47 protein-coding genes and 5 pseudogenes are annotated in these 53077 nt (G+C 62.2%); 26 read left to right on the top strand and 26 right to left on the bottom strand.

Annotation, left to right across the window (positions count from 1 at the left end; genetic code table 11):
• Positions 1–227: 227 nt before the first annotated feature.
• Positions 228–1400 carry a hypothetical protein gene (locus GRZ55_RS21650; protein ID WP_169289029.1) on the top strand — a complete coding sequence of 391 codons (1173 nt, stop codon included), beginning with the start codon at positions 228–230 and terminating at the stop codon, positions 1398–1400.
• Positions 1401–1409: 9 nt separating this feature from the next.
• Positions 1410–2264: a bifunctional 5,10-methylenetetrahydrofolate dehydrogenase/5,10-methenyltetrahydrofolate cyclohydrolase gene (locus GRZ55_RS21645; protein WP_169289028.1), complete on the top strand. Its 855-nt coding sequence runs from the start codon at positions 1410–1412 to the stop codon at positions 2262–2264.
• 840 nt (positions 2265–3104) lie between these two features.
• On the opposite strand, the gene GRZ55_RS21640 is transcribed toward GRZ55_RS21645, so the two are convergent.
• From GRZ55_RS21640 to GRZ55_RS21620, 5 genes are all read right to left on the bottom strand, one after another.
• A complete protein-coding gene (locus GRZ55_RS21640; protein ID WP_169289027.1) occupies positions 3105–4832 on the bottom strand; it encodes an FAD-dependent oxidoreductase in 1728 nt (575 codons plus the stop codon).
• Positions 4833–4842: 10 nt separating this feature from the next.
• Positions 4843–6348: a tripartite tricarboxylate transporter permease gene (locus tag GRZ55_RS21635; RefSeq protein ID WP_169289026.1), complete on the bottom strand. Its 1506-nt coding sequence runs from the start codon at positions 6346–6348 to the stop codon at positions 4843–4845.
• Between the two features lie 25 nt (positions 6349–6373).
• Positions 6374–6901 carry a hypothetical protein gene (locus GRZ55_RS21630; RefSeq protein WP_169289025.1) on the bottom strand — a complete coding sequence of 176 codons (528 nt, stop codon included), beginning with the start codon at positions 6899–6901 and terminating at the stop codon, positions 6374–6376.
• 86 nt (positions 6902–6987) lie between these two features.
• Positions 6988–7986, bottom strand: a complete 999-nt coding sequence (locus GRZ55_RS21625; protein ID WP_169289024.1) for a tripartite tricarboxylate transporter substrate binding protein — start codon at positions 7984–7986, stop codon at positions 6988–6990.
• 89 nt (positions 7987–8075) lie between these two features.
• Entirely contained in the window at positions 8076–9509 is a 1434-nt protein-coding gene (locus GRZ55_RS21620; RefSeq protein WP_210257472.1) for an aldehyde dehydrogenase family protein, read from the bottom strand.
• 156 nt (positions 9510–9665) lie between these two features.
• Between GRZ55_RS21620 and GRZ55_RS21615 the strand changes: the two genes are divergently transcribed.
• The 15 genes from GRZ55_RS21615 to GRZ55_RS21545 all read left to right on the top strand — a co-directional run bounded on the left by GRZ55_RS21615 (position 9666) and on the right by GRZ55_RS21545 (position 24089).
• Positions 9666–10325, top strand: coding sequence for a hypothetical protein (locus tag GRZ55_RS21615; RefSeq protein WP_169289023.1), 660 nt, complete (start codon positions 9666–9668; stop codon positions 10323–10325).
• A 147-nt stretch (positions 10326–10472) separates the two neighbouring features.
• Complete coding sequence (locus GRZ55_RS21610) at positions 10473–11498, top strand: Gfo/Idh/MocA family protein (protein ID WP_169289022.1); 1026 nt, start codon at positions 10473–10475, stop codon at positions 11496–11498.
• A 29-nt stretch (positions 11499–11527) separates the two neighbouring features.
• Positions 11528–12385, top strand: a complete 858-nt coding sequence (locus GRZ55_RS21605) for an NAD(P)-dependent oxidoreductase (protein WP_169289021.1) — start codon at positions 11528–11530, stop codon at positions 12383–12385.
• 52 nt (positions 12386–12437) lie between these two features.
• On the top strand, positions 12438–13262 hold the full coding sequence (locus GRZ55_RS21600; protein WP_169289020.1) for a sugar phosphate isomerase/epimerase family protein: 825 nt from the start codon (positions 12438–12440) through the stop codon (positions 13260–13262).
• 20 nt (positions 13263–13282) lie between these two features.
• Positions 13283–14161, top strand: a complete 879-nt coding sequence (locus GRZ55_RS21595) for an NAD(P)-dependent oxidoreductase (protein ID WP_256379828.1) — start codon at positions 13283–13285, stop codon at positions 14159–14161.
• Positions 14162–14194: 33 nt separating this feature from the next.
• A complete protein-coding gene (locus tag GRZ55_RS21590; RefSeq protein WP_169289018.1) occupies positions 14195–15046 on the top strand; it encodes an oxidoreductase in 852 nt (283 codons plus the stop codon).
• 74 nt (positions 15047–15120) lie between these two features.
• On the top strand, positions 15121–16902 hold the full coding sequence (locus GRZ55_RS21585) for a thiamine pyrophosphate-binding protein (protein WP_169289017.1): 1782 nt from the start codon (positions 15121–15123) through the stop codon (positions 16900–16902).
• A 43-nt stretch (positions 16903–16945) separates the two neighbouring features.
• Positions 16946–17902, top strand: coding sequence for an NAD(P)-dependent oxidoreductase (locus GRZ55_RS21580; protein WP_169289016.1), 957 nt, complete (start codon positions 16946–16948; stop codon positions 17900–17902).
• On the top strand, positions 17902–18267 hold the full coding sequence (locus GRZ55_RS21575) for a cupin domain-containing protein (RefSeq protein ID WP_169289015.1): 366 nt from the start codon (positions 17902–17904) through the stop codon (positions 18265–18267). The genes GRZ55_RS21580 and GRZ55_RS21575 overlap by 1 nt, the downstream gene beginning before the upstream one ends.
• A 140-nt stretch (positions 18268–18407) precedes the next feature.
• Positions 18408–19217, top strand: coding sequence for an IclR family transcriptional regulator (locus tag GRZ55_RS21570; protein ID WP_169289014.1), 810 nt, complete (start codon positions 18408–18410; stop codon positions 19215–19217).
• Positions 19218–19317: 100 nt separating this feature from the next.
• A complete protein-coding gene (locus GRZ55_RS21565) occupies positions 19318–20226 on the top strand; it encodes an NAD(P)-dependent oxidoreductase (RefSeq protein ID WP_169289013.1) in 909 nt (302 codons plus the stop codon).
• Between the two features lie 3 nt (positions 20227–20229).
• Positions 20230–20532, top strand: coding sequence for a putative quinol monooxygenase (locus tag GRZ55_RS21560; protein WP_169289012.1), 303 nt, complete (start codon positions 20230–20232; stop codon positions 20530–20532).
• An 83-nt stretch (positions 20533–20615) separates the two neighbouring features.
• Positions 20616–22406 carry a thiamine pyrophosphate-binding protein gene (locus GRZ55_RS21555; RefSeq protein ID WP_169289031.1) on the top strand — a complete coding sequence of 597 codons (1791 nt, stop codon included), beginning with the start codon at positions 20616–20618 and terminating at the stop codon, positions 22404–22406.
• A gap of 45 nt (positions 22407–22451) precedes the next feature.
• Positions 22452–23243, top strand: coding sequence for an SDR family oxidoreductase (locus tag GRZ55_RS21550; protein WP_169289011.1), 792 nt, complete (start codon positions 22452–22454; stop codon positions 23241–23243).
• An 18-nt stretch (positions 23244–23261) separates the two neighbouring features.
• Positions 23262–24089 (top strand): sugar phosphate isomerase/epimerase, encoded by an 828-nt coding sequence (locus GRZ55_RS21545; protein ID WP_169289010.1) that lies wholly within the window; start codon positions 23262–23264, stop codon positions 24087–24089.
• A gap of 6 nt (positions 24090–24095) precedes the next feature.
• Here the strand turns inward: GRZ55_RS21545 and tcuB are convergent, their stop codons facing one another.
• Positions 24096–25214: a tricarballylate utilization 4Fe-4S protein TcuB gene (gene tcuB / locus GRZ55_RS21540; RefSeq protein ID WP_169289009.1), complete on the bottom strand. Its 1119-nt coding sequence runs from the start codon at positions 25212–25214 to the stop codon at positions 24096–24098.
• The gene (tcuA, locus tag GRZ55_RS21535; RefSeq protein ID WP_169289008.1) at positions 25201–26580 is read right to left on the bottom strand and encodes an FAD-dependent tricarballylate dehydrogenase TcuA; all 1380 of its coding nucleotides are present in this window, start codon (positions 26578–26580) and stop codon (positions 25201–25203) included. The genes tcuB and tcuA overlap by 14 nt, the downstream gene beginning before the upstream one ends.
• A gap of 120 nt (positions 26581–26700) precedes the next feature.
• On the opposite strand from tcuA, the gene GRZ55_RS21530 reads away from it, so the two are divergent.
• On the top strand, positions 26701–27375 hold the full coding sequence (locus GRZ55_RS21530; protein WP_169289007.1) for a GntR family transcriptional regulator: 675 nt from the start codon (positions 26701–26703) through the stop codon (positions 27373–27375).
• Between the two features lie 422 nt (positions 27376–27797).
• Here the strand turns inward: GRZ55_RS21530 and GRZ55_RS21525 are convergent.
• A pseudogene (locus GRZ55_RS21525) lies at positions 27798–27935 on the bottom strand (IS256 family transposase); the annotation flags it as partial.
• 87 nt (positions 27936–28022) lie between these two features.
• On the opposite strand from GRZ55_RS21525, the gene GRZ55_RS21520 reads away from it, so the two are divergent.
• The 4 genes from GRZ55_RS21520 (at position 28023) to GRZ55_RS21505 (ending at position 30626) form a co-directional block, all read left to right on the top strand.
• Positions 28023–28367 carry a transposase gene (locus GRZ55_RS21520; RefSeq protein ID WP_169289006.1) on the top strand — a complete coding sequence of 115 codons (345 nt, stop codon included), beginning with the start codon at positions 28023–28025 and terminating at the stop codon, positions 28365–28367.
• Positions 28364–28705: an IS66 family insertion sequence element accessory protein TnpB gene (gene tnpB, locus GRZ55_RS21515; protein WP_169289005.1), complete on the top strand. Its 342-nt coding sequence runs from the start codon at positions 28364–28366 to the stop codon at positions 28703–28705. The genes GRZ55_RS21520 and tnpB overlap by 4 nt, the downstream gene beginning before the upstream one ends.
• 71 nt (positions 28706–28776) lie before the next feature.
• On the top strand, positions 28777–30399 hold the full coding sequence (locus GRZ55_RS21510) for an IS66 family transposase (protein ID WP_169289004.1): 1623 nt from the start codon (positions 28777–28779) through the stop codon (positions 30397–30399).
• A 2-nt stretch (positions 30400–30401) separates the two neighbouring features.
• Entirely contained in the window at positions 30402–30626 is a 225-nt protein-coding gene (locus GRZ55_RS21505; RefSeq protein WP_169289003.1) for a hypothetical protein, read from the top strand.
• A 33-nt stretch (positions 30627–30659) separates the two neighbouring features.
• On the opposite strand, the pseudogene GRZ55_RS21500 reads toward GRZ55_RS21505, so the two are convergent.
• Positions 30660–30866, bottom strand: a pseudogene (locus tag GRZ55_RS21500) (transposase); the annotation flags it as partial.
• Between the two features lie 196 nt (positions 30867–31062).
• Between GRZ55_RS21500 and istA (GRZ55_RS21495) the strand changes: the two are divergent.
• Both istA (GRZ55_RS21495) and GRZ55_RS21490 read left to right on the top strand, forming a co-directional pair.
• The gene (gene istA / locus GRZ55_RS21495; protein ID WP_169289002.1) at positions 31063–32613 is read left to right on the top strand and encodes an IS21 family transposase; all 1551 of its coding nucleotides are present in this window, start codon (positions 31063–31065) and stop codon (positions 32611–32613) included.
• 16 nt (positions 32614–32629) lie between these two features.
• The gene (locus tag GRZ55_RS21490) at positions 32630–33259 is read left to right on the top strand and encodes an ATP-binding protein (protein WP_306785622.1); all 630 of its coding nucleotides are present in this window, start codon (positions 32630–32632) and stop codon (positions 33257–33259) included.
• A gap of 17 nt (positions 33260–33276) precedes the next feature.
• Here the strand turns inward: GRZ55_RS21490 and GRZ55_RS21485 are convergent, their stop codons facing one another.
• From GRZ55_RS21485 to istA (GRZ55_RS21475), 5 genes and pseudogenes are all read right to left on the bottom strand, one after another.
• Complete coding sequence (locus tag GRZ55_RS21485; protein WP_246734925.1) at positions 33277–34731, bottom strand: recombinase family protein; 1455 nt, start codon at positions 34729–34731, stop codon at positions 33277–33279.
• On the bottom strand, positions 34731–35348 hold the full coding sequence (locus tag GRZ55_RS23270; RefSeq protein ID WP_210257470.1) for a recombinase family protein: 618 nt from the start codon (positions 35346–35348) through the stop codon (positions 34731–34733). Before GRZ55_RS23270 ends, GRZ55_RS21485 begins: the two co-directional genes overlap by 1 nt.
• A 26-nt stretch (positions 35349–35374) precedes the next feature.
• On the bottom strand, positions 35375–35791 hold the full coding sequence (locus GRZ55_RS23810) for a hypothetical protein (protein WP_368856661.1): 417 nt from the start codon (positions 35789–35791) through the stop codon (positions 35375–35377).
• Positions 35792–35827: 36 nt separating this feature from the next.
• Positions 35828–36536 (bottom strand): annotated as a pseudogene (istB, locus tag GRZ55_RS21480) (IS21-like element helper ATPase IstB); the annotation flags it as partial.
• Positions 36537–36544: 8 nt separating this feature from the next.
• Positions 36545–38029 (bottom strand): IS21 family transposase, encoded by a 1485-nt coding sequence (gene istA, locus GRZ55_RS21475; protein ID WP_169289000.1) that lies wholly within the window; start codon positions 38027–38029, stop codon positions 36545–36547.
• Between the two features lie 131 nt (positions 38030–38160).
• Between istA (GRZ55_RS21475) and GRZ55_RS21470 the strand changes: the two are divergent.
• Positions 38161–39185 (top strand): annotated as a pseudogene (locus tag GRZ55_RS21470) (IS110 family transposase).
• A 217-nt stretch (positions 39186–39402) separates the two neighbouring features.
• Here the strand turns inward: GRZ55_RS21470 and GRZ55_RS21465 are convergent.
• Positions 39403–39813: a hypothetical protein gene (locus GRZ55_RS21465; protein ID WP_169288999.1), complete on the bottom strand. Its 411-nt coding sequence runs from the start codon at positions 39811–39813 to the stop codon at positions 39403–39405.
• A 404-nt stretch (positions 39814–40217) separates the two neighbouring features.
• Here GRZ55_RS21465 and GRZ55_RS21460 point away from each other — a divergent pair, with 404 nt between their 5' ends.
• A complete protein-coding gene (locus tag GRZ55_RS21460) occupies positions 40218–41390 on the top strand; it encodes a hypothetical protein (RefSeq protein ID WP_169288998.1) in 1173 nt (390 codons plus the stop codon).
• Between the two features lie 87 nt (positions 41391–41477).
• On the opposite strand, the gene GRZ55_RS21455 is transcribed toward GRZ55_RS21460, so the two are convergent.
• The 11 genes and pseudogenes from GRZ55_RS21455 to GRZ55_RS21405 all read right to left on the bottom strand — a co-directional run.
• On the bottom strand, positions 41478–41798 hold the full coding sequence (locus GRZ55_RS21455; protein WP_169288997.1) for a DUF736 domain-containing protein: 321 nt from the start codon (positions 41796–41798) through the stop codon (positions 41478–41480).
• Positions 41799–42414: 616 nt separating this feature from the next.
• Entirely contained in the window at positions 42415–43770 is a 1356-nt protein-coding gene (locus GRZ55_RS21450) for a hypothetical protein (RefSeq protein ID WP_169288996.1), read from the bottom strand.
• Between the two features lie 105 nt (positions 43771–43875).
• The gene (gene tcmP, locus GRZ55_RS21445) at positions 43876–45027 is read right to left on the bottom strand and encodes a three-Cys-motif partner protein TcmP (protein WP_169288995.1); all 1152 of its coding nucleotides are present in this window, start codon (positions 45025–45027) and stop codon (positions 43876–43878) included.
• Positions 45027–45794: a DUF5131 family protein gene (locus GRZ55_RS21440; protein WP_169288994.1), complete on the bottom strand. Its 768-nt coding sequence runs from the start codon at positions 45792–45794 to the stop codon at positions 45027–45029. The genes tcmP and GRZ55_RS21440 overlap by 1 nt, the downstream gene beginning before the upstream one ends.
• A 160-nt stretch (positions 45795–45954) precedes the next feature.
• The gene (locus GRZ55_RS21435; protein ID WP_169288993.1) at positions 45955–47064 is read right to left on the bottom strand and encodes an AbrB family transcriptional regulator; all 1110 of its coding nucleotides are present in this window, start codon (positions 47062–47064) and stop codon (positions 45955–45957) included.
• A gap of 2 nt (positions 47065–47066) precedes the next feature.
• Entirely contained in the window at positions 47067–47273 is a 207-nt protein-coding gene (locus tag GRZ55_RS21430; RefSeq protein WP_246734923.1) for a hypothetical protein, read from the bottom strand.
• A gap of 212 nt (positions 47274–47485) precedes the next feature.
• Positions 47486–47788 (bottom strand): helix-turn-helix transcriptional regulator, encoded by a 303-nt coding sequence (locus tag GRZ55_RS21425; RefSeq protein WP_169288991.1) that lies wholly within the window; start codon positions 47786–47788, stop codon positions 47486–47488.
• A 141-nt stretch (positions 47789–47929) separates the two neighbouring features.
• Complete coding sequence (locus GRZ55_RS21420; protein ID WP_169288990.1) at positions 47930–48850, bottom strand: DUF2493 domain-containing protein; 921 nt, start codon at positions 48848–48850, stop codon at positions 47930–47932.
• Between the two features lie 318 nt (positions 48851–49168).
• Positions 49169–50188 (bottom strand): toprim domain-containing protein, encoded by a 1020-nt coding sequence (locus tag GRZ55_RS21415; protein ID WP_169289030.1) that lies wholly within the window; start codon positions 50186–50188, stop codon positions 49169–49171.
• 60 nt (positions 50189–50248) lie between these two features.
• On the bottom strand, positions 50249–52348 hold the full coding sequence (locus GRZ55_RS21410; protein WP_169288989.1) for a ParB/RepB/Spo0J family partition protein: 2100 nt from the start codon (positions 52346–52348) through the stop codon (positions 50249–50251).
• 221 nt (positions 52349–52569) lie between these two features.
• Positions 52570–52899, bottom strand: a pseudogene (locus tag GRZ55_RS21405) (zincin-like metallopeptidase domain-containing protein); the annotation flags it as partial.
• Between the last annotated feature and the right edge of the window lie 178 nt (positions 52900–53077).

Below are 53077 nucleotides of genomic sequence, written 5' to 3'. Positions count from 1 at the left end.
CAACTCAAAGATCGATTTCAAATACGAGCAGATGTACGCAGCCCTCATCGTCGCAACCCTCATGTCCGTCTGCGTCTACGTCGCATTCACATGGCTCGGACACAAACTCTTCTCCGAATGGCACGAATCCGGCGGAAAGGAGAATTGAGCTCGACAGCTTTCCGCCCCTGCGGCGGAAAGGAAAGACAGGCCACCCACAACTTCATGACAACAAAGGGGAACTACCAATGAAGACCTTGAAAACCACCTTGACGGCCACAGCCATGACGGCCGTTGCCGCAGCAATCCTGCCGGCAACCGCACTCGCCCAGGAACCGGGCGCCTTCGCCGCGCAGGCCTACACCACGCCGCTCGGCGATGTCTGCCCGAGCCCCTTCATCATCCAGAAGGACTGGCTGGCACAGGCCGAACACGGCGCGCTCTACCAGATGATCGGCGCCGGCGGCACGATGGAGAGCGGCAAGTACACGGGACCGCTCGGCTCGACCGGCATCGACCTCACCATTCTCGAAGGTGGCGGAGGCATCGGCCTGGGCGACGGGGAGACCGCCTATTCCGCGCTCTACATGGGCAATTCCAAGGCCGGCGTGATGCCGCATCTGGGCTATCAGGAACTCGACAACGCCTTCATCTTCTCCAAGCGTTTCCCCGTCGTCGGCGTCATCTCCCCGCTCGACGTGGCCCCGCAGGGCCTGTGGTGGGATCGCGAAACCTATCCTGACGGGTTCCATTCGATCGACGACCTCAAGGCGTTCGCGGAATCCGACCAGGGCAAGATCTACGTCTCCTCGATCCAGCGCACCTTCGGCCTGTTCCTGGTCCAGTCGGGCGTGCCCGCGGACGTGTTCGTCGAGGGCTACCGGGGTGACGGCGAGAATTTCGTCACCAATAACGGCACGTGGCTCAATCAGGGTTTCGTGACGAGCGAGCCTTATTCATTCTCCACGGGCAACAACTGGGCCAAGCCCATCGACGCCGTCACGGTGGGCGAACTGGGTTATCCCAACTACACCGGCATGCTCTCGGTGGCGACCGGCCGCATGGACGAGCTCGAGCCTTGCCTGGAAAAGCTCGTTCCCATCATCCAGCAGGCCATCGTCGACTACATGGATGATCCCGCCGAGGTGTTCGAGGTGATCCACCAGTTCAACGAAGAAGGCCATGCGACCTCGTGGTGGAAGACATCGATGGGCAAGCTGGAATTCGCCTGGTCGACGATGAAGGAACGCGGGATCATGGGCAACGGCACCAGCAATGCGGTCGGCGATTTCGACATGGAGCGCGTCGAAACCATGTTCGAAACCGTGAAGCCCTGGCTGGACGAGCGTGCCGATGAAAACGTCGCGCCCGATATGGTCGTGACGAACCGGTTCATCGACCCGACGATCGGCCTGAAATAGTCTCTGGGCATGCAGCCCATCATCCTCGATGGCGATGGTCTCGCGCGAAACATTCGCGCGAGACTTGCCGCCGAAATTCTTCGGATGCGCCGGAGCGGCATCACGCCATCCCTGGCGACGGTCCTGGTCGGCAACGACCCCGCGAGCGAGGCCTACATCGCTCGCAAACACGCCGATTGCCATGAGCTCGGCATCGCGTCCCGCGAAGTCCGCCTGCCCGGCGCGGTATCCGGCAAGGAACTGGCCCACCATATCGACAGGCTGAACGCGGATCCCTCCGTGCACGGTTTCCTTGTCCAGCTTCCGCTGCCGCCGCATCTCGACGACAGCCGGTTCATCGCCCGCGTCGATCCATCGAAGGACATAGACGGGCTTCACCCCGAGAATCTGGGCAAGCTGCTGGGCGGGGAACCCTCCATCCTGCCGTGCACGCCAGCTGGCGTGCTGGCGTTGCTTCAGCACCACGACGTGCCACTGGCGGGCCGAAACGTGGTCATCATCGGACGCGGCGCACTGGTCGGACGGCCGCTCGCGATGTTGCTGTCGATCAAGGGCGTCGATGCGACCGTCACCTTGGCCCACAGCAGAAGCACCGATCTCGACCAGATAACCGTCCGGGCGGATGTCGTGATTTCCGCCACCGGGGTCAAGGATCTGGTCCGGGAACATATGGTGCGCCCGGGCGCGGCCGTGGTGGGGGTAGGCATACACCGTTCCGAGTCGGGCGAGATCCTGTCCGACATTGCTCCATGCGTCCAAAGGCGGGCGGCATGGCTGACGCCGCCGCATGGATCGGTGGGGGCGCTGACCCGGGCAATGCTCTTGAAGAACCTCCTCAAACTGGTTGCCATGCGATCGGCATAAGCGCCCGACACCGCCGCGCCGAAACGCAATTCGTCGCATCCCATGCCTGGCTGGAAGAAGACTGTCTGGAGGAGGTAGCGTTCGTCCGGGTGCCCGGCGCCGCAAGGGACCGAAATGGCGCGCCGGGAGTAAAAAAGATGCGAACCCTTATGTGATTGAAATAATTATCTAATTTCGCTCATTTTTGACGGGGAGTTACCTATTTGTCCTGCTAATCAGCGCCATGTGGGGGGCAAACGTTTCTTCGCCTGGATCAGCCGAAACCAAAGACTTTGGAAGGACGCGGAGGCCACCATCGGATCAGCGACGGCTTTCCTCTACACCGCAGCCATCATGATCCTCGTCAGGCGCATCGCACGAACTCATGAGCAGTTTCGGCACGGACTCCAAGATATTAAGTCGGATCGAACGGAAGACGCTTGCGTTCTGCTGAACAGGGGTCTAGCACGCCTGAGTGGCCTCCATCAGGTCCTCGATAGTCGGGATCGATGCAAAGCGGTCCTTCGAACGCCGTTGTTACCTGGTTGGTCCACTATAGCGGACATTTATCTGCCAAGCTTCGAGCGACGCACAGCCTCGCTCAGCGCGCGACTTGTCGCCGTTTCGTCAGCCCCGACAGTGCCGCGCGAAAGGACGATATAGTTAGAGCGGAGACGTCGTGCCGACTCAATGGAGCCGAAAATCGTAAAGATGTTATCGATGGTGCGTGCGAGATGACGGTTCATAGCGGCTCCTACTGTTGCGCCGCAATATATTCATTCTCGCACTGCACGCAATGATTGATCGGGTATGGGAGCTCTGCGCCATTTGCGTATCGCAATGTAGCAACGGGTTGATCTACTACCTTTCGCCGGAAAGGGCCCTTGCTGCACGCCAAGCGAACACCAGAGCGGGACCGAGTGTAATGCCCGGGCCGGGATAGGCTCCACCCATTACCGAGCGCATGTCGTTTCCACAAGCATGAAGATTAGCAAATGTCTGTCCGCCGTGACGAAGTACTCGACCATCATTGTCGACATCTAGACCAGCGGCGGTACCAAGATCCGAAATCACGACCTCAATGCCGTAGAAGGGTCCGCTAGCGATCGGCGCCAGGCATGGATTAGGCTTGCAATCCGGGTCCCCGAAGTGGCGCTGGTATTCGTCGCTGCCGCGACCAAAGATCGTATCCTCGCCGAGAACGGCATCAGCATTAGTCCGCGCCACGGTTACCGCGAGTTGGTGCGGATCAATCGAAAGCTTGCGAGCAAGTTCGCTAATCGACTGCGCTTCAACAAGATAGCCGTTGGCAAGCATCGAGCGACGTCCGATGCCGAATGGCTTTGCGGCGCCAAGACCATATCGTCTTAGGAAGTTTCGATCGCAGATCAGAAACGCGCGCGCCTTCTGCCCCTTTGGCGTGACCGCCAGAAGTGCCTGACAGAAATGATGATAGTTCATCGCCTCATTGACGAAGCGCTTACCCTCAGAGGTGACAGCGATGACGCCGGGTTTGCCTCGATCAGTGACAGTGTGGGGAAACCGCGCCGCCGACCCATCCCTTCGCGTAAAGCGAGATAAAGGTACCCAGAGCGCATTGTCGCCCATCATCGACCTCATGCGGCCGCCAGCCGAAAGCGCGGCTCGAATTGTATCTCCCGCGTCCACAGGTTGGGCCGCCGATGCAATGCCGGCCTCTACTGGCAGGTAATGCGCGCGCATCGCCGGGTCATGGGAAAAGCCCCCCCCAGAAAGGATCACTCCACGGCGCGCATTGATGATCAGGCGGTGCCCCCGGCGTTCAAGTTCAACGTCGGTGACGCGCGCGCCTTCCGTCACGATACCGATAAGATTAGTCGACGTGGAGATTGTCACGCCAGCCGCGAGGCAGCGATCGAGCAGCCTCGCCACCAGCGCGTTTCCCAGCACCAGCCGCCCGCCACGCCCGATCGTCAGGCGATCAAGAAGGTGCCGGGCACCGAGACTTGCGATCCTGACCATGTTGCGCCAAGAGGAAAGGGGTTTACGGAAGGCAGGAAGGTCTGCGCGGTCGACCATCATGCCTCCGAAGAGAGTCATCTCCGGTAATGGAGGGGCAAGAAGATCTCGATGGCGGCCGAGCTGCCTGATGTCGAATGGCCGGGCTTCGAGCACACGCCCCCCCAGCGTGGCGCCGGCTGCGGCCTGATAGTAGTCCGGATATCGCAGCACCGGCTGCAATTCGAGTCCTATGTGTGCGCGCAGAAAATCGATCGCTGGGCCAGCCGAATGGACAAAGGTGGCGAGCAGCGGATCGTCGGCACCATCAGGCACGGTCGCGTGAAGATAGCGTGTGGCGGCCTCAAGCGAATCGCGCATGCCGGCTTCTTCTGCAAACCTGTTTGCCGGCGCCCACACCATCCCACCCGAGATTGCGGTAGTTCCCCCGATCCGCTCCGCCTTGTCCACCAGAAGTACATTCAGCCCGTCGACCGCAGCGCAGGCCGCTGCCGTCAATCCCGCAGCCCCTCCTCCGACCACGACGACGTCGTAGGCAGGCTCGATCGGAATGTCGGCGCCTGCTCGCGGATTTCCGTTGAACCCGCTCATCGCAAGCACCTCAAACTTTTGCCCTGCGCCGGAAAGTGCGTGAGAACAGGTTGCGCACGAAGGTGCTCTGGAAGCTTAGCGAGATGATGATTAGTGCTAGGAAAAGGATCGCCAGCGGGCGGGTAAAGAATGGCTCTACGCTCCCACCCGATGCTAAGAGCGCACGGCGTAGGCTGACATCGGCCATGTTACCCAGCAGTAGGCCGATTACGACCGGAGCGATCGGGTAGCCGATCTCCTCGAGCAAATAGACCACAACCCCGAAAAAGAACATCATATAAATGTTGAACATATTCAGGCCGAGTGAATACGAGCCCAGAACGGCAAGGAAGGCGACCACCGGCATGAGGATGGCTGTGGGAATGCGCAGCACCTGAACCGAAATGCGCACCATTAGGAGGCCAAGCACGAGGACGGTCAGCGAGGCCCAAGCCAGCATCGCCGCCATTTGCGGAATGAAGTTTGGAAACTCGAAGGACAGCATGGGGCCGGGCCGGACGCCGTGCAAATTCAAAGCGCCGAGTAGCATGGCCGCAGGTGGCGAGCCAGGCACCCCGAGTGTCAAGACGGGGATGATGGCGCCGCCTATACAGGCATTGTTTGCCGTCTCAGAAGCGACAACGCCCCGGATGTTGCCAGTACCGAAGGATTCCGGTTTAGGATCGAGCTTGCGGGCCGCGTCGTAGGAGGCCCAGGCAGCGATGTCCTCGCCCACGCCGGGAATGACGCCGACGCCAACGCCGATCGCGCCGGATCGCATTACACCGAACTTGTTGCGCCAAATTGCGAGCCAGTCCGGCATCAAACTGCCGATATTCGTGACGATCGTCTGCTTCATCTCGCGGTCGCGCAGGACGCGGAAGACCTGCGGAAGAGCGAAGCCACCAAGAATGACCGGAACGACGTCGATGCCGCCGGCAAGGTTTGGATTGCCAAAGGTGAAGCGCTGGAAACCCTGGATGGTTTCGATGCCAATGCCGGCGAGCATGAGCCCGAAGATGCCCGCGATCCAGCCTTTTACGGGCATGTCTGGCGCAGTCAACGATCCACAAATCAGCACGCCGAACAGCGCCAACAAGAAGAACTCGATGGAGGTAAAATTGAGCGCGAGCTCAACGAGGAACGGCGACAACAGAACCATGGCTATGATGCCGAAGATTGTGCCTATCACGCTTGCGAGCGTAGCGGTGGCGATGGCCTGGCCGCTCTTGCCCTGCTTAGCGAGGATGTGACCGTCGATGGCCGTGGCCGCGCCGGCCGCCGAACCAGGAATTCCGAGCAGAATAGACGAATGCGCGGGACCGTAGATTGCACCTACATAGGCGCCGATCAGAGCGACCATGGCGAGTTCGGTTGAGAAGCCGAAAGTCAGCGTGCTGAGCAACGCCACGGCAAGCGTTGCGGTGAGGCCCGGCAATGCACCGAAGATGATACCAAGCGCCGTTGCTGATACCATTACCAGCATGTTGATCGGCGTTGCGATTTCGACGAGTTGGACAAAGAAGGATTGAAGCATGTCGCGTCTCGCGGCTGGTTGCCCCTCAGGGCATCGGCACGAACAGGTGTGTGGTGAAAATGTAGGCCATTAGAGTGGGCACGACCGCGGCGATGACAGCGGTGGACGCGATCTTCAAGGGCAATTGCTTTCCCGAATCAGGCCACCAAAACGCGGCTATGAATAAGAAAAGAAAGACCGCGCTGACTAGACGGAAATCGCCTGAACCGATTCCAAAGAAGATGTAAACACCGACTAAAACCATCATAAAGATAACGTTCTGGACGCCGCGATTGCGCGGCAAGGCGCGAACCCAGCCGATAAACATCGTGGCGATGTCCGAGGGACCGACTTCCCTCCAGGCTGTCATCAAAACCCGGGCGCTGAATATGACGAGAAGCGTGCCCAGAATTGCGGGATAAAGGCCGGGCGACAGGTACCATTGCGATCCACCGCCGGTGCGTGCGCTCGACCAGGGCATTTGGCTGGCAGAATACAGCATGACCAGTCCGAAGACGATCATGAAACTCGAAAAGACGATGTCGGCCTTTCGCCGTGCTCTTTCGGGCAGCATCGATTTCCTCCCGTCCTGCTAATGGCATCCCCTTGAAGTACTTGAACGGCGGCGGCCGCTTGTGGCCACCGCCGTTGTCTCAATCATCAGGGCTTTGCAATGCCAAGTTGGTCTGGCGACGTGGTGGCAATGCCAAGATCGAACAACGCCCAGCTCATCGCGTTCTCCATTTTCTGCAGCTCAGCTTCTGCCTCCTCGCCATAGAGACCCGAGATCACCATTAGCCGCTCTTGCGCGAACTCTTGGATCGACGGATCCTGAATCGCAGCTTCGAATGCTTCGTCGATGATCGCGACGGCTTCCTCGGGCGTGTCTTTCGGGATGGCCATACCGAGCCACTGGCGGGTTGGTATCTCTTGAACTTTCGGATAGTCGGCGCCGACAGCCTCGATCTGGCCGATCTCGGGGAAGTCGAACGGCTCCATTTCGGTCATTGCGATTGGCCGCAGTCGCCCAGCGCGAATGAACTCAGCTTGCTCGCCGATGCCACTCACGACCGCGTCTACTTCGCCGCTCATGGCGGCAATGTGGGCCGGTGCGCTGCCGTCATAGGGCACGTATGTAAATTCGATGTCGGCCGCTTGCCCGGACGCCAACGCCTTCATGTGCCAAACGCAGCCGAGCGGGCAGTGCGAAATGCGCACGCTGCCGGGATTCTCTTTCGATGCATCGACCATGTCCTGGAAAGACTTATAGGGCGAATTCTCAGGCACGGAGATCACCCCCGGCCAACCACCCACCATGTACCAACGCCAGTCCGGCGTGCCAGTGTCGTGGTAGCCCATTACCTTGACCACTTGCATGGCCTCGGAGGCACCGAGCCAACTATGGCCATCGTGATCCTGATTCCAGACATGTGTCATTGCCACCCCGCCGCCGCCGCCTGTGCGGTTGACCGCATTGATCCGCGTGTCCAGATGCTTCTGCATCGCTTCAGCGAGCAGACGATTTGTGACATCGGTTCCACCACCGGCCGCAGCCCAGATAGAGACCTCGATGGGCTTGCTTGGAAAATCCTGCGCCTGTGCGGCACCACTTACGACCAAGGCGGCCGCCATTACGAAACTAGCAATTTGTGCTTTCATGTTGCGTATCCTCCACTTTTGACAGGTATTGTTGTTCTCCAATTACGGCCACCCAATCTCCCGACCGCAATTGCCCAACGGTGCCGGCCTTACATATTGAACAGCACCAGCCGTTCCTCGGTCATGTCGCGAATGGCGTAACGCGGCCCCTCGCGACCAATGCCGCTATCCTTGACTCCGCCATATGCCAGTTGGTCGGTGCGCCATGTCGAGGTACCGTTAAGAATGACGCCACCGGTGCGGAGCCGCTTGACCGCCCGCACTGCTAGTTCGAGCCGGGCCGTAAAGATGCCACACTGGAGGCCGAAAGGGCTGTCGCTAATCGTGTCGAAGACCTTCTCAACGTCGTCGAAAGCCTGCAACGAAACCACGGGGCCAAACACCTCCTGGCAGACGACTTTCATATCCGGCTTCACGCCCGACAGCACGGTAGGCTCGAGTTGTGCGCCAGTGCGACCGCCGCCGGCCATCAACCTCGCACCCTGTGAGACCGCTTCCTCAACCCAGCTTTCCACACGGCGCGCGGCAGCTTCGTCGATAAGAGTGCCTACATCGGTGTCGGGATCGAGCGGATCACCGAATTTCAGTTTGCCGACCTCTTCGGCGACGCTCTTGCTGAAGGTCTCGATGACCGAGGAGTGCACATACACGTTCTGCACCGAGATACAACTTTGGCCGGCAAGGCGCATCGCGTTGCGCGCGACAAGCGGCGCGGCGGTTTCAAGATCTCCATCTTCGCAAATGATGGTCTGACCCGTGCCACCGAGTTCGAGTGCCACGCGGCGAAGCCCGCTTGCAGCCTTTATTTCGGCGCCGACGCGAGTTGAGCCGGTGAAGGTGATGAAATCCACCCTTGGGTCGCGCACCAGAAGCTGCCCGATTTCGTTGCCGTAGAGCGAATTGACTGAACCGGCGGGCGCGCCTGCATCGACGAACAGGCGAACGAGTTCATGCACAGTGCGCGGCGCTTGCGGCGGCGGCTTAATAACGATCGAATTGCCTGCGGCCAGTGCCGGGGCGATCTTATGAGCGGCGAGATTGAAGGGTGCGTTGAAGGGCGTTATGCCGGCGACGACACCTATGGGAAAGCGCAATAAGAAGGCAATCTTGCCGGCACCCATGGCTGTTCCATCGAGCGGCACGTGTTCACCTTCAATGCGGATGGCCTCCTCAGCCGATAGGGACAGCGTGTCCTGGGAGCGAATGATCTCGTTGCGCGAGTCCTTGATCGCCTTGCCTGTCTCGCGTGACATGATGTCGGCGATCATGTCGGCTCGCTCCAGCAACAGTGCGATCGCACGGCGCAGCACGGTGGCCCGCTCGAAGCCGGGCATGGCAGCCATCACTTTCTTGGCGCGAACAGCGGCATTGAGCGCATCGTCGAGATCGACGCGGGTCGATTCGGGAGCGCGCGACACGATATCGCCGCGATAGGGGTCGCGCACGTCGAGAAGCGTGTCCGCTTCGCGCCATGCGCCGTCAATAAGCATGGGTACGGTGGTCGGCTGCTCGCGCTGGCTCACTTTACGATCTCGCTCCCTGTCTATCATGCGATCACGATAGGCATTGCAATTTGGTTGTTGACCAAACTTATGTTGCGAGAATATGAAATGTCAATTCATAATGCAAAATAATTGAGACTGGGCAGTTCTGATATTATGAATGATATAGGTGACGAAATGAACACAGGTGTGCGCGGGGCTCTGATCATATGGCACGACATGCCGGAAGAGCAAAGAGACGAGATGTTGGCTTGGTATAATGGTGAGCACCATGCGGAACGCATGGGCATAGAGGGCTTTCAAGGAGTCCGGCGCTACCATGCGGTCGAGGCAGACCGCCATCTGTTCATACACTACGAAACGTCGGGGCCCGAGGTGCTGACGTCCGAGCCCTACCTCGCGCGGGTCAACGCACCAACCGCGTGGAGCCTGAAGTGCCAGCAGATGATCCGCAACAATTCACGCACCGTGTGCGCCCTCGAGAGCCGGCACGGCACCGCGCGGGGCGGATTCGTGGTGACGCACGCACTCCGTAGAACAGTTGATGAAGAGCGCGCCCAGTCCTTCGCCGCACAGCGAAAGGCAGCCAGCAAAGTGCCAGGGTTTTTGGCCTGGGAGGCCTTTCGCGCCGATAATGGCGCTTCGGCGCTGCCGAGTGCAGAGAAGTCGCTACGGGGCAAGGCCGATGATCACATCGCCGGTTTGCATGTATTTCACGTCATGGACCTCGGATCCGCGCGCGCTGTCCGTGACACGCTCCTGCAGGTTCCTGCACTTATGGGTGTTGAAACTGGCATTTTCCAGCTTGCGTTCTCTCTATCGCTATCAGAACGGTAAAACTACGTTGACATACTACATTGAGAAACGCTATTTCATAATGGCGTATTACCATAAGTGTGAGGCGGCCCGCGTCTTCGGACGCGACATTGTCCCCGGTGCCTTCACCAAAGACCGCATGTCCACAGGAGCCAGGAGGAGGCACTCATGTCGAAGGTCAGGGTCGCCGCGTTCGGCACCGGCTTCTTCAGCCATTATCACTATGACGCGTGGAACCGTATAGAGAGCGTCGAACTCGTCGGCCTGTGCGTCAATTCCAATCGCGAGAGAGCACAGGAATTCGCGACCCAGTACAGCGTCCCCGAGATCTTTACGGATCCCGTCGAGATGCTTGATCGCACCCGCCCCGACCTCGTCGACATCATCACGACGCCTGAAAGCCACACCGCGCTGGTCGAGCTTGCCGCCGCGCGCAACATCCCAATGATCTGCCAGAAGCCGCTCGCACCGTCACTAGAAGAAGCGCATGCGATGGTCGAGGCCGCCGAGGTGGCGGGCGCGCTTCTGATTGCGCACGAGAACTGGCGCTTCAAGCCTTGGAACCGCGAGATGGCGAAGTTGCTGCGCGCCGGTGCCATCGGTGAACCTTACAATATCAGCTTCCGCATGCGGCCCGGCGACGGCCAGGGGCCGCACGCCTATCTCGATCGCCAGCCCTATTTCCAGAAGATGCCGCGCTTCCTCGTCCACGAGACCGGTGTTCACATGATCGACGTGTTCCGCTTTCTGATGGGCGAGATGAGCGGCGTGTTCGCCAGGCTGCAGCGTCTCAACCCCGCCATCAAAGGCGAGGACGCTGGGATACTGACATTCGGCTTCGTCAATGGGGCCGCCGGCGTGCTCGACGGAAATCGTCTCGCCGACTTTGAGGCCGAGAACCCCCGGCTGACCATGGGCATCCTGCTGGTCGAAGGGTCCGAAGGCTCGATCCGCCTCGACGGCGCCGGTCGGCTCTTCCTACGCAGCAAGGGCGGCGCGGAACGCGAGCACGTCTTCTCATGGACCGATCGCGGCTACGCTGGCGACTGCGTCCATGCGCTGCAGGCGCATGTGATCGCCCATCTGCGCGATGGAACGCCGGTGGAGAATACCGGCCGCGAATATCTGCGCAACGTGGAGATCGTCGAAGCCGTCTACCAATCCAACGAAGAAGGTCGGTGGATCGCGCTTTGACGCGACTGGCCATGTCGAAAGGGAGAAGCATGCGTTACGAGAACATAGTGGTGACGGGAGGCAGTGGGCGGTTGGGCCGCCATGTCGTCGAACTGCTCGCGCCGCAGGCGAAGCTGACCGTCATCGACGTCGCACCGCCGGCGCGCGACGACGTCGCCCACGAGAATGTCAGCATTACCGACTACGAGGCGCTGAAGCGCGTATTCGCCGACAAGGACGCGATCGTCCATCTTGCCGCCATTCCCAATCCGCGCACCTCTAGCCCGGAAAAGTGCTTCGGGGTCAACACCACCGGCACCTGGGCCGTGCTGCAAGCGGCCGAGGATGCAGGCGTCAAGCGCGTCATCGTTTGCTCCAGCGATTCCACCACGGGGCTTCACTACAATCCTCCCGGCTGGTCGCCGCAGTTCTTGCCTGTAGACGAGACCCATCCACTGCGGGCGATTGAGCCATACTCGCTCTCGAAGGTTGTGACCGAGGTGGTGGCCAGGTCCTTCGCCGATCGAGGCAAGCTCGAGATCCTCGTCATCCGCCCCGCCCATATTGTCTTCGAGCCGGAATATCCCGAGATCGCGGATCGCGGCAGCGACGTTCAGAACTATCATCTGTGGGGCTATGTGGCGCCCGAAGACGTTGCAGAGGGCTTCCGACTCGCGTTGGAAATCGAGGATGGCTCTTACGACGTGTTCTTCATCGCTGCGGAGGACGGCATGAATACCAGGCCAACGCTCGAACTCCTCAAGGAGCGTTTCGGCGAAGTGCCGGAGGTGCGCAACGCCGAACTCTACAAGTCCAATCCGACCGCAGCCGTGTTCGGCATCGACCATGCGCGCAAGAAACTCGGTTACGCGCCGAGCAAGACCTGGCGCGACTTCAAAAAGGCCTGAGCACCGCCGACTGGGTGTCACTTATAGGTTCGAATTCAAGGAAGGCTTCCACGTGACCAACAAACCCGAAGGCATCTTTGCCATCAACCTCTATTCCTACATCTTTTCCCACACCGCCGCCGACGCGGTGCGCCATCTCGCCGACCAGGGCTATCCCGGCTTCGAACTGATGATGTTCCCGAACCATCTGTGGTATGGCAGCGGAAGCACGGCTCAGCGAAAGGACCTGGCAAAGGTGCAGAGCCAGACAGGCGTCAAGTTCGTCTCGTCAAACATGCCCAACATCGACCTTAATATCGCTGGCGCGGCGAAGGAGATGCGCGACTACTCGCTCGCGCTACTGGAGAACTTCATCGAGGTCTCGGGCGAACTGGGTGTGCCCAAGATGGTGATCGGGCCCGGCAAGGCGAACCCGCTCTTCCCAGCGTCGAAGGAATTTCTGCACGGATGCTTCTTCGAGGCGCTGGACCGGTTGGTGCCGGTGGCTGAAAAAAACGGCGTCACGCTACTGCTGGAGAACATGCCGTTCGCCTTCCTGCCCGACGCGGATTCGATGGTGGCGATCCTCGACCAGTACGGCAATGACGACATCGGCATCATCTACGACGTTGCCAACGGTCATTTCATCGACGAAGCACCGGCGGAAGGACTGCGTAAGGTGAAGGACCGGCTGCAGTTGGTCCATTTCTCAGACACCAACCAGAAAGTATACAAGCACGATGCCGTGGGCCTTGGCGATGTGCCCTTCGCGAGCGTCCCCGCCGTCCTCAAGGAAATTGGATACGACGAGTACCCGGTGTTGGAAGTGGTGTCGCAGGATCCCGACCGCGACACCCGCGACAGCGCCGCCAAGCTGGCGGCACAGGGCTACGCCTGAATGGCCGAAGGGAGGCACTCATGACAGTAATTTGCGGCTACATTGGCGCCGGCAAGATGGGCGGACGCATGATCGAGCGGCTGCTGCAGGCGGGCAACGAGGTGGTGTTGTGGGGGCGTTCTCCCGATAAGCTGAAGCCGTATGAGGAGGCCGGCGCATCAATCGCGCCGACCGCCGCCGAACTGTGCCGCCGCTGTGACGTTGTGATCACCTCCGTGTCCGACACCGCGGCAATGCGCGCCGTGGTGTTCGGGCCCGAGGGTCTCGCCCAAGGCGCCGGACCCCACAAGATTCTCGTCGACATGTCCACCATCTCGCCGATCGAGACTGAAGAGATGGCCGCTTCCCTGGCTGAAAAGACGGGCATGATCTGGATCGACGCGCCCGTCTCCGGCGGAACTGGTGGGGCGGCTAACGGCACCCTGGCGGTGATGGCGGGTGGACCAGAGGACGCAATCGAACGCGTGCGCCCCGTGCTCGAGCCACTGTGCCGCAACCTGACGCGCGTGGGCGACAGCGGCGCCGGCCAGAAGGCCAAGATGGTCAACCAGACGCTGGTCTCGACCATATTCGTGTTGCTGTCGGAGGTGCTGAACTTCGCCGAGAAGATCGGCATCGACGCAAGCAAGATCCCGCAGGCCCTGAACGGCGGATACGGCGATTCCAACCTACTGCAGCGCGAGTGGCCGCGGATGGTGGAGCGCGAGTTCGCGGTGACCGGCACGCTCGACACGATGATGAAGGATCTGGCGGTGGTGCGCCTGTTGGCGACGGACGCTGCCGCGCCTATGCCGCTGAATTCACTTGCCGGGGAGATGATCCGTCAACGCGTCCATGAGGGCCATGGGGGCGAGGACATGGCTGCCTTATTCAAGCTCTACGATCGCAAAAGCACGTAGCGGCGCACGTCGCGCCGTGGAAAGGCCGAATACATGTCTCAACCGCCATCCGCGAAGACGCCCCGGGTCTGGCTCATAACCGGCTGCTCAAGCGGCCTTGGACGCGCCTTCGCCAACGAGGTTCTTGCCCGCGGCGATGCCGCGGTGGTGAGCGCACGCAACACCGACGCCGTCGCCGACATCGTCGCCGCCCATCCGGAATCGGCGCTGGCGGTGGACCTTGACGTCACCTCCGACTCAAGTGTGGAAAGCGCGGTCGAGCGCGCGGTCGCCTGGCGCGGCCGCATCGACGTGCTGGTGAACAATGCCGGCTTCGGCACGGTCGGCGCGACCGAGGAGATCGACGATGTCGAAGGCCGCGCCGCCTTTGAGGCCAATTTCTTCGGCGTGCACCGGATGCTCAAGGCCGTGCTGCCGCACATGCGTGCACAGGCAGGCGGCCATGTTCTGAATATCTCATCGATGCTGGGCTTCTCGGGCGCTGCCGGCTTTTCCTTTTATAGCGCCGCAAAGTTCGCGGTCGAAGGGCTGTCGGAATCGCTGGCAAAGGAAGTGGCACCGTTCGGCATCAAGGTGACGATCATCGAGCCGGGCCCCTTCCGCACCGATTTCCGCAACAGGTCGCTTCACACGGCCCCGCTTCACGAGGCCTATCGCGAGACCCTCGGACCATTCCGCGAGAACATGATGGCGGCCGACGGCAAGCAGCCCGGCGACCCCGCCAAGGCGGCAGCCCTGGTGTTCGACGTGGTGGATGAAGGTGACGCGCCGCTTCGTCTGCCGCTGGGTGAAATCTGCATCGGCCAGATGCGTCAGAAAATCGAGCAGGTCGAGGGCGACATCGCCCGCTGGCAGACGCGCTCGCGCGCCACCGCTTTCGACTGAAATTTCATATCGTCGGTTGACTTTTCACAATATGGAAAGCTAGCTTGACCAAACACAAGAAAGAGTGTGACCCCATGCCCAAAGGCGCAGAACTGATCGTCGATTTCCTCGTCAAGGAGAAGGTGCCGTACGTGTTCGGCATCTGCGGCCACGGCAATGTCGGAATGCTCGACGCCCTCTACGACGCGAAGGACGACCTCAAACTGATCTCGCCGCGCCACGAGCAGACGGCGGGTCACATGGCCGACGGCTATTTCCGCGTCCGCCACGAGCCGGTGGCGACACTGACCTCGTGCGGGCCCGGCTCGGCCAACATGGTGATGCCGCTGGCGCTCGCCATGACCGATTCATCCGCCATGATGGCCATAACCGCCAACGTGCCGACCTCGCAGTTCAACCGCAGCCCGTTCCAGGAGATCAACGGCCACTTTCAAGCCGATTTCCCCTCGGTTATCAAGCCGGTGGTCAAGCGCAGCTTCCAGCCGACCCGCGTCGAGATGCTGCCACTTGCACTGCGCCAGGGCATGCAGACGATGCTGTCGGGACGCGCCGGCCCGGTGCAGATCGACGTTCCCTACAACCTGTTCCAGGAGAGCGCCGAGGTCGAACTCGAGCACAGCCAGCCGACGCGCCTCAACGCCCGACGCTCGGGTGCCAACGAGGAGGACGTGCGAACGGCGATGGACATGATCCTGGCCGCCGAGCGCCCGGTGCTGTTCGTCGGCCACGGCGTCACCCTGTCCGAAGCGAGCGAGGAACTGACGGCGTTCGCGCATCGGCTGTCGATCCCGGTCATCTCGTCGCCCAACGGCATGGGCACGCTCGATATGGAGGATCCGCTGTCGCTGGGCTTCATCGGCCGCAACGGATCTTACCCAGCCAACGAGGCGGGCCGCAGGGCCGATCTCGTGATCGTGGTCGGGGCCCGCTTCGACGACAGATCGGCCTCGTCCTGGCTGAAGGGCTATTCTTGGAATTTCCCGCAGACCAAGCTGATCCATGCCGATGTCGACCATGCCGAGATCGGCCGCAACTATGCGCCCGACCTGCCAATCCTGGCCGACGCGCGCACCTTCCTGCGCCAGTTGCTTTCCGAGATCGATCGCCGCAACGTGCCGGCTGGCCCGCGCCTCGAGGACTGGCGCGCGCGCACCATCGACTGGGCGCGCGAGTGGGAAGCCTTCGTTGGCCCCAAATTCGAGATGCACGCCAGCCCAATTCGTCCCGAACGCATCGTCCACGATTGTCAGCGCATCCTCCCAAGCAACGCGATCATGACCTTCGATGCCGGCATCCACCACAACTGGTTCATGCAGTTCTGGAAGGCGCGCAATCCCGCCTCGATGCTGAACAGCTGGGGTTTCTCCGGCATGGGGTTCGGTCCGTCGGCGGCGCTCGGGGCGAAGCTCGCCGCACCCGATCGCCCGGTCATCTCCGTTTGCGGCGATGGCGGTTTCACCATGGTTCCGCACGTGCTCTGCACGGCGGTCGAATACAACATCCCGGTCGTCTGGTTGGTGTGGAACAACTTCGCCTGGGGCGCGATACGCGACATCCAGTACGGACAGTTCGAGGGCCGCGAGATCGGTACGGCCTTCTATTCGGGCGACGACGGCCAGCCCTATAATCCCGACTTCGCGGCCTGGGCGCGTGCTTCGGGCGTGGCAGCCAAGACCGTGACACGCTCGCAGGATTTCGCCGGTGCGCTAGAAGAGGCGGTAAAGGCGAACCGTCCCTACCTGCTTGACGTGCATGTCGACGCCGACATCCGGCCACCCAGCACCGGCTCATGGCAGCTTCCGCCGCGCCCGCACAAGGAGCCGGCATTCGGCAAGCCCTATTTCGCCGGGGCCTGAAACGCCTACCATGACGGCCCCAAGCAGAGTCAGGAAGACACTGATGCGCATATTAGTTACCGGCGGCGGCGGCTTCATCGGTGCCGCCCTTTGCAGCGCCCTTGCTGCGCGCGGCGACCAGGTACTAGCCGTCGACATTGCCAAGAGCCGCAATCTCGCAGCCGTGCTCGAAGCGCATCCCGACAGGGCGAGCTATCGCCATGGCGAGGTGACGGAATGGGCGCAGCTGGCGCAGTGCTTCAAGGAGTTCGCTCCTGACTCGGTCGTCCACTGCGCGGCGATCGTGGGCGTCATCAACTCGGAAGCCGCGCCCGTGGCGACGATGCGTATCAACGTCGAGGGATCCCTCAACGTTTTCAATCTCGCCAGGCTGTTCGACCTCAAACGGGTAGTTAACCTGTCGAGCGAGGAGGTGTACGGCCATTTCGAGGCCGACCGGATCGATGAGACCCACGCTTGCCGGCCGGTCAAGCTCTACGGGATCAGCAAGTACACCGTTGAACAGTTGGCCCGCGACTTTAGCGAGAGCCACGGACTCTCGATTGTCAACGTGCGCACATGCTGGGTCTACGGTCCGGGCCTGCCGCGACCGCGCATTCCCAAGACGCTGGTCGACGCTGCGGTCGCCGGTACGCCGCTCCACCTTCCATCAGGCGCCGACTTCCGGGTCGACCATACCTATATCGACGATTGTGTCGACGGGCTGATCCGGATCCTCGACGCCGGCGCCCTGCCCCACGACACCTACAACATCGCCTCGGGCGAAGCGGTGTCGCTCTCCGAAATCGTAGCTGCCGTCAAGGCGGCGGTGCCCCACGCGGACGTCACCGTGACGGCAGGCGAATACCGGCATGGTGGCGATCTCAGGGCCGTCCGGAAAGGGGCACTGGACGTAACGCGAGCGCGTCGCGATATCGGCTATGTTCCGCGCTTCGACATTCGCAAGGGCATCACCGCCTATGTCGAGGCTGCCCGCAAACAGACCCAAGGAGCCCAATGATGAGCGAGCGAAAAACTGTTATCCACAACATCGCGGAAGTGCCGTGGCACGAACTGCCGGGGCATCATGGCGGGGCGCTGTCCAAGCTGTTGGTGCATCCCGACACGGCCCAGTCGCGGCTGATCGACCATCGAATCTCTTCCTACGAGCCCAAGGCCTATGTGGCGCGCCACAAGCACAAGGTGCAGGAGCAGATCTATCACGTGCTGGACGGCGAGGGCCTATTCGAGTTCGGTGACGAGAAGCGCGTGGTGCGCCGGCACGACGTCATTTTCATTCCGCCGGGGATCGAGCACGCGTTCCATAATACGGGGCTGGCTAATCTGATATTTCTCGTCATCACGACGCCGGTTAATGACGAATAGAGCTCATTGCGACCAAGTTTTCCGCGATGCAAAGTGAACTTGCCAAGATGAGGCAGACTGGCGCGCGAAAGCATGCCGCTCTATAATTAGAATTGCGGCGATGGCGAGTATCGCGTCGCTGAATCGATGATGGAGCCTGCATGAGCAGCATGGTGATGGGAGCTGAGTCCACGGACGCGAAGACCAAAGAGCGGACCGGTGTCCAGTCCCTGGAGCGGGCCTTCAAGCTGCTCGAGACGGTGGCGTCGCATCCGCAGGGAATCAGCCTGGCCGACCTATCGAAGAGCGTTGGACTCCACAACAGCACCACGTTCCATCTAATACGCACCATGGTGTCGCTGGGTTATGTCCGCCAGTCGCCCGACACCAAAAAATATCACGTCGGCAGCATGATCTTCGGCCTCGCCGCGGCCTCGCGCAGCGAATCGGAGATGGTCGCATTGGCGATGCCTATCCTAGAGGAATTAGCAGAGCTGTCCGGCGAGAGTTCTCACCTCGCGATCATGACAGGGAACGAAATCGTGATCGCGGGCAGGGTTTCCGGCAGCGGCGTGTTCCAGATGCAGGAGCGAACCGGCGGGGTGCGACCAGGGCATGCTACCGCGCTCGGCAAAGTGCTTCTGGCACCGCTCGCCATGGCGCAGGTGGACAGGTATTTCGAAGCTAATCCACCGACACCGCTGACCGCTAAGACGATAGTCGACCCCCAACGCATACGCGAGGAATTGCGCCAGACGCTGTCGGCCGGCCTCGCTTATGACGACGGAGAGTTTAACGACGAGGCGCGCTGCGTTGCCGCGCCGGTGAAGGACTTCACCGGCCAGACTATCGCCGCCATTGGCATTTCCGCACCGATCTGGCGGCTCACGCTGCAATCGCTGCAGGAAAAGAGCTCCCTGGTACTGAAGGCCTCGGTAAAGCTGTCGGCGGAACTAGGCGGCGCCCCATAGCCGGCAGGCTGTTAAAGCTATTTTCATTTCATATTGTGAATTTGCTTCTCGTAATGTAGCAGTTTCTCGATGCCCTGTCCGGGCACGAGAGGAGCTTGAGATGGCGAAGATACTGGTTACCGGTGCAGGCGGCATGCTTGGTGGCGCGATCGTAGACGAGTTGCGCGAGCATGGGCACGAGGTCGCCGGGCTCGATCGGCGCAAAGGTGAGGCCGACATTGCCTGGCATGTCGGCGATATGACCGATCGCGCGCTGGTCGACGCGGCCGCGGCCGGCCAAGACGCCATCATTCACGTCGCCGCGCTTCCCAACATTTGGTCGGGCACCGGGGAGGAACTGATCCGCATCAACGTGGTCGGCACCTGGCAGGTGCTGGATGCTGCCGAGCAGGCGGGCGTACGGAGGGTGGTGATTTGCTCTAGCGATTCCGTCGTCGGCTACACGGTGCGCGAAGGCGCGATGCTGCCGCCGCTCTATCTGCCGGTGGACGAGAGCCATCCGCGCCGGGCCACCGATCCGTACGGTCTTAGCAAGGTGCTCAATGAGGACACGGGACGCAGCTTCGCGCTGCGCGGCAAGATCGAGGTGGTGTCGCTGCGGCCGGTATTCGTGGCCTATGAGGTCATGTATGGCGAATTGCGCGCCCGCGCCGCCGATCCCGACAATTACACGCCCCGCATGGCCGGCGGCCCGTCCGGCGCCGGCGGCGGCATGGCATGGCATTATGTCGAGCCGCGCGACGCGGCGCGAGCCTTCCGCCTGGCGCTGAACGCCAAGGTCGACGGCTTCGAGGAATTCTTCCTGTCGGCCAGCAATACGCTGGCGCCTGAGCCGACGCTCGAGCGGCTGGAGCGCATTCTGGGCTACCTGCCCGAGGTGCGAAATCCCGAGCTCTACGAGAATAACCCCTACGCGCCGCTCTACGACCTGACCAAGGCGCGCGAGCAGCTCGGCTTCGAGGCCGAGATCGACCTGCGCACCGTGCTCGACCTCGACAAGGACGATTAAGCAGTGCTGGTTCACACCGCGCACCTGACCTGCCGCGCCGATGCGATCGACGCCTTCCGCGAGCGCCTCCTGCGCCACGCGGCCGCCACGCTCACGGCGGAGGAGGGATGCCTGCGCTTCGACATCCACCAGGATCGCAAGCGGCCGGAACGCTTCTTCCTGCATGAGGTCTATGCCGACCAGGCGGCGCTCGACGTCCATCGCCTTGCGCCGCACTATCTGGCGTTTCGAGACGACACCAGCAATCAGGTCGTGGAGAGGCTGTGGTGGTTCTGGGACCTGCTCGAGGGCAAACGCCAGGGTTAATTTTACAATATGAAATTGACATTCTCATCGTCGCATGCTGCTCTTCCACCCGTTGAAAATCGGGAGGATTTCACGTGGCAGGTATGGCACGCAGCGGCGCCGACATCATCGTCGACGAACTCGTCGACTACGGCATGCCCTACATTTTTGGGGTGTGCGGACACGGCAATGTCGGCTTTCTTGACTCGGCCTATCGGGCCTCTAACAAAATCAAGACAATCTCGGTTCATCATGAGCAGACAGCCGGCTACATGGCCGATGCCTATTTCAAGATTAAGAACGAGGCGGTGGCGACATTCACCTCCTGCGGGCCGGGCTCATGCAACCTGGTGATCTCGTTGGCCGCAGCGATGGCCGATTCTTCGGCCTTTCTGGCCGTTACTGCGAACGTGCCGACGAGCCAGTTCAACCGCAACCCGTTCCAGGAAACTGGCTTCCAGAACCAGGGGGACTTTCCCTCGGTGATCCGCCCTTACGTCAAGCGGAGCTACCAGCCGACGCGCGCTGACATGGTGCCGCTGGCGATCAAGCAGGGCCTTCAGCAACTGACCAGCGGGCGCCCGGGCCCGGTTAATCTCGACGTGCCGCTTAACGTGTTTGTGGAGACGACGGAGAATGGTCATGCGAGCGCCGATCCGGAACTCAGCAGCGGCTCGATCGGCAATCCTGCGCAACTCGCGAAGGCCGTCGCGGAGCTGCGCGCGGCCGAACGACCGGTCATCGTTGCCGGACAGGGCGTACTTCTCGCCCAGGCCTCGGATGCATTACGACTGTTGGCCGAGAGGCTGCGTATACCGGTGGTCACCAGCCCAAATGGCAAGGGCGCCATTGACGACCGCCACGAGCTTGCCTTTGGCACGATCGGCCGCAACGGCACCTATTCGGCTAATGAGGCGACCAAGAACGCGGACGTCGTTTTAGCGCTCGGCTTCAGCTTCGACGACCGCTCGACCAGCGCCTGGTTGGACGGCTACACGTTCTCAGTGCCGCCAACACGGATCATCCAGGTCGACATCGACCCGCAGGAACTCGGCCGGAACTATCCCACCCATCGCGGCATCCTCGGGGACGTCAGGGCGACGCTGGAGTTCATGCTGAAAGACATAGTCCGCGAGCACCAGGGGGAGATCTCCCCTGCGCGCGGCGAATGGATCGAGCGGCTCGGCCGAGCGCTCGCGACTTGGAACAGCTTCCAGGCTACGCACGCATCGTCGCAGCAGGTACCTCTTAGACCCGAGCGCGTGGTAGATGCGCTCAACCGGTCGCTGCCCGAAAACGCCATCGTCGCCTCCGATGTGGGTGTCCACCACAACTGGATCGTCCAGCTGCTGGAAACGCGCCGTCCTCGACAATTGCTGCAGAGCTGGGGCTTCGCGGCGATGGGCTATGCGACGTCTGGCATTCTGGGCGCCAAGCTGGCTGCGCCGGACCGGCCCTGCATTTCCGTTTCGGGGGATGGCTCGTTCCTGATGACGCCGCACGTGCTGGCAACGGCTAAGGAATACGACATTCCGGCGGTCTGGGTGGTTTGGAACAACCACGGCTACGGCTCGATCCGCGACTTACAGCTTGGCTTCTTCGGCGGGCGCGAACTGGCGACGAGCTTCACCATCGACAAAACGGGCGAACTCTACAGCCCCGACTTCTGCAAGATGGCGGATTCGTTCGGCGTCGCGTCGGCGAAGGTCGATGCAGCCGACCAACTCGAAGACGCTATAGCCGCGGCGGTGAAGGCCAATGTGCCTTATCTAATTGAAGTTCCGGTCGATCGCGACATCAAGCCGGTTGGCACCGGAAGCTGGGCGCTTCCCCCGATCCCGCACGCGGAACCAAATTTCCTTATGCAGGCGCGGCAGATGTGCTTGACCGTCTGACGGAAATCCACGTCACAAGCACGCCCGTCCACATCGGAGAACCCCATGAGCAATAGCTTCCTACCGGTCGATCTGTCCGGCTATCGCGTCGTCATCACCGCAGCCGGCTCCGGCATTGGCAAGGTCTCGGCCGAAGGCTTCTTGGCACGCGGCGCGCGCGTCTATGTCAGCGACATCCAGCCCGAGCCCCTCTCCGCCACCATCGCCGCCACCGACAGCCTGGAAGGCAGCATTGCCGATGTTGCAGATGAAGCCGCAGTCGATCGCATGTTCGCCGACGCGCTCACCAAGCTCGGCGGCATCGACGTCCTGATCAACAATGCAGGCGTGCCCGGTCCCGCCTGCGGGATAGAGAAAGTTACGCCGGAGGACGTCGAGAAGACGTTGGCCGTCAACGTCAAATCGCAGTTTCATTGCAGCGCCAGAGCGGTCAAGTCCATGCGCGAGTCGGGCGGCGGCTCGATCATCAACATGAGCTCTGTTGCGGGCCGTCTCGCCTTCCCTAACCGCACCCCTTACGCGGCGGCCAAATGGGGCGTCATCGGCTTCAGCAAGAGCCTGGCGATGGAGGTCGGCCGCGACAACATCCGCGTCAATGCTATCTTGCCTGGGCATGTCGAGGGCGATCGATTCCGCAGCGTTTGGGCGCGGCGCGCCATAGAGGACGGTCTCGAACCTGAGACGGTCATCGATGAGGTTCTGGATCGCGTCGCTCTTGGGCGCACCGTCGCCGTTGAGGACATCGTCAACATGCAACTGTTTCTCGCTTCGCCCTTCGGTGCATCGGTCAGCGGACAGGCGTTGAGCGTGTGCGGCGGCGTCGAGATGATGCGCTGAGTGAGAAGGAGCCAGGACATGACGCGGGAATTGGCCGTCAACTGCTACTCCTACATATGGAAACTGTCGACTTACGACACCATCGCCCACATCGCCGACATGGGCTATCGCGGCATGGAACTGATGGTGAACTGGCCGCATCTTTGGCCGTCCGACCTGGGCACCGAAGGCCGGCGCCGCGTGCGTCGTCTCCTCGAAGAGCGCGCCATGCGCATCCTGTCGCTCGCCCCGCCGATGCTCGACCTTAACCTGGTCAGCCCGGCGCCGGAGATGCGACGCTACACGCTCGACCATTATATCGCCGTGATCAGGCTGGCGGCCGAATGGAACGTGCCATGGGTGGTCGTGGTGCCGGGCAAGACACACCCCCTGCTGCCGCTGCCCGACCATTATCGCGACCGCTGGTTCGATGACGCTCTTCTGGAATTAGACCGCGTCGCCGAGATCGAAGGCATCGAAATCACGGTGGAAAACGTGCCCAACTCGTTCCTGCCCCATGCTGAGCACTTGATGGAGCGGCTGGCGCTGATCGGCAATGATCGTATCGGCATCACCTACGACGTCGCCAACGCCGTCTTTGCCGGCGAGGATCCCGCGCAAGGGCTGGAGGTCGTGGCGCCAAGATTGCGCTTCGTCCATTTGTCCGACACGGGCGTGAAGGTGTGGGCGCATGCGAAAGTAGGGACCGGGGTCGTCCCTTTCGATCGGATCGGGGACGCACTGGAGCGAATTGGCTTCGAGGGTCCCTCCACTATGGAGATCATCTCGGACCGTCCCGACGAGGACATCCTGGCGAGCCATGCCGCGTTGTCGCGGTTTGGCTGGAACGCGCCGCCGAAGCGCTGACCTGCGTCAGGAGCGGTCCGCCTTAGAGCCGAGACGACGCCGCTCAAGCGCGTAGAGCACCAGGGCTGCGTAGCGGTAGATGCCGTGCACGAATTTGCTGTAGGGCATGGTCACGAACAGGGCCAATACGAAGCCAAGATGCAGCGCCAGCATGATGCCCATTGCAGGCGTCTGGCGCAGCAGCATCAGCAGTATCCCGGTCAGGCCGGTGCCGAATAGCATGCCTATGAAGGCCGTATCTATGCCGCTGCAGTCGGCGTCGTTCAACTCCGGGTCGCGCCTAATCCGAGCAAGAAACAGACCGACCGGACCGACGATCAGGCCCAGCCCGCCGAGCGTGCCGAGCACCTTGGGCGGCATGTACCAGGCATAGGGCGCCGGCATGTCTAACAGGTAGTGCATGAGCGTGGCGCTGGTGGTCGCCGCGAAGCAAAGCAGGAAGCCATAGAAGGTCAGGTGGTGGTAGAAGCGTCGGTTGTCCGTCGGCCTCTCATCCTCGTTGTAGCAGCCGACGCCGCCGCCGTCGAGGTAGCGCAGCGTGCCGGCGTCGCGCAGCGCCTGCAAGAGCGAGCCGCCTCCGGCCGGCTCCGGGATCTGCTCGCGCGCGGCACGCCAGAAGCTGCGAAACCCCATGGCCAGCGCCACCAGTGCGAGCAGGAACGCTGTGCCGAACAGCGTCACCATCGCCTCATGCGGCATCAGGGCATAAAAGGAGGACGGATCGCGATGCGCCTCGACCAGCACCGCAGGCTGGTGCCACGAGACGAAACCGAGGATGAACCCGGCGACGCCGAGTGCTGCCGCCAGCGAAATGGCAAGTCCGTTGTGATCGAAGAGCGAGCGCAAGAAGCCGGGCCAGGCGTGGTCGCGATAGGACCGCGCGCGAACAGTCGCCAGCGTGCGCGGCACGTTGACCTCGAATTCGTGCGGCGGCGAGAACTGGCAGTCCACATAGCAGGCGCCGCAGCCATGGCAGAGATTGGCCAAGTAGTCGAGATCACCGGCGCCGAAGGAGCGGCGCATCTCCATGGCCGGGAAGACCGCGCACAGGCCTTCGCAATAACGGCAGGCATTGCAGATGGTCATGAGCCGTTCTGCTTCGGCGTGATGGTCAGCCAACTGCATGTCGTGCCGCTTCCTCTCCGGCGATGCGCCCAAAGACGCCGCCAATGGTCATCCCGATGCCGGCCGCGTAGCCGCGCCCCAGCACGTTGCCGGCCATGATCTCGCCGGCCGCGAACATGTTCTCGGACGGGCCCACATTGGCCATGCGCACGCGCGCGTGGCGGTCGACTCGTGTTCCCAGATAGGTGAAAGTAATGCCCGGGCGCACCGGATAGGCGTAAAACGGTGCCTCGTCGATCCGCCGCGCCCAGTGGGTCTTCGGTGGGTTAAGTCCTTCCGTGCGGCAATCGTCGAGCACTGTGTGATCGAAGCTGCCGGATCGTACTGCGCCGTTGAAGTCGCCGACGGTCGCCTCTAGGCGGGCTGCATCGAGGCCGAGCTTGCCAGCGAGCTCAGCGATGCTGCCCGCGGTGACCGGCGGATAGAGCGACGGCATGAACATCTTCAGCGACTTGGCATCAAATAGGATGTAGGCGATCTGGTCGGGCTGGTCGGCGACCAGCCGGCCCCAAATCGCATAGCGCTTGGGCCAGAAATCCTCGCCCTCGTCATAGAAGCGCCTGGCTTCACTGTTCACCACGATGCCGAATACCACGCAGTCGAGACGCGTGATGATGCCCCCGTCGAACTTTGGAGCGCGGGCGTCGATGGCGACGGCGTGGCACTGCGTCGGGTCGCCGACCGGCTCGACCCCGGCGTCGATCAGCATGCGTAAGACGTCGCCACGATTGTAGGGTGTGCCGCGGATGAGGAAGTTCTCAGCACGATCGCCCCAGCTCTCCTTGAGCCACTCCAGATTAGCCTCGAAGCCGCCGGCGGCGGCGACAAAGCTGCGTGCCTCGATGCGAGTCGTGCCGTTCAGGATCGCGGCGCGGAAGCGGCCGTTGTCGATCTCCAGGGCCGTGATGGGCGTATCGTACCTGACCTCGACGCCAAGCTTCTCGGCGGTCAGATAGAGCGCGTTGAGCATGGCGCGGCCGCCGCCCAAGAAAAAGGAATTGGTGCGCCCGAGGCTGAGCGTCCCGCCCAGAGACGGCTGGAAGCGGACGCCTTGCTCGCCGATCCAGCCAAGCATGTGGCTCGACTTAGCGATCATGTACCTGGCCAAATCCTCGTCAGTCTGCCCCTGCGTGACGCGCAGGAGGTCGTCCCAAAACTCATCCTCGGTATAGGGACCGGTCAGATGCTCGGTGGCTGTCTCGTGCGCGCAGCGCATGTTGCGCGTGTGGCGCGTGTTACCGCCTCGATAGAATTTCGGCGCCGCCTCGACGACAAGCACGCGGGCGCCGGCTCGGCGTGCCGCGATCGCTGCGCACAGGGCGGCATTGCCACCGCCTGCCACGAGTACGTCCCAGGTTTCGCCCATTCGTCAATCCGCCTGCATATGAAGCACCCATACACCCGACCATTTTTGCATACAAGTGCATACGGTTGGATTTGCGAGTGGGTCTGTGGTTTGCTGCCGTTACGCATTGAGGATTTTGTAATGGCTGACCCGATCCCGAAACACCTGCCTTCATCGGCCACATCGCGGAGCGAGCAAGTCTACGAGGCACTGCGCAGACGCATCCGCTCCGGCGAACTAATGGCTGGCATGCGCGTGCGCGAGGAGGAACTCGCCGCCTCGCTCGGGGTCAGCCGCACTCCGGTACGAGAAGCGCTGGGGCGGCTCCAGATCCGAGGCATGGTGGAAAGCGCCGGCGGCGGGCTCGCGGTTACGGTGCTGTCGCGCTCTCAGGTGATGGAGGTCTACGCGATGCGCGAGATTCTCGAGGGGGCGGCCGCTCGCTTCGCAGCAGAGAACGCGACCGCTGCTGACATTACCGCGCTGCGCCATGTGCATGCGCAATTCGTGGACTTTAAGGGCGACCCTGTTGGCTTCGCGCGTCTCAATATCGCCTTCCACGACGCGATCTATGAGGCCGCTCGCAATCGGTACCAGAAGCGCATGCTTGACGACCTCAACGATGCCCTCGCACTTCTACCTGACACTACGTTTGCGGTTAAGAGCCGGAGTAGGTCCGCAGCCGAGGAGCATGGAGTTATTCTTGACGCGATCGCTGCACGAGATCCAGACGCAGCGGAGAAAGCCGCGCGTATGCATATCGCGCGCGCGCTCGAGACACGTTTGCTTCTCATCTATTCCGTTGGTGCAAACTGACAGCGAACTGCAGAATCGAGGGTCAACCGCGTCTACCAACAGGAGTCACCGTTGGTCACATGTAAGGCGATCGGGCGAAAACCTGTCACAGCGTAACAGCGGCCGGTACAAATTCCCCAGAAGTTCATAGTACGACAAGGGGCGTGACAGGCTTCTACTTGTCACGCGCTGTCTGCACCGACTGCGCTGCGGCCACCGCCCACGGTGAAAATAAAGATCCTCGGACCGGGCGGTTCTCCGAATGTATTTGTAGGCGGTGCGAACGTGCGAGGGTTTCGTCCCGCTGAAAAGGATTCTAGCGCGCCTCGGTGGCCTAAATCAGGTCCTCGATGTCGGGATCTAAACCAAACCGTTCGATGCGTCCCACTGCGTGGTGTAGCTGGCGGCACTGGTCGCCGAGCTCTCCGGCCTGGCCGGGCTGATCAGCGCGCCACTGCGGGCAAGCTGATGAGCGGATCATCGCTCAATTGGCCATTGCTTTCTAGTGTCACGTAGCGGGCTCTCTGGACGGCCCATTCGTCGTTCTGCTCCAGCAGCAGGGCTCCGACCAGACGGACGATAGGTATCCCTCCGGCGTGTCACGCCTTGTCGGGGCGGTGAGCGATCGGTCTTAAGTGCGCTCTTAAGAGCACACTTAGGAGCGGTTGATGGGCCAGGTGACCCTCTTGACGGGGCCGGAACGACGGCGGCGGTGGAGCGACGATGAGCGGCTGCGGATTCTGCAGGAGGCCTTTTCGCCCGGAGCCTGCGTAACGCATGTGGCGCGTCGGCATGACGTTTGGACGGCGCTGATCTACACGTGGCGCCGCAAGTTCTGCCGACCGGAGCCGGAACCGGGCTTTGCCGAGGCGGTGATCACCGATGAAGGTGGATGCCGGCCAGGGGAGGAACGGCCCGCAATTGTCGTGGACTTGGCAAGAGGAGGCCGGGTGAGCATCACCGCCTGCGCACCTCCTGCGCTGGCCACGGCGGTGTTGAAGGCGCTGCGATGATCCCGCCGGGCGCGCGAGTGTGGCTGTCGATGGGCCACACCGACATGCGGAAGGGCATGCAAGGCTTGGCCTTGCTGGTGCAGGAGCAGCTGAAGCGCGATCCTCATGGCGGTGATCTGTACCTTTTCCGTGGTCGCGCGGGATCGCTGGTGAAGATCATCTGGCATGACGGGATCGGTATGTCGCTCTACGCCAAGCGGCTTGAGAAGGGCCGCTTCATCTGGCCTCAGGCGAAGGACGGCACGGTCTCGCTGACGAGCGCTCAGTTGGCGTGTTTGCTCGACGGAATCGACTGGCGCAACCCGCAATATTCCTGGCGTCCGGCAAGGGCGGGATAGGACGCGGATTCCCTTCGCCAAAGCAGCATTTTCCAGTTGCGCAGGGCGACGGGTGCTGATTCACTTCGGCCATGGAAGCCGCTGGTTTGCCTCTCCCGGACGACGTCGAAGCGCTCAAGGCGCTGGTGGTTTCGATGGGCGCCGAGCTCGCTGCCGCGCAGGCCCGTGCATCGGCAACGGACGCCATGATCGCCCACCTCAAACTCCAGATCGCCAAGCTCAGGCGCGAGCAGTTCGGCCCCAGTGGCGAGCGCAGCCGCCGGCTGCTCGACCAGTTGGAACTACAGCTCGAGGAACATACGGCCACCGCCAGTGAGGATGACCTGGCCGCGGAAGTGGCGAGCGGCGGGACGACCCACGTCCCCGCCTTTGCGCGCAGACGCCCGGCAAAGAAGCCGTTTCCCGAGCATCTGCCGCGCGAGCGCATTGTCATGCCCGCGCCCTGTTCTTGCCCGGCCTGCGGCGGGACGCGACTGTCGAAGCTCGGCGAGGACATCACCGAGACACTGGAGGTGATCCCGCGCCAGTGGAAGGTCATCCAGACCGTGCGCGAGAGGTTCTCGTGCAGGGACTGCGAGAAGATCACACAGCCGCCGGCACCGTTCCATGTCGTGCCGCGTGGCTGGGCAGGTCCCGGCTTCCTCGCCATGCTGCTGTTCGACAAATACGGCCAACACCAGCCGTTGAACCGCCAGGCCGAGCGCTTCGCGCGCGAGGGCGTGCCGCTGAGCCTGTCGACGCTCGCAGACCAGGTTGGCGCGGCCACTTTCGCGCTCATGCCCCTCTATCGCCAGATCGAGGCCCATGTTCTTGCCGCCGAACGACTGCACGGCGACGACACGACAGTGCCAGTCCTTGCCAAGGGCAAGACCGACACCGGCAGGCTGTGGGTCTATGTCCGCGACGACCGGCCATTCGGCGGTGCCGATCCGCCTGCCGCGCTGTTCCACTATTCGCGCGACCGGCGCGGAGAGCACCCGCAAGCCCATCTCGATAGCTGGACCGGGATCCTGCAGGCAGACGCCTATGGCGGCTATGGCGAGCTCTACGCGGCCGGACGTCGTCCAGCGCCAGTGCTCGAAGCGGGCTGTTTTGCCCATGCGCGCCGCAAGTTCTTCGAGCTGGCCGATATCGAGGCAGCAGCACGCAGGAAGAGCCGCGGCGAGCGGACAGGGTCGATCTATCCGATCGCCTTGGAGGCGGTGCAGCGCCTCGACGCCCTGTTCGACATCGAGCGCGAGATCAACGGGCTGAGCACCGAAGCGCGACACGCCGTCCGCCAGGAACGCAGCGCGCCCCTGATGGAAGCGCTTCACGCCTGGATGATCGCGCAGCTTTCCAGCCTCTCGCGCAACCACGATCTGGCCAAGGCCATCAACTACATGCTGCGCCGCTGGCCGGCCTTCTCCCGCTTCCTTGAGGACGGCAGGGTCTGTATCACGAACAATGCGGCGGAACGGGCCCTGCGCTGCGTGCCACTCGGCCGAAAGGCGTGGCTGTTTTGCGGGTCGGATCGCGGCGGCCAGCGCGCTGCCGTCATCTATTCTCTCATCGGCACCGCCAAGCTCAACGATGTCGATCCGCAGGCCTGGCTTGCTGATGTGCTTGCGCGCATTGCCGGACACCCCGCCCATAGCCTCGACGAACTGCTGCCCTGGAACTGGCGGCAAAGGCCCGCTGCAATCGCGGCCTGAAGATGCACATCAACAAGATACATGCCGTGCAGACCATCACGCTCGTCGCCCGCGAACTCGGGGAAGACGAGGACTGGCTCGCCGGTATCGCGGCCGGAATGGAGCCGGACGACGGCTTGATCTGGGTCTACAGCGCCGAACACGAAGAGGGCGTCATGGCCCTCACCGAATTCGGCGTCGAAAGCCTCCGCAACCTCATCGCCATCTATCGCGACGAAATGAAATAGCCTCCTCCGCGGCCCACGCCGAATGGATACGACGATAGCGTCATCGTTGGGAAAGATGCCGACGACGTCGGTGCGCCGCTTGATCTCGCCGTTGAGACGCTCAATCGGATTCCGTGAGTGCAGCTTGGCCCGGTGCTCCTTCGGGAAGGTCATGTAGGCGAGCACATCGGGCTCGGCGTCATCGAGGATGGCGGCGAGCTTGGGAACCTTGGGCCGGATCTGGTCGGCGACGGCACGCCATTAGACGCTGGCGGCCTCCGGTGCGTGTTTCGGTAATTCCCGGACACCGAATCCGGTAATCTCCGGACAGCTATTTCAGTAATTGGCGGACAGCGATTTCGCTAAACCCCGGACAGTTCCGGCACGACGATGGCGGTCGGTTCTCGGCTGCGCCGTTCTGGCATTTTCGCCCCTCACGATGACGTTGCGAGGGGCCATGCCGAGACGGAAGCAAGCGAGACGAATGACAGTGAAGGATATACGCACGATCCTGCGCCTGACCCATGAACAGGGTCTGTCGGTGCGCGAGGTTTCCGAACGGCTGAAGATCAGCAAGACGACGGTCGCGACCTATCTGCTGCGCGCGCGGGAGGCTGGGCTCTCCTGGCCGTTGGCGCCGATTCATGACGATGATGCCGCACTCGAGCGGCTGCTGTTCGGTCGTGCCGGCCGGCCGCCCCGTGATCAGCATGAACCGGACTTTGCGCTGATCGCCCGCGAACTGAAGCGCAAGGGGGTGACGCTGACGCCGCTTTGGCAGGAGTATCGCGCCGCCCATCCCGACGGCTACGGCTACACCTGGTTCAGCGAGCGCTACGCCGCTTTCGAACGCCGAGCGAGCGCGACCTTCCGCAATCGTCATCGAGCTGGTGCGGTGATGCAGACCGATTATGTCGGCCAGACCGTGCCCATCGTCGACCCTACGACCGGGGTCATCCATCAGGCGCAGGTATTTGTGGCGGTGCTGGGCGCCTCCAATCTCACCTTCGCCTTCGCCAGCCACAGCCAGAAGCTGCCCGACTGGATCGAAGGCCAGGTGCGGGCGCTCTCCTTCTTCGGCGGCGTCACCCGGGCGATCGTCTGCGACAATCTGAAGGCCGGCGTGGCCCGGCCGCTATGGTTCGAGCCGACGCTGAATGCCACCTTTGCCGTGATGGCGGAGCATTACGACACCACCATCCTGCCGACCCGCGCCGCCAAGCCCCGCGACAAGGGCAAGGTTGAGGGTGCGGTTCTGATCGTCGAGCGCTGGATACTGGCCCGGCTGAGGAACCGGACCTTCTTCTCGCTCGCCCAACTCAACACCGCCATCGCCGATCTTCTGGAGGAACTGAACAACCGGCCCATGCGCCATGTCGGCAAGAGCCGCCGCGAACTGTTCGAGGAGATCGAGCGGGCTGCGCTCGGCACGCTGCCGGCAACCCCGTTCGAATATGCCGAGTGGAAGTCGGCCAAGGTCCATCCCGGCTACCATGTCGAGGTGGACAAGACTTTCTATTCCGTGCCGCACCGGCTGATCGGCCGGCGCGTGGACGTGCGGCTCACCCACCGGGTGGTCGAGATCTTCCACGATCACCAGCGCGTCGCCAGCCATGTTCGCCGCTCGCAGCGTTCGGGCCACGTCACCGTCAATGCCCACATGCCCAAGGCACATCAGCGCTACGCCAACACCACGCCCGCCAACCTGATCGGGCGAGCGGCCAGAATCGGACCCAATGCTGCCATCCTGGTGGAGCGCATGATGCGCGAGCGACCTCACCCGGAGCAGGGATATCGTTCGGCCATGGGCATCCTGTCATTGGCGTCGCGTTATGGCGCCCAACGCCTCGACGCCGCCTGCGAACGGGCACTCTCCATCAACGCGATCACCTATTCCTCCGTGAACGCCATCCTCAAATCCGGTCTCGATCGGGTGCGGCCCGAACCGGAGCCGGCAAAGCCACCACCCCTGCACGCCAACATCCGCGGCAACACCTACTATCAGTGAAGGAAAGGAAGAAGGAATGCTGACAAATCCCACCCTCAACCAGATGCAGGCTCTCGGGCTGAATGGCATGGCCGCCGCGTGGCGCGAACTCGCCGATCAGGACGGTGCGACCGAACTGGGCCGCGACGAGTGGCTCGGCCTGATGCTCGACCGCGAGGCCGCCATGCGCGCCGACAAGCGGGTCAGGAACCGGCTCGCCGCCGCGAAGCTGCGCTTCCCCGAGGCCTGCGTGGAAGACATCGACTTTGCCACCCCGCGCGGGCTCGACCGGCGCAACATGATGGCACTCGGCCAGGGCGAGTGGCTCAAGGCTCATGAGAACATGATCGTCACGGGCCAGACCGGCACCGGCAAGTCATGGTTGGCCTGCGCGATCGGTCGCCAGGCCGCACGGCTCGATCATACCGTGCTCTACGTCCGTGCTCCGCGGCTGTTCGAGGATCTCGCGCTTGCCCGCCTCGATGGCCGCTTCCCCCGCCTCCTCGACAAACTCACCCGCGTGCAACTGCTGATCCTCGACGACTTCGCGACGCATTCGCTGACCGACCAGCAGCGCTTCCACCTGTTCGAAATCGTCGAGGAACGCTACCGACGCAAATCCACACTCATCACCGCTCAGACACAGTGGCCAAATGGCACGATCTGATCGCCGAACCGAGGTTGTCATGATGCCTCCTTCTTTGATCGCCTGGTGCGTGCGACCCGTGCTCGCAGCATGTTGATCTGGTCGTCCGAGAGTACGATTTGCCACGGCTGCCCTTTCGTGATCTGACGCCCTTCGAGCCAGCCGCGTGCAAGATAGTCGAAGACGGTTTGTGGTGTGACGCCCAGTGCGGCCGCCGTCCCCTGAACCGAGTAGGTGCCATCTGGCCATCGGTCTGGGTTGGCGCCCGTGCCGTTGATCTTGACCGTGGGGATGCCCCAACGCGTCCGCAGAAGCCAGACATTCTCGCCTTTGAACGCGCAGCCGCGCGCTGCGACAAAGCCTTCCGCGTTCAGCGTGGCGGCGACCTCCTTGTCCATTTTGCCTGCGGCGTTGAGTTCGACTACTCGGCTGCGCAGCCGCTCCAGATCAATGTAGTCGCTATAGGTGTGGACCCGCCTCTGGAGCGAGTGCTCGCTTGTCGCTCCCGTCTGCCAAAGGATCTTGAACCAGACCTGGCCCTGGTAGCGCTTCTGGTCGAGGACAACCTCGCCGATGATGAGGCGCAGAATGCCCTTTCGCTCGGCCGATGTCGTGGAAGGGGCGTGCCAGATACCAGGCAGATCTTCGCCAAGCTTTTGCAGCGCCTCGCGATCCGGCTCGTTCAAGACCAGGGGCTCGTCGGACCGCCACCGTTCGTAATCCTGCTCGATCGCCTCGGCCGCGCGCAGCTTCTCTTCCCAGCCGCGTTCCAACGACCGAGCCACCAGGCGGTTCTCCGGCTCGACCGCATCGTACTGGCGCCGAGCTCTTTCGGCCTCATAACGCGCCCGCTCGCGCCGTAGCGCCCACTGCCGCTCAAGCTGACGCGTCTCTTCTTCGATCTGACCCAGCGCGGCAATGGCGATAGCGATCTGGTCCGGCCGCAAGGCTTCGAGCAGGATGCTTTCGACATGCATATCAACGGGCAGCGCACGCACTTCCTGGCAGAGCGGCTCGCCTTCCTGATCGCGGTCGGCGCGGCACGTGTAGACGGGATAGTCACCGGCAGGACCGGTATAGCGCAGGCTCATCCGGCGACCACACCGCCCACAAACGGCGATGCCTTGCAGCAGTGCCGCTCCCTTGCGCGGCGCGCCCGAATGACCGGCTTCGTAGCGGTTGATGTTGTTTGCCAGTCGTCTCTGGTTCTCCATGAACTCCTCCCAGCCGATATAACCGGGATGGGCAGCCTGAAGGCAAACCTCCCAGTCGGCGATGGGAACCTTGACCGTCTTCGGGCGATAGACGTCGTGGCGAAGCCGCCCGCCTTCCGCCCGCCTGCGGCCATACACATACGCGCCAGCATAGGCAGGATTTTGAAGAATGCCGAGCACTCGGGGACTATTGGCCTCGCGCCATACCACCTCATGCGGCGCCGGGCCGATGAGGGGGCGCACAGGCAGTGGCAGATCCTGTTTTCGCAGGTAGCGCATCACGGCGCGCGCACTGTGAAGCTCGCGGAATTTGACGAGACCAGGCTGAGCCTTGCCTGCACCTGCTCATCGGGATTGAGAATGATCTGGCCCGAGCGATCATGCGCCAGTCCTGCGGGAAGAGGAATGCGCAACTCGCCGCGGGCCGCTTTCTGACGCTCGCCCTGATGGAGGCGTTGCCTGATCTGGTGCAATTCCGCCTCGCTCATGATGCCGGACAAACCGAGCAGCAGGCGGTCATGGTAAGCGCAGGGATCATAGAGACGTTCGCCGTCGGCGATGATGACGCCGAAGAGCGCGCACAAATCGAGGAGCTGGTGCCAGTCGCGGTTGTTGCGGGCAAGACGGGAGGCGTCGAGACTGATGACGAGGCCGGCATTGCCCAATCCGATTTCCGCGATCAGCTTCTTGAAGCCTACCCGCTCGACGGTCCCGGCTCCGGATTTGCCAAGATCTTCATCGATGACATGCACACGTTCATGCGGCCAGCCCAGGGCGACGGCACGATCCACAAGGCGGTATTGCAGTTCCGTGCTTTCCTGATGATGCCGCACCTGGTTCACGGAGGACTGGCGGACGTAAATGTAGGCGAGCTTGCCGCGATGGGCAGCAGTCACGCATTCGTCCGGCCTATTTGTTGCTCTCAACATGCCGAGCCGCCGCCAGCGTCGCGCCTGTCGGTCGCATCCGCAGGAGAAGTCGCGCAAAGCTCTGTGCGATCTGCTTCTGCGTCTCCCCCGGTAAGGTGAGCCAAAGGTTCGGAAGCGTTGTCATGCCCGGGGCAGGAAGTTCGGTGAAGGACTGGGACGCTAGGCGGTGCGGATTCGACTGGATGTTCATCGCGAATCACCTCCTCGTTACGGGAGGTCAACGTGCTGTTCAAATGGTGCATCAATGTGAGCAGCGTTCGAACGCTGATGCGGGGCAATGATTTGGGCGCGCCTCTTTCTTCCGCTGGCGCCGCAGCAAGGTCGGTCACTGAGCGTCGAATTGAACGGCGGCGCCCGTCAGGCAGTCGAACTACGACGAAGGCCGGACCGCGCGCAGAACGGGACGACACAAGCTCCAGACGCTGACCCGCAAGCCCGTGTCGCGGGTCAATGACCGTCAAATGAGACACCACCCCATCGAGAATGGCGGCAGCCTGCAATGTTTGGTGACCCCAAGGTTTCCGTCCATTCGTCAAACGGAAGATTGCTGGTGATCAGGGTGGCGCCCCGTTCGTAGCGTTGCGAGATCAGCTCGAAGAGTAATTCCGCGCCGGTTTTGGAGAGCGGCACGAAGCCCAGCTCATCGATGATGAGAAGCTGGCAGGCGGCCATCTGCTTCTGGAACCGGAGCAAGCGCCGCTCGTCGCGGGCCTCCATCATCTCGCTGACCAGTGCGGCCGCCGTGGTGAAGCCGACGGACAGGCCCTTCTGGCAGGCGGCCAGGCCGAGACCGAGGGCAACATGGGTCTTGCCCGTGCCGCTGGGGCCGAGCGCAATGACGTTCTCGCGTCGCTCGATCCATTCGCAGCGGGCCAGTTCCAGCACCTGCATCTTGTTGAGCTTCGGGATGGCGGGGAAGTCGAAGCTGTCCAGGCTTTTGACGACCGGGAACCTGGCCGCCTTGATGCGGCGCTCGACCTTGCGGCGGTCCCGTTCGATCATCTCGCGTTCGGAAAGCCGGGTGAGGTATCCGACATGATCGACGCCCTCCGTGGCGCATAACCGGGCCAGCTTCTGGTACTCGCGCTGGAAAGTCGGCAGCTTGAGGGTTTTGAGATAGTGGGAGAGCAGAATCTCGGGCACTTCAGTGCTCATGCCGCTTCCTACCCATGCGCGGAAAGCAGTCGCATATACGCCTTCGCCGATGTCGTCTCGACCGTCGCCCTCGGCAGGTACGGGTAGATGGACATGTCCAGTCTCGGCGGCCGGCGCTCCACCCGGCACAGCACCAGATGCTTGACGGCGTCGAAGCTGATCGCTCCGAGCTGGAGGGCCTGCTTCACAGCCGCGTGCAGATCCGCAAGCTCGAAGCTCTCCAGCAGGCGAAGAACCTGCACGTACTCGCGCCGGCCATGCTTTGCCATGCGTCCTTCCATCAGGCGGCGCAGCGTGGCGAACTCCTCGGGCAAATCCCAGCCCTGGAGAGGTGCTGCCTGATCCAGCGCATTGATCTTCTGCTCGATCAGCGGCAGGTAGTGCAGCGGATCGAAGACGACATCTTCACGTTCCCAGCTCCGGGGATGACGGGCAATGATCTCGCCGCGGCAGCCGATCACCACCTCGTCGACATAGCCCGGGACCCAGGCATCCTGATGACCCCAGGCGACCGGGACCGAATAGTCGTTGGTCTTGTAGCGTACAAGCGACTGGGCCGTTACCTTGCCGCTGGCCTGGTCGCATGCGTCGAAAGGCGACGGCGGCAAGGAACGCATGGCCGCCAGATCCCGCTGCAGCCGTTCTCCGATCGTCTCGCTCTCACCCCGCAGCCTGTCGCGCTGGCGCTTGCGGCATTGCTCCTCCAGCCAGGTGTTGAACGCCTCCCATGTCGCAAACTGCGGGATCGGCACCATGAAGTTGCGACGGGCATAGCCGACGAGCCCCTCGACACTGCCCTTGTCATTACCCTTGCCCGGCCGACCATAGCGGTCCCGGATCAGGTAATGGGACAGGAAACCGCTGAACAGCGTCGCCCGCTTGCGCGTGCCGTCGGGCAATATCTTCGCCACCAGGCATCGATCGTTGTCGTAGACGATCGACTGCGGCACCCCGCCGAAGAAGGCAAACGCATGAATGTGGCCGTCGACCCAGGCCTCGGACACAGCCGCCGGGTAGGCCCGTACATAGCAACCATCGCTGTGGGGCAGATCAAGCACGAAGAAGTGCGCCTTCCGCTCCACTCCACCGATGACGACCATCGCCTCGCCGAAATCGGCCTGCGCATGGCCAGGCGGATGCGACAGCGGAACAAACACCTCCTGGCGGCGCTGCTCGCGCTCGCGCATGTAATCCTTGATGATCGTGTAGCCGCCGGTGAACCCGCACTCGTCGCGAAGACGGTCAAATACCCGCTTGGCCGTATGGCGCTGCTTGCACGGCACCTTCAGGTCCTCATCCAACCACCCATCGATGGTCGCAACAAACGCATCGAGCTTCGGCCGGCGCACCGGTGACTGCCGCCGATAACCCGGCGGAACCGAATACGCCAACATCTTGCGCGCGCTGTCGCGCGATATGTTGAAATGCTTTGCCGCCTGCCGCTGCGTCATCCCTTCCGAGCAGGCCAGGCGGACCTTCAAATAAAGTTCCACGGTATAGATCCCCTCATCCTCCCTGCCTCAATCGCAGAAAGGACTTCTAGGCGGACGACTTTTACGCCGCCCGAAGCGGGACTATCCCGCCGCTACCGTGGACTAATTTTGCACCGCCGCTCTCAATTTTGATGCCTGCACTGATTATCGGCCTTGATCTCGCCACGCACGTTTTCCAGATCCACGGAACCGACCAGAACGGCGAAGTCGTTCTTCGGAAAAAGCTGCGCCGCTCGGAGATGATCGAGTTCTTCCGGCAGCTGCCGAGCAGCCTCATCGGCGTGGAGTCGTGCGGCACCTCCCATCACTGGGGTCGGGTGCTGACCGACCTCGGTCACGACGTCCGGCTGATGCCGGCGAGTTACGTCAAACCCTGTATCAAACGTTGCAAAAACGACGAGATCGACGCCGAGGCGATCTGCGAGGCCGTGACGCGCCCCACCATGCGGTACGTCGAGGTCAAGAGCGTCGAGCAGCAGTCCGGTCTAATGCTGCATCGAACGCGGGAGCTGCTGGTCAAGCAGCGCACCATGTTGGTGAACTCGTTGCGGGGGCAACTTGCCGAGTTCGGACTGATCGCGCCAAAGGGAACGTGGAGCATTCCCGCCCTGCACGAGTTGGCGCGCGCATCCAGCGAGGCTGTCCTGCCCGATGAGGTTCGCGGCTGCGTCGAGCTGATCATGGGGCAGATCGAGGATCTCCAGTCACGTGTCGTTTCGCGGACAAGGCGATCCTTGCCAACCATCGGGCCAGCGAGGTCAGCCAGAGGCTGCAAACCATTCCCGGAATCGGTCTCATCACCGCATCGGCCATTTCGGCGACCATCGCCGATGCCCGTGCTTTCAAATCCGGGCGGCACTTCGCTGCCTGGATTGGCCTGGTTCCACGCCAAAGCGGCACCGGCGGCAAGGTCTATCTCGGCCGCATCTCGAAGAAGGGCGACCCCTATCTGCGCAAGCTTCTGGTGCTGGGCGCGACCGCCGTGATACGATACTCCCGCAACAAGCCGGGACTTGCAGACTGGATCAACGGCCTGCTTGCGCGTCGGCAGGCGCGTGTGGTGACGGTCGCGGTGGCCAACAAGCTGGCGCGGGTCGCCTGGGCGGTCATGCGCCGGGGAGAGCGGTTCAATCAGGCCTTGTCTGCGGTTGCCTGAAATGTAGTATCGACACCGATGTCTTCCTGAGGACAAGCGCGATCCACCCTGATGAGGGGTGGGGCAATGGTGAGGGCGACGACGACGTAATGGCAACCGGTCGAAGGACCGACGATCTGGGAAATCTGCACCTGTGCGCGTGCTTCGGGCACGACCAAGATGAATAGATCCAGATCAGCGGACTACCATTAGGGCCCTGCGGACGATCGTTCCGCTTTCATGAGGCCGGAACGATGACCGCATCCCGACTTTGCAGGTTGCCGAAAACGTCGAAGAAGTTCCCGCCAGGCCGGCGCCATCCAACGATGCACAGGTGTGAAAGAGTCATTTTGCGGCGGTTCGTAACGATATGAGTCGTTTCGAATTGCTGCGTTCTGACTCGCTTGCAGGCTGATCGGATTGGCGTCAGCCTTGCTGGATGAAGAACGACATCAATCATGCGCTCCAGGAACTTGGTCGTGCCTTCGATGCGGGTGCGGGGCCGATTCCATTGGAACGTCTCGTCGCCCTTCACCTCGGCGTATTCCGCGATTTCCGCGCGCGCGGCCTGAACTGGGATCAGATCGACCGCCTGCTTGTCCGCGCCGACGTCGTGAGGCCTGACGGCCGGCCTTTCGGTGCGGCTCACCTGCGCGGCATCTTTGCGCGGCAACTGAAGCGGAACCAGCGGCAGGCTCAGCCTGCCCGAGAGCCAGCTCGGACCACGCCCCCTATCTGTGCCAGTGGAACGATCAAGCCGACGCCGCCCCCATCATCCCGGCCAACTCAAGCCGAGCCACGGCGACCCCCGCGAGACCACATGGCTGATCAGCAGTGGCGACAGGACCAGGCAGCGGCAGAGTCCTCCGCTGGCAATCCGGACGAGCAAAAGGAACAACCTTTGGCGAGGGCGACCGGCGGCGATATGCCTCTGAAAGATGCCCTCCGTCGTGCTGCCGCAGCACGCAAAACACAGCGTTGATAAGGGCTCCCCTCTTGCCGCCGGCAAAAGCCGACGTCAGCATCGATGCATGACCAGGTTTGGAGGCGAAAATGGATGTGGAATATTCGGAACTCGGGTTTCGCGATTGGCTAGCCACGAGGCCCTTTGTCATCCTCGCCAATGAGAAGGTCTTGCCGAAGCCGACCCTGGCCGACGTATCCCCCGCCATTCTTGAGTACCTGCAAGGTCGCCGCCCGGATTTTCTGGTCGCCGACCCCGATCACCTATTTGATCGTGGTATCGTGCTGTCGCACGATCACATGGAGCGGTTTCGCTCCGGCGAACCAATCCTGATGGCTTTCGGCGCGGATGCCGTCCCGCTGCCACTGAAACGCGGGCGGCGTCAGCTCAAGGCGCTCGAGAAACTGATACAGGATGCGCTTGCGATCCAGGTCTATCTGAAGACCGAGCGCATCTGCGCGCTGATGCGGGTCAGCAATGAGACCAGCCGGCGCATGAAGGTTCCCGCTCTGCGCGATGCGGCATTGGAACTGCTGGTGGCCAATGCCTGGATCGACGATGGACGTCGTTCGAACGATGCCGAGGAACGGGCCCTGGCATTCTTTCGCACTCAGTATGATGCCGGCAGCAGGCTGGTCGGGGCCTTTTTTGCGGACAACCCCTCGCCCCGGGAAGCGGGCAAGCGCGAAGGCCAACAGGTTCTGTGGGACTGTGCTGGCCCAGATGCCCGCAAGATTGCCGCCGAAGGCATCGATCACGAGGTCGAGCGCATCCGATTTCTACTTTCCTGCCTGCGCCAGGCAACCACGCTGGTGAACGCGATTCAGGAGCAGGCGGACGATAGCCGCCGCGACCGTCCGGCGATGAAGGCGACCGTCAGAACGATCGCAGGGGCCGGCGTCGAACGACCGTCTCTGGCGCAGGTGGTCCGCGCCGCTGTGGACTGCGACGTTGATCTCACCGGCCTCTTCCCCAACCTGCTCGTCCATCGCGAACTCGTGGCACTGGCGCGAAGTCTCGGGCGGTTCGGCAGGGGCTATGACGTTCGCCTTGACGCAAGCCAGTTCGTCATCATGGAAAAGCTATTCAGGATAGGCCTCGAGTATCTCGGGCGTGCTCAGGCAGCCGGAGAGTTCTACGACCGGGACGCCGTCGCCATACTGATGGCGCGGATGATGCTGGAGATCAGGGACGCGGAAGTCTGGCACCGGATTCTCGATGAGGCCGTCGCGCTGAATAGCGCGATCACCTTCAGCCGCTGAACCTGGCCTCTTTCAGCCGCCGTGCCGCCAACGGGGATGGCCCGCCCGGATCGCTCCGGGCGGGCCGTGCTTCGCTTCGATGTTGGCTCAGTCGCCATTGACCTTGCGGCTGCGGGTCCAGACCAGGCTGTGGCTTCCGCCTTCGTCCTCGAAGAGGTTGGCGTAGATGGGCGCCATGAACGAGGGGTCGTCGAGCTTGACCGAGAGGTAGTCGCGGCCTTCGGAGGATCGCCGGCTCCAGGCTGCGCCGATTTCGGCCTTTCCCGAGTGGATCCGGTGGCTTGGTGCGTTCTCGTTGCCTTTCTGCTCCTCCGGCACGATGCGGACGTTCTTGGCCTGGACGCTGAGGGTGACGATTTCGCCGGTGTACTCGTTGGCGGTCTGCTTGAAGGTTCCGATGGTTGCCATGTCAATTGCTCCTGCTTCTGTTTGCGAGCCCGCCCAATGCGGCCTCGATGGCGATCCGAAGCCGCGGGCGTGGGCCGGCGCACCCCTGGGCCGGAGCGTCAGCGGAGGATGGGAGGCGCGGGAGTTTCTTGTATCGCGAGGAATGTCGAATGCCGGGGCCCCGCGCGGGCACCGCGTGGGGTGGCATCGGCAGGGGAAGAAAGTCACGCGACCCCATTGCGTAACGGGGAACGAGGCGAAGCCGGCCTGCGGCGTGATCAGCCAGAAGAGAGACCTGCATGGGCGGACGGACAACAAATGCGGGGCACGTCGGGGAGACCTCGGTTCAGTCGCATGACCGCCGACAGTGCAGTGGCGCGTACCCAGCCTGTGGTCAGCCTGGCAAGACGCTTTCGCCTCCCCAAAGGCGCCTTATGGGGCGAAGACAACGCAGCAAGTCGCCGTCGGGAGGGCCGGGAACGTCTCGTCGCGCGGGGTAATGAGTGCCCTCCATGGCTGCAACAGGCAGACCATCGTTTTTGATCGCGATTCGTTCATGGCGGATCCCTGCCGTACTCTTGGGCGTGTACGGCGCCGCCGTGCGCAGGCTCATCTCGCCGCATGGATGGCCATGGCGCTATCGACGCAGATGCGCGACGCCCAGCTCGTGCCAAAGCCAGCCGAAATCATAGCTGCCCATCGGGTCGACGGGATCGTGCGCCTGGGACGCGTTCTCCAGATATTTGAGCCACTGGGCGACCCTCTTTCGCCCGGCCTCGGTTGCTACCGCCGCTCGCGGCGACACGTTTTCAAGCATGCCGACCGGCTCGTCGAGAAAGGAGCGATACTGGCGGTCGAGCATGTCGTGAACGAGCCGCTCTTCCTCCGCTGGATCGATTGCGGGGCGGGGCGCTGTGACACCGGAGTCGTGCATCTCGAGAAGTTCCTCGAATGATCGGATCGAAATGTCCGGCTCGCCGACCCGAGCGCCAAGAGCGGCCAGCAGAAGTGTCGTCCCATTCTCTGCCCTCGAGACGGAATTGACCGACAGGATAAGTTCTCGTCCTTGCAGCTCGAGATTGCCGAGGACAGGAACCCCATCCGCCATGGTGACATCCCAGGACAGCGTTCCCACTTCCTTCGCCCTCGGTGGTGAGCCAGCTCGGTCAAGATCGAGCCAGTTCCAGAAACGCGAGGAGGCCGGCTCAAATGCTGGCATGGTCTTGAGGATGGCGATGATGTCTTTCTGCCGCACGCCTTTGGCGAGCCGAAACCGGATGTCGTAGAATTCGATCTCCTCGCCGTCGCTGTTACGCAGATCCGGGATGGTCGGCTCCAGCATCTCCTGCAGAGCCTCCATGAGCCAGACGTTTGTAAATAGCGGCGCTGCAACGCGCAGGGTGTCCGGCCCAAGCGTGAAGGATTTTCGGGCGCGTCTTTTCCGACCGACCGCATCCTGCAGCGCGTCCATGACCATTTCCGATGCTTCGTGGGAGAAGGGCAGAAGCCCGCCGGCAAGGATATTGCGACCGTCGACCGGAACGATGCGGGCCGCGATTCGGTCCCATTGCCGCAGGGTTTTTGTGGCGGTAGTCTCGCTCACCAATACCGGCTCGCCGTCAGTCAGCATGTTGCGGGCCAGAAGCGACTTGCCGGGAACGATTTCACTCACCTCGTAGATGCTCATGAAGGACATCCGCAGCGCGCGCATATAGGTTTTCGTTTCGGCATTCTCGCGCATGCCGGAATGCTTCAGATAGGCGTCCACCAGGTTGGACCCATCATCGCCCTCCCTTGTGAGAAAGTCCTCGAAGGCGCAGCCCCACAAGGTTGAGACCATGTCCTCGCCCAGCATCTCGCTGACATCGTCAACGTCGAGATCGAGCTCGTCCAGAACAGGCCCGAAATGTTCGTCCATGACAAGCCGCATGCCGGACTGCCATTCGTCACGATGAACAAAATCGATGAGCTCTGAGAGTTCGTGGCTCGACATGGATTTCACCTCCGGTTTTCGGTGGCCCTCGCCCGCACAAGCGGCATTTCTAACACGTCTTTTTTTTCGACGGTTCGGGCACAGGCAGCGTGGCGAAGGCGGCACCTAGTCGTCATGTGATGTGCCGACCCAAATCTTTGTCTGGGCACTGGGCGTTCTCTTTCCGATGGGAAGGTCGAAACGCAGTAGCCCGGCCTTGCGATGTGTCGTTGCGATCTTGTTGAGATGAGTCGTCCGGACGGGAACCTGTTCCATCACTTCGCTGGCGAGCGAGCCAAACGCTATCCCCGATTTCAGTGACACGGTGGACAGCATAAGTTCGGAGGCCCAGACGAAATGGGCGGAGCAGCCAACACCGTCGCGATCAGTCTCAAACGCGATAATCTGCTCTTCCGGGAAGATCTGTGACTGTCCGCTTTCCTCGGTCTGGATGGCGTGGCGGGTGCGGACGGCCTCCTTCTCTACCTTTTCCTGAACACTCCGGAACACCTCCACCCCGAAACCACTGTGCGTGCCGAGGATCAGGCGCATCTTGATCCGATCCTCACGCGGCTTTCGGATGGCCATGTCCGTCAGATACGTTGCGACCCGTGCTTCCTTCATCCTGGCCTTCAGAAGCTGCAGGATTTTCGTTTCGTTGGACCCCTCGGGCATCGCCTCGAACGCAGCCTTCCAGGCGGGGTCCGCTAGGAAGCGACCCAAGGATTCCGCCACGCCATCCCAACCGGCATGCCGGTTCACCTCTTCAGCCATGAAGTTAAAAAGGAACTCGCCGTTGAGATTTCGGAGAAAATCAAAGATTTTGCCGGAATCGACATTCCAGCCGGTTGGATCGATGAAAGTGAAAGTAAAGCCATCGCGGCAAGCGGAGCGGATGCCATTCAGGTTGTCCTCGAAAGCGCCAGAGAACACCTGGATATCGAATTCGGGCTTCTGGGCTGCAAACTGCTGAAGTTTGGCGACCGAAGCCGGGTTTCGCTCGCAGAACCGGAAACGAACCTTGAGCCCCGGGCGCCGCATATCGAGCAGAGACCGGCGGACAGCATCCAGCGTTTCTATCGCCTGAGAGAACGAAGCGTCCGAGTATTTGTCGGTGTCCGACACTCGCCAGGGACCCGCGAATGCATCCACGAAATTGAAGACCGGCGATCTGCCTTGAAACAGCTTGTACGCCGCTGACTCAAGATATTTGTTGAGAAACAGGTGTTTGATGAACGATTGCTCGCGCCCCTGATAGTTTTCGACCCGAGGCGGCATCAAGCATCCTCGGGCTGCAGAGCACGAATGATGGGTTCGGGAACGATCTGCCACGGGAAGCCATTCCACTCTTCACCATCGAGAAGGCGCCCGCCCGACTTCGGCCGGGCACCGCCCCATTGCTTGAAGAAGAACGCCACGTCGTCACGGTCGCAGATGTCACGAAGCTGGCGAGCCCAGCTTTCGTCCATGGGACGCGCCCGAGGCCCACTCTCCCCCCCGACAATGGCCCACGCAACACCCCGCAGGTCGACGTCCCCGATCGGCCCGAGTAGCGGCTCGAACGAGATAAAGCGTGCGTCGGAATTGATCTGCTTCAGGTGCTTGATCCGGCTTGTGTGAGCGGCGTCCTCCACCGAGACGCCGAGCCAGATGTGGCGCGGGACTGGCCCTTCATCATACCGGTTCCGGACATAGTTGCGCATGAGCGAGCTGCGCTTGGTCAGCACTTGGTAGACATGCCAGTCCGCCTGCTCCATGGCATCAAACACCTTGTCGATGAATGCGAGGTCGATGTCCTTGTGGAAAAGGTCGCTCATCGAGTTCACGAAGATCATCCGCGGCTTTTTCCACAGCACGGGCTGCTTCAGCCTCGACGGCCAGAGTGTCAGGTCGAAGCCCTGCTCGTAGGGGTGTCCGGCAATGTCACGCCAGCGCTCCGCAAAGCGCTCAGCATAGCAATTGTCACAGCCCGGGCCGACCTTGGTGCAGCCCGTCACTGGGTTCCACGTCGCGTCCGTCCATTCGATGTCTGACTTCTGAGCCAACTGCTCGCCTCATGCTTTTTTTGAGATGCTACCATGCGACTGACTCAGCACAAAGCACGAACGAAAATCGTCTTCTGATTAATCGATCCGTCATTCAATCCCTAGGAAACAGCAGAAGATCCTGGCCAGAGCCGTCAACCACGGATAGCGCTTGGAAGGATTAGTCAGCACCCGGTCGCCCTGACAAACGCGCCACCAGGGCAAATATCAGCGGCACCAGAGGCAGAATGATGAAGATGCGCAGCACGTGGTAGGCCGTGACCAGCGCCACTTCCTGGTCGAGGATCTTCGCCGTCAGGGCCATTTCAGTGACGCTGCCTGGAGCGGTAGCCAGGACCATCGTCTGCCATGCAATTCCTGTCATCCAGCTGATGACGAGCGCCATGATTGCGGTCAACAGCAGCAGGACGGCAGTCGAAGCCAGAACGGCCACCAGCAACATGGGTGATCGTACGAAGAGTTCACGCTTGAACATGGCACCCAGCCACACGCCAAGGAGGACCTGCGCCGCGGCCAGTACAAAATAGGGCGGCGCCGATACCGGCATCATGAAGGCTGAGGCTGCCGCTGTCGCGGCCAGAGGACCAAGGAAGAAAGGCGTTGTCATGCCGATGAGCTTGAGGAAGAAGCCGCCACCAAGGGCGATTGCCAGTAGCAGCAGCGCGCCGAGGTAGTCGACGGGTCCGTTCGCCAGTGCGGTCGCCGGATCGGCGCCCTCACCGTCGAGGGCCACGAGCAATGGTGGGACGATGAGCACCAGGAGCGCGATGCGCAAGATTTGTGCGAAGGCGACTGTACCCGATTGAGCGCCGTGGCGGGCCGCAAGGGCCGCCATTTCGACGGGGCCACCGGGAATGCTGGCAAGACTGGCCGAGACGACGTCGATGTGAGCTATCCGCATCAGAACGAGTGCTGCCACGAAGCCGGCGGCGATGGTAAGCAGCGCTACGGCAAGCATCGGCACGATCTGCTGACTGACGGCGGTGAGCGCCGCCGGCGTGAAGAAGAGGCCGACGGAAGCGGCGACAACCAGCTGCCCGATGGGTCGGGTAATCCAGGGGATGGTTGGCTGCTTGTCGGCGAGACTGACAATTGCAGCCAGCAGCAGGGGGCCGATCATCCAGGGGAGTGGAACGCGCAGCAATGAAGCCGCGTAGCCGCTGGCAATGGCTGCTGCGTAGAGCAATGCGACTTGAATGAGATTGCGCTGAAACAATGGATTTCCGGTATGAAGGGGCGGCAAGCACCCGCCAGCATGATGGGCGCGCAAAGCTAATGGATGGTGGCCATGGGCGGATCGTCGTCATCGGGCTCGAGCAGGCTGGCAAGGCCAACATCCTGGACGCCAGTCAGGAACTCTTCCATGGCCTCGTCGTCGGTCGCAAACAGCTCGTCCCACACAACTGAATTCCAGTCCGAATCGATGAGTTCGAGCGTCCAGCCCTGTGCACCTTCGATCCTGTAGATTTCGACACTCACGGTAATTCCGTCGCTTGTGAACCTGTTCGACAGTGGCGACTTCAGGATCTTTGGGCCGGGATCGGACATTGGCATCCTTTCAGTTCGGTAAGGCAGGGCTGGCCAGGCCTGCGTTCCTGCCGCATCGCGGCCGACCGGGCGGCGGGCAGAAATGGCCGGAACCGCCGGTCGAGCAGCCAGCAACGGAATGAGCCTGCGTGTCCATGCGTGTCTCAGTCGTCATTGGAGGCATTGAGCTCATCGGGTCTGAGACCCTCATCGTGGACTACTGGCTTTCGGAGCCTAACTCCCGGCCCTTGGCCATTCTGTTCCACGATGATGATGCCGGCTTCTTCGAGCGCATTGACGATCTTGTCACCGGTATCGGCGCGTCCGCCTAGCAGTCCTTCACGACATTCCAGCCTCTTGACGGTTGGTTCGGAGACGCCTGAAGCAAGTGCCAGATCGGCCTGCGACCAGCCGAGCAACGCCCGCGCCGCCTTCACCTGTCGGTTCGAAATTCTGTGCAGCTGCATTGTGCCTCGCCGAGATTGATACTCTGCGTATCAAACGGCATGTGCAGGCGTCAGACAAGCAGAATTCACGTTGGCCCGATGTGTGAAGTTTGGTGGTACGCAGGCCTGTCGCTCAAGCGGCCTATGGCAAATGCCGTCCCGTCACGACGGCTTCCACACCGGGATGCCAAGCCGGCGCGCCTTGTCGACGAGGTTTTCCTGAATGCCGTTGCCCGGGAAGGCCAGAAGGCCGATCGGCATGACCTGGAGGAGTTCGTCGTTGCGGCGGAACGGCGCGGCCTTTCCGTGGCGGGTCCAGTCGGGCTTGAAGACGATCTGGGGGACCTGTCTGCTGTCGGCCCAACATGCGGCGATGCGTTCGGCGCCCTTTTGCGAACCGCCATGGATGAGCACCATGTCGGGATGGCGGGAATGAACCTTGTCGAGGCGCTCCCAGATGATCGTGTGCTCGTTGAATTCGGACCCACCGGTGAGAGCAACCTTTGGCCCGGGCGGCAGGAGACGCTCGTTTTCGGAGCGGCGGCGGGCATGCTGGAAGTCACGGCTGTCGATGACGGCAGAGGTGAGACCCTTGTGTCCGTTGATCGAGCCCGAGCGTGGCCGCCATGCCGAGCCGGTGTGGTTGCGGAACTGTCCTGCGGCCTGCTCACGAATATGCTCGAAGGCGTTCCGCCTTTCGAGAAGCGTGATGCCTTCCGCGGTCAGGCGCTCGAGTTCAACGGAGCGGATTTCTGAGCCGTCCTGGTCACGCCGGCTTTTAACCTGCGCCTGTTCATTGGCATCAAGGTCGCGCTCGATGCGCTGGATGCTTCGGTGGAACAGGTTGACGGTCGACCAGAGCAGTGGCTCGAGGTCCGGCTCGAGCCGTGTGTCGGCGAGGCTGGAGACAAGCGCGTCGAAGACATCGGCAATTGCACCTGCGAGCTGGTTCTCGTCAGGCATGGGTCGCGGATCTGGTTCGTCGTCGAATGGCCTGTGGCCATAGAGTTGCAGTTCGTCGAGAAGATGCGCCGTCGGCGAGACGTCGCACGGCAGACGGAGATCGGTGTCGTGATTGTTCATGGCTGGCTGTCCTGTTGCAGGAGCCGCGCCCGTCGCGGCCTTCACGGGCGACAAGAGGCGCCGGACGGACGGTCCCGCACCCGAAGGGCCGCAGCGAAGCGGAGGATGGCGGGAAGAGGCAGATGACACCTGGAAGAATGTCTGGCGCGGTGCTTCGTGGTGCAAGTGTCATTCCTGTTGCCCGCGCACGTGGATCTGCCGACGCCATTGCGGGACCGGCCGGTCCGGTGCCAGGTCGCGCATCCGGGAAGGCCGCGCCGGGCGTGGCGGCAGGTAAGCCAGGCGAGATGATGCACCAGACAGCACTCGTGCTGCTGATCAGGTCGGCAGGAAGCGTCCGATGTCTGACACGTCAAGCTGCCGCCGCAGTCGGATGCGCAGTGTATCGAGACCAAATTGCAGCAGATCGTCGTTGAAGTCGTTGAGGCGTGCGTTGAGCCTAATCGGCTCGATACCCGCAGCCCGTGCCTGGTCGGCAAGCTTGGCGCAGGCCCATCGGCCTGCCTGGTCGCGGTCGGCTGCCAGGTAAAGTCGACGCAGCGTTTTCGGGAGTATGAGACGGCCGAGATTGCCGGCCGAAAGTGCTGCCGTCATTGGCATGTCGGGCAAGGCCATCCGAAGGGACAGCACCGTTTCGATGCCCTCACCGGCAAGCATGACCTCGTCCGGATTGCCAAAACGCACGCCATGTCCTCCGATGCGACCGAGCGCCCGGCGCGGTTCGGCGATGGGTGCCATGGCCGCTCCATCTGCCATGAGGAAGGTACGCATAAGGCCAGTCAACTTGGCCTCGGGATCAGTGACGGCGGCGATCATGGCCGGCCAGGTTTTCATTCTACCGTCCACGCGAGTGCGGCAGGTTGGGTGGAAACGCAGCGCATCGAGACGATCGATGATGTCGATGCCACGGCTGTGTAGCCAGGTTTCGGCGGGGGTGCCGGGCAGCGGCACGGATTTGGCAAGGAGGCGTTTGATCCGCGAACCGGCTCGATCGGGTTCGTTGTATGCCCGCTTGGAGACGACCGGCATGTACGGCATGGCAAGGAAATGGCGTGCCTCGCAAGCGAGATCGGCAAAACGGTCGAGGCCCTGATTGAGGCTGATGAGGTCAAGAAGGTCCCCATGCTGGCCGGTTGCAGCATCTGTCCAGCGGCCGGCTGCACCCCGGCCCGAAGCGGGACCCTTGAGGCGGACGAAGAGCGAGCGGCCGGGGGTGTTTTGGACGTCACCGACGAGCCAGTAATTGCCCGAGCGGTGGCCGTTGGACAGATAGTGCCTGCACACGACCTCAGCCCGCTCGGCGAGCAGTCGCGACAGTTCGGCAGCAAGACCGGACATCATCGGTCCTCCATGAAAAAGGCCCGCCACGGGGGCGGGCCAAAAATGTAGTGGCTTGCTCTATTCAGCCGCGATCGGATGATCGGTATCATCCTGCGAGGCTTCGCTCTCGATCTCGTCGAGGGTCTCGGGAGCAAGGGAGGGAACGTCTGTCGCATTCGCCCCGCCCACCGTTCCGGGTTCCGCCGATACCGGCGTTCTCAAGGGCTCGGGCAGCCAGCCCGTATCCGCCAGAAGTTCTTCGGCGGAAGCGGCCATCGCGTCCTTTTTCTGACCCGCAATCCGGTCTGCTGCTTCCTCGCCGCAGGCCTCGCGCACCGCTTCCAGAATGCGGCCTTTGGTGACCCGGCCGAGATATGTCTCGAGGGTCGGCCGCCAGCCGGCCCCGGTCATGTCGAGCAACAGGGCCTCGGCCAGGCGATCAGCATGAGCGAGCGCCTTGGGCCGGCGGTTCCAGCTTTCATGGACCGCATTGACGGTGAGCGAGACGCAATGGGCAAAAAGGGCCTCGCGGCTGTCGGCATCGAATCCGACCATCTCATCCCAGAGACCGGCCGGATCTTCCGGCAGGGCCTTGCGCCAGGTCTCATGTCGCTCGGCGATGGCGAGCGCGGGCTTGGTATCAGCCAGCCCCGGCGCATGCGAGCCGACGGTGACGCTCTTCGGCTCAAGTTCGAGGCAGCTGTCCGGGACGTAGGGATAGAAGAGACGCAGTGCCAATGCGTGAAGGGCGGCGATGAAGGCGATGTGGGGATCGCCGGCAAGCGCGTCGCGCAGCGCGATCGTGCGGTGGGCGGTCAGTTCGGTGATCAGCCGCTCAGGCAAAGGCCTCACGCTGTCGTCTTCCTCGTCCGCAGAATTGTCTGCGCCAGATGGCGCGTTTACGGGAGTATGGACGGCATTCGGATCGGCATCCAAGCCCCGGCCGGAGCCGCCGGCTTTGCCCTCGGCATCTGCCTCCGTGGTTTCCGGCCGCTCCTCGTCCTCGGGACGAACGAAGCCGCGCTCGACCCGCAGGCAGCCGGCCCCGTCGATCGAGACGAAGGCACCGGAGGTCGATTTCTGGTCTTCGGCGAAGCGGACGGGGCGGATTTCGAGTTCCTCGATCCGAGTCTCGATCTCGCCCATGCGCCGGTCGGCTTCTTCGGAAAATTCCTCCGCGTCTATATGCTCCTCTTCAAGCCTTGCAGCCTCCTGTCGGAGCGCCTCCAGCTCGGCAGCCTCCTCGTGGCTCATCGTGTCGACTTCGCCGGAGAGGCGGCGCAGTCCAAAATTGTGCCCATATGGAAAATCGATGGCTGCCTCGACCCACTTCCAGCCCTCTTCCCGGATGAGATTCGCGCCACGTTCGAGTTTCTCGGCGACCAGCCGGTCGAGAAGGGCTGCATCCTGCAGCCAGCCGCCCTCGTCGGAATGGAAAAGATCACGCAGCACGATCCCGCCCGCGGCCTCATATTCCTCGATACCGACGAACCGGGCGCGCCGGTCGGTGGCTTTCACCGCGCCTTCCGTCAGCATGCGGCGGATGCGATAGGGCTCGCGCGACCAGGATGTGCCGAGTTGTTCCCAGACCTGTTCCTGCCGCTGGTGATCGGCCGTTACCGCAAAAGCCATCAGCTGGTCGAGGTTCATCTCGTCATCGGCATAGATGTCGAGCAGCTTCGGGGAGATTGCGGCGAGCCGCAAACGCTGCCTGACGATGTTGGCGGAAACGAAAAATGCGGCGGCGATCTCTTCTTCGCTCATGCCCTTCTCGCGCATCGACAGAAAGGCGCGGAACTGGTCCAGCGCGTGCAGGGGCGCGCGCTGGATGTTTTCCGCGAGGCTGTCCTCCTCCGCGATGCCCTCGGTGCGCACGATGCAGGGTATCGGCGCATCCTTTGCCAGCCGCTTCTGCTTGACCAGAAGTTCGAGCGCGCGGTAGCGGCGGCCACCGGCCGGCACTTCGAACTGGCCTGTCTCTCTGCCTTGATCGTCAAGCAACGGCCTGACGGTGAGGCTTGCCAGCAATGTGCGGCGGGCGATATCGGCTGCCAGCTCCTCGATGGAGACGCCGGCCTTTACGTGACGGACATTGGACTGGCTGAGCACGAGACGATCCAACGGAATATCGCGTGAGGCGCTCAGGCTGATCTGCTTCGTTTTCTTCGAACGGGACATTTTTCTGCTCCTCGACGGGCGGCCGGGAGCCACTCTCCCGACCTCTCAACCCGTCACAAAACTCTGTCCCTCCTCTCACTCTCCCCTCCGGCTGCGCCCCCGCCCCGCCGATACAGAAAGGACCGCGACGCTCATTCCAGTGCGACACCACGTCCGCCTCGGCCGATTGGAAAAGGCTCCGGCAGCTGGCCTTCGACAGGAACCGCATCCCGCCGTGACATTCACGCCACTTCCGCGTCCGGGCCGAATTCGGCCTCTTGCTGTTGGGGATCACCAGCAACCGTGCCGGCGCTGTCCTCCTCGCCCAGATGGCCGAGGAGATAGTCGGAGGCTTTTGAGGCGAGCGAGGCCGCCCGGACGATCGCGCGGTTGTCTTCCTTCATCACGTCCAGCCAGGAACCGATATAATCGGCATGGCGGACAGTCGGCTCGATGCCGAGCGTAGCGCAGGCAAAGGCCGCGGACATTTCGGCGACCAGTTCCTCGAAGGCGTATTTCTTTGAGCCGAACGAGCCCGACAGGTCGCGGTCGAGACGATGTCGCGCACCGGTCCAGTGCGACTTATGCCGATATCGGCATAAGGGCCATTATGCCGTAAGATGGATTATGCCGCATGGCCGAGTTCGGCGGCTGCTGCGTCTGCTGTCGGCCATGCGGCAGTTCGGCATAATCAGAGCGCTTTGAAGAAGGCGAGTATGGGGTGGAAGAACGAACCCGCTGCGCGGGAGG

Origin of the sequence: Chelativorans sp. ZYF759 (assembly GCF_012911015.1) — a bacterium.
Taxonomy (GTDB): domain Bacteria; phylum Pseudomonadota; class Alphaproteobacteria; order Rhizobiales; family Rhizobiaceae; genus ZYF759.
The sequence above is the reverse complement of the archived record's forward strand: the minus strand, read 5'-3'. Positions and strand labels throughout refer to the sequence as shown.

Bases quoted from the DNA above. Each gene is read 5' to 3' on its own strand.
- GRZ55_RS21650 (WP_169289029.1), top strand. From the start codon at position 228: ATGAAGACCTTGAAAACCACCTTGACGGCCACAGCCATGACGGCCGTT.
- GRZ55_RS21645 (WP_169289028.1), top strand. From the start codon at position 1,410: ATGCAGCCCATCATCCTCGATGGCGATGGTCTCGCGCGAAACATTCGC.
- GRZ55_RS21640 (WP_169289027.1), bottom strand. From the start codon at position 4,832: ATGAGCGGGTTCAACGGAAATCCGCGAGCAGGCGCCGACATTCCGATC.
- GRZ55_RS21635 (WP_169289026.1), bottom strand. From the start codon at position 6,348: ATGCTTCAATCCTTCTTTGTCCAACTCGTCGAAATCGCAACGCCGATC.
- GRZ55_RS21630 (WP_169289025.1), bottom strand. From the start codon at position 6,901: ATGCTGCCCGAAAGAGCACGGCGAAAGGCCGACATCGTCTTTTCGAGT.
- GRZ55_RS21625 (WP_169289024.1), bottom strand. From the start codon at position 7,986: ATGAAAGCACAAATTGCTAGTTTCGTAATGGCGGCCGCCTTGGTCGTA.
- GRZ55_RS21615 (WP_169289023.1), top strand. From the start codon at position 9,666: ATGAACACAGGTGTGCGCGGGGCTCTGATCATATGGCACGACATGCCG.
- GRZ55_RS21610 (WP_169289022.1), top strand. From the start codon at position 10,473: ATGTCGAAGGTCAGGGTCGCCGCGTTCGGCACCGGCTTCTTCAGCCAT.
- GRZ55_RS21605 (WP_169289021.1), top strand. From the start codon at position 11,528: ATGCGTTACGAGAACATAGTGGTGACGGGAGGCAGTGGGCGGTTGGGC.
- GRZ55_RS21595 (WP_256379828.1), top strand. From the start codon at position 13,283: ATGACAGTAATTTGCGGCTACATTGGCGCCGGCAAGATGGGCGGACGC.
- GRZ55_RS21590 (WP_169289018.1), top strand. From the start codon at position 14,195: ATGTCTCAACCGCCATCCGCGAAGACGCCCCGGGTCTGGCTCATAACC.
- GRZ55_RS21585 (WP_169289017.1), top strand. From the start codon at position 15,121: ATGCCCAAAGGCGCAGAACTGATCGTCGATTTCCTCGTCAAGGAGAAG.
- GRZ55_RS21580 (WP_169289016.1), top strand. From the start codon at position 16,946: ATGCGCATATTAGTTACCGGCGGCGGCGGCTTCATCGGTGCCGCCCTT.
- GRZ55_RS21575 (WP_169289015.1), top strand. From the start codon at position 17,902: ATGAGCGAGCGAAAAACTGTTATCCACAACATCGCGGAAGTGCCGTGG.
- GRZ55_RS21570 (WP_169289014.1), top strand. From the start codon at position 18,408: ATGAGCAGCATGGTGATGGGAGCTGAGTCCACGGACGCGAAGACCAAA.
- GRZ55_RS21565 (WP_169289013.1), top strand. From the start codon at position 19,318: ATGGCGAAGATACTGGTTACCGGTGCAGGCGGCATGCTTGGTGGCGCG.
- GRZ55_RS21555 (WP_169289031.1), top strand. From the start codon at position 20,616: ATGGCACGCAGCGGCGCCGACATCATCGTCGACGAACTCGTCGACTAC.
- GRZ55_RS21550 (WP_169289011.1), top strand. From the start codon at position 22,452: ATGAGCAATAGCTTCCTACCGGTCGATCTGTCCGGCTATCGCGTCGTC.
- GRZ55_RS21545 (WP_169289010.1), top strand. From the start codon at position 23,262: ATGACGCGGGAATTGGCCGTCAACTGCTACTCCTACATATGGAAACTG.
- tcuB (WP_169289009.1), bottom strand. From the start codon at position 25,214: ATGCAGTTGGCTGACCATCACGCCGAAGCAGAACGGCTCATGACCATC.
- tcuA (WP_169289008.1), bottom strand. From the start codon at position 26,580: ATGGGCGAAACCTGGGACGTACTCGTGGCAGGCGGTGGCAATGCCGCC.
- GRZ55_RS21530 (WP_169289007.1), top strand. From the start codon at position 26,701: ATGGCTGACCCGATCCCGAAACACCTGCCTTCATCGGCCACATCGCGG.
- GRZ55_RS21520 (WP_169289006.1), top strand. From the start codon at position 28,023: ATGGGCCAGGTGACCCTCTTGACGGGGCCGGAACGACGGCGGCGGTGG.
- tnpB (WP_169289005.1), top strand. From the start codon at position 28,364: ATGATCCCGCCGGGCGCGCGAGTGTGGCTGTCGATGGGCCACACCGAC.
- GRZ55_RS21510 (WP_169289004.1), top strand. From the start codon at position 28,777: ATGGAAGCCGCTGGTTTGCCTCTCCCGGACGACGTCGAAGCGCTCAAG.
- GRZ55_RS21505 (WP_169289003.1), top strand. From the start codon at position 30,402: ATGCACATCAACAAGATACATGCCGTGCAGACCATCACGCTCGTCGCC.
- istA (WP_169289002.1), top strand. From the start codon at position 31,063: ATGCCGAGACGGAAGCAAGCGAGACGAATGACAGTGAAGGATATACGC.
- GRZ55_RS21490 (WP_306785622.1), top strand. From the start codon at position 32,630: ATGCTGACAAATCCCACCCTCAACCAGATGCAGGCTCTCGGGCTGAAT.
- GRZ55_RS21485 (WP_246734925.1), bottom strand. From the start codon at position 34,731: ATGCGCTACCTGCGAAAACAGGATCTGCCACTGCCTGTGCGCCCCCTC.
- GRZ55_RS21460 (WP_169288998.1), top strand. From the start codon at position 40,218: ATGGATGTGGAATATTCGGAACTCGGGTTTCGCGATTGGCTAGCCACG.
- GRZ55_RS21455 (WP_169288997.1), bottom strand. From the start codon at position 41,798: ATGGCAACCATCGGAACCTTCAAGCAGACCGCCAACGAGTACACCGGC.
- GRZ55_RS21450 (WP_169288996.1), bottom strand. From the start codon at position 43,770: ATGTCGAGCCACGAACTCTCAGAGCTCATCGATTTTGTTCATCGTGAC.
- tcmP (WP_169288995.1), bottom strand. From the start codon at position 45,027: ATGCCGCCTCGGGTCGAAAACTATCAGGGGCGCGAGCAATCGTTCATC.
- GRZ55_RS21425 (WP_169288991.1), bottom strand. From the start codon at position 47,788: ATGCAGCTGCACAGAATTTCGAACCGACAGGTGAAGGCGGCGCGGGCG.
- GRZ55_RS21420 (WP_169288990.1), bottom strand. From the start codon at position 48,850: ATGAACAATCACGACACCGATCTCCGTCTGCCGTGCGACGTCTCGCCG.
- GRZ55_RS21415 (WP_169289030.1), bottom strand. From the start codon at position 50,188: ATGTCCGGTCTTGCTGCCGAACTGTCGCGACTGCTCGCCGAGCGGGCT.
- GRZ55_RS21410 (WP_169288989.1), bottom strand. From the start codon at position 52,348: ATGTCCCGTTCGAAGAAAACGAAGCAGATCAGCCTGAGCGCCTCACGC.